The sequence below is a fragment of the Metabacillus idriensis genome, assembly GCF_009674765.1.
Lineage (GTDB): Bacteria > Bacillota > Bacilli > Bacillales > Bacillaceae > Bacillus_P > Bacillus_P idriensis.
This window is the reverse complement of the sequence record NZ_WKKF01000001.1, coordinates 576,158-633,331: the sequence shown is the minus strand read 5'-3', so window position 1 is coordinate 633,331 and position 57,174 is coordinate 576,158. Positions and strand designations below refer to the sequence as shown.

Genomic DNA, 57,174 nt, shown 5'->3' with positions numbered 1-57,174 from the left:
TTTGAAGAACACCTAAAGCAGTGACCTGATAATCGACCTCGTCAAACACGCGGTGAAAGGTAATATTTGATGCGCGAATCATCACATTCACCGGAATCGTTAATCCGCTGCAGACACTTCTAATTAATCCATAGCTAGGCGTAAGCCCGCCTTCCATTAATCCAGTGACGTTTTACACTTCCTCTTTTTCCTTTATTAATTCCCGGATCGCCTTCCTTGTCTCCTCTAAAATCTCATCCCATTTTTCTGTAAGCATGTCGCTCAGACCTATATGAAAATCAATTTGATAAGGTTCCACACCTATTAGAAATCCCTTTATCGTTTTTCTTTGCTGATACAGCACTTCAAATAAATGAAGGTTGTGCGGAGAGATATCAAGTGTCCTGTGTTCATGTAATGCTGCCAGAGGATAGATTGATAATTGTCCGGCTTGTTTGCCGGAGGATACAGCATCGAGAATTATCACAAACGATGCTCCGTCAATCACTTCGATACAATAATCAATATCTGATTCACCTATTCTATAATCGATGCTTGGATCATGATCAAGCTTCGACAGCTCTTCTGTAAGATAGATTCCAGCTCCATCGTCCATCATTAATTGATTTCCAATCCCCAATACGATGATTTTTTCCATTAAAACACCTTAATGGTTTTAACTTGTTTTCCAGGAATGTATACATGTGTCGCACAAGACATACATGGATCAAAGGAACGAAGGATTCTTCCAATCTCAGCTGGATTATCAAGATTCTCAATTGGTGTGCCGATTAACGCTTCTTCTGCAACGCCTCTGTACCCCTTTTCATCTCTGGTGGAAAAATCCCATGTTGATGGGGTGATAATTTGATAGTATGATAATTTTTTATCATCTATTTTAAGCCAATGCCCTAAAGCGCCTCTTGTTGTATCGACAAGCCCTTTTCCTGATGCAGTTTGCGGAAGCTCATATTTTTTTTGAACATCTACATCCGGGATAAGCTTTTTTAATAATATTTTCATAATTTCTGTTATTTTTTTCGCTTCAAGTGCCCTGGCAATTGTCCGGTCCATGGCTGATATTCCATTGCTGTATGAACCGCTTAAGATTAATCTCGCCAGCGGGCCAACTTCAAAGGGAAGATTATTGTACCTTGGCGCTTTTACCCAGGAGTATGCTTTCTCTTTATCCATGTCAGGCTCAGGCACCTCTGCATCAGGCCCGTATGTGCTTTCTTTTGCTGTGTAATAGGAGTAATCAATTTTTTCCGTGATTTTGTTCTCATTAAAAGCTTCTACAGTACCGAGAACAGATACCAGAGGATTGACATATAACGTTCCCAGCTCTTTATAATCATTAAAGGCACCATAGGTCAAAAGATTGCCGTATCCACCGCCTAATCGGAAGTACTCCGGATAATACCTGGCAATCTCATATACATCAGGTATCATTTTTTCATCTATAAATAAGATGATCTCCTCAAGAATGGAGTCAATATGAACGACTTTTTCTGCTGTTGCCTGCGCCGTAATACCTCCAATAAATACGCCATGATTATGTGGAGCCTTCCCCCCTAATACCGCCAGCATTTGATGTGCTGACCGGCTTATCGCAAGTGAATCGAAGTAATGGTTTGAAATCCTGTCATTTATTGCTTTGGGCAGTCTAAAATCGCCATGGTCTGATAGAAAAAGAGAATTTTGTTCAATTTTCACATAATCCGGAACCGTATATTGATAAAAATGGCGAATGTGATTCTGCAGAAACTCACAGCAATGAATGATATCTCTAAGATACCTTCCTTGTTCCATCGGTTCTATGTTTAGTGCATCTTCTAATGCCAATGATGAGGCCATCGAATGTGCTGCTGAGCAAATTCCGCATATTCGCTGTGTGAAATAAACTGCATCAAACGGATTTCTCCCTACTAACATTTGCTCAAATCCCCGAAATAAATTCCCTTTTGTTTTGGCATCTGCCACTTTATTATTTTCCACGAGAACATCAATTTCCATAAAACCGCTTATTCGCGTCAAAGGATTAATAACAATTCTTTTACTCATCATCCACCACCCTTGTCGTGTCAAAGCTTATGAATGGAGCCATTGCATCCGGAAACCCAAACTGTGCACAGCCTATGCATGGCGTGTTATCTCCGATCGGCCAGTTCACGTGTCCGTTCCATTGTCTCGTTGGACAATCTACCCTTGTTACAGGACCTCTGCATCCGAGCTTAAAAAGACATGTTTTATCCCCTAATTTTTCTGCGAAAATACCGCGGTCAAAAAATGGCCGTCTTGGGCAGCGGTCATGGATAAGCGTGCTGTAAAACATCAGCGGACGACCTAGCTTATCTGTATCAGGTTCGCCGTATAAAAGGAGATGAGCTAATGTCCCCAAAAACCAGTCTGGATGAACGGGGCAACCCGGCAGTTTGATCATTTTTTCATCAGGAAGGACGGTTTGAAGGCCGACAGATTCAGATGGATTTGGTTTAGCAGCAGAGACTCCCCCGTGTGTGGCGCATGCGCCTACTGCTAAAATATGTGATGCCTTCGCTCCAAGCATTGTTGCTGCCTGTAGACCGGTGAGCGGTTTTCCCTGCCAGCTTCCGATGATATTGTATAAGCCATTGTTTTTTAAAGCAACAGCGCCTTCAACGGCTAGGATATAGTCTCCCTCATCCAGAGCCTTCATCAGTTTCTCAACAGCCCGCTCTCCTTCTGATGCCATTAAACTATTACTATAGCGAAGGTTAACCATTGAATTTAAGGTATACTCAAAATCTGGATTTTGTCCGTTCAGCAACGAAATGATATTTCCCGAACACCCATTCAGCTCTAAATAAACTAGATTTTTCTTCTTGATTAGCCCCTTATTGATGCTGTTCATTGCTGTATTGGTTAATCTTGCGGCTATGGCTTCGTTCGTTAATGGCTCCGGCGGCAATATGTGCTGTTTCATGATGATAACCTCCCCACGGCTGGAAGCGTGCTTAATATTGCTTCTTGCCCGGCATGACAAGAGGCAAATTCTGCTGAATATTCTTTACCTGCAGTTAAAGCAAAGTGAGTGCCAGCTGCCCATGCTCTGTTGTTCGTGACATCATAAACGGTGCCATTAACGGCGACATAGGCAGGCTTGCCGTTTTTCCCGTCATTGACTGCTAATTCTCCAATTGTAAAAGTACGCTGCCGTGATTTTGAGATGGATGGATTAGGGTAAGGTGCCTGATTTGACATTAGAAAGCGATTATTCGTCATACATTGATTTGCCATCTGGTTACTGTGGAAGGAAATCATTGAAAGTGTATTCCATAATCGCTGAAGATGTTGCTGATTCGCTGTTGGATTCCGCAAGTTCGACATGGTATAGATGTCATAACGCGCCTGAGCAATAAGGTCATTCAGCTGCATTCTGAGCAATTCGGTGTTTTGCATGATGTTCTCTCCTTAAGGCACATTTTCATCCTCTCTAATGCATATGATTCAGCTTCCCTAACATATTCTAGGTAAAATCATGCCCGCGAGCCGATGCAGGCGTCTTGTTGTGCCTATAGGGGTTTTCAGGAGTAGTTTACCGCCTTGATTCTGACAGGATGTGACCTGGCCAATCACACATGCATTTTGACCATTTTCATGGTTCTTTAAAATAGTCAGTACTTTTTGCTTCTGATTTTCATCAACTATTATCACGACTTTTCCCTCATTTGCCAGATAAAGAGGATCAAAGCCCAAAATATCACATGCACCTCTAACATCTTTACGAATCGGAACTGCGATTTCATCTAACTCAACAGTAAAGTGAAAGTCTTCACACAGTTCTACTAGAGTTGTCGCCAATCCGCCGCGGGTAGGATCCCGCATGATCCGAATGCCGTCGATTTCCTTCATGAGTTCATGAATAAGCTGGTTTAACGAGGTACAATCACTTTTCACGTCTGTCAACAACCCAAGTTCTTGGCGTGCACTGAGTATAGAGATCCCGTGATCCCCAATGGTTCCATTGATGATCACACAATCTCCCTCACGGATTTCTTCAGATTTTAGCCGATGATCCCGTATCTCCCCGATTCCAGCTGTATTTATGAATAAACCATCTGCACTTCCCTTTTCAACTACTTTCGTATCGCCTGCAACAATTTTCACTCCGGCTTTTAGAGCTTCTGCTGCCATACTCTTTACAATCTTTTTTAAGTCATTGAGAGGAAAGCCTTCTTCAATAATAAAACCCGCTGTCATAAAAAGAGGTATTGCCCCTGAAACAGCTAAGTCGTTAACTGTTCCTGTTACGGCTAACCTCCCTATGTTTCCTCCGGGAAAAAATAGGGGATTTACTACGAAGCTATCCGTTGTGACTGCGATTGTTTGCGAGGGAAAGGCAAGAACAGCAGAATCAAGCTGTGTTTGCTCTGAATGGCCGAATAATTGAATAAATACATCTTGTATGAGGTGATGAGTCAGTTCCCCGCCTTCTCCGTGAGCCAAACTGATTCGCTGAACCATGTCTATTCCTCCCTCATGTATTGGTAATGAGCAGCGCAGGTTCCTTCTGCAGATACCATGCAAGGTCCAATTGGATTGGATGGTGAGCAGCTTTTCCCAAAAAGCACGCACTCTTCCGGTGTGATTAATCCCCGAATGATTTCACCGCAGCGGCATTTTGTTTTTCTTGGTTCCCCTGTTGAAACCGTAAATTTCTTTTTCGCATCAAATTGGGCATATTTTTCTTTAAGCACTAATCCGCTTTTTGGTATCGCGCTCATCCCCCGCCATATTTCATCAAAGGGTTCAAAATACTTCTCCATTAAACGCTGAGCTGCAGGATTGCCATGATCTTTTACCAAATAGGTGTAATCATTCAGTATATCGGTCTTATTCTCAAGCAAAAGCTGCAGCAATTTATAGATGCCGCTGAGTAATTGAACAGGTTCAAATCCAGTAATTACGCCTGAAATATTATACTCTTCTGATAAATAACTGTAGTTCTGCTTTCCTAAAACGACGGATACATGCCCGGGCAAAAGAAACCCGTCCAATTTGACATCACCAGAATCAAGGAGCGCTCTCAATACAGGTTCTACTAGCTTAGTTGTCATCCACATGGAGTAATTCTTTAGCTTTTTCAGCTCTGCCTCGCGAATGGCAAGAGCGAGAATCGGAATCGTCGTTTCAAAACCTATTCCTAAAAAGATGATTTCTTTATCGGGATTTTCTTCCGCAATTTTCACACTATCAAGCGGAGAGTATACAACCCTGATATCCTTGCCTGCTGTTTTAGCTTTCATCAGGGTAAATTTAGACCCAGGCACGCGCATCATATCACCAAAGGTACATAGAATTCTCCCGGTTCCTTCAGATAGCTGAATCATGGCATCGATCGATTTTTGATCTGTCACACATACCGGACAGCCTGGACCGGCAATCAGCTTCACACAGTCTTTTAATCCAGTTTTAATTCCTGTCTTGGCAAATGCCATTGTATGTGATCCGCATACTTCCATAAAGACCGGCATTCTTCCTGTTTCTTCTTTAAACTTGCCTGCTAACTCTTTAACAGCTTCAAGCGAATGACGAGTCAAGAGTGGATCAGAAAAGATGTCCATGGTTTCCATCTAATACATTCCTCCATTCCTCAATACTTTCTTTGGCATATTCCTCATCAACAATAGTCATTGCCTGCCCTGCATGCAGCAGAACATAATCATCTTCCTTGACCTCAGGAACAAATAAGATTCCGACATGCATTCTAGACCCCATAACATCTACCAGCGCTGACTCATCTCTTATTTGGATGACTTTTGCAGGTACTCCTATACACATATGAATTCACCGCCTTTGATTTCTTTCAGCCACTGAAGCGATTATCAATTGTCCTAAAGCTAAACCGCCATCGTGGCATGGAACTTTTCGATGGGAATAAACATGAAAGCTTTCCTTTTGAAGACAACTGGCTATCTCTTTAACTAGAAACCTATTTTGAAAGGAACCTCCCGAGAGAACCACACTTCTATTTAATTCCGATCTCTTTTTTGCAAGTGTGAGAACCATTTGGACACAGCTTTTAACAATCGTTTGATGAAAGATTTGGATGATTTTTTCAAGCGGGACAGCATTTTGCCGGTCTTGAATGATTTTTTTGATCATGGGAGATAAATCAAGCTGAAGCAGGTTATCCTTGTTCGCCTTAAGATGAAAAGGATATGATTCGTCCGTCTTTTCCCTTAGGGGTCCATTCATATAATCCGATAATTTAATGGCTGCTTCACCTTCATATGTGGATGTTAAACAAATGCCGAGGATGGCACTCACTGCATCAAAAATCCGGCCGCACGTTCCTGCCATTGGAGTATTGATTTGTTTTTTAATCATCTGTTCGATGACGGCAATTTCGTTTGACTTGCCCGGGAATAGATTCACTGCTAAATCTTTGCCTTCTTCCGGCCAGTAATAAAGCAGCATTCCCGCAGCATTTCTCCATGGTTCCTTAACAGCTTTTTCTCCTCCAGACAGCGGGGTATAGTGCAGATGAGCCAGACGTTCAAAAGAATCAGCATTTCCATACAAGCACTCGAAACCCCAAATTTGACCATCTTCTCCGTAACCTGTTCCGTCCAAAATCAGGCCAAAGCATGGCTCCACAAGTCCGTTATCTTCCATACAGGACACATGATGGGCATGATGATGCTGGACAGGTACCAATTGACCTTTTAGTTTGTCAGCCATTCGATGAGCTGCATAATGAGGGTGTTTATCGACAGCTATAGACGTCTCATTCATGCCAAGCCAATCTTTAAAATGATCAAGCTGTGTTTCAAAGAAGTGAATCATTTCTTCATTATCTAAATCGCCTATATGCGGGCTCAATAAAATATGATCTTGCTTTCCGAGAGCAAACGTATTTTTTTGATTTCCGCCGAGGGCAATGATTCCATCAACTTTCGAATTCGTTTTGATGGGATCAGGAACAAATCCTCTGGCACGCCGTAAATACATCAGCTTTTCCCCATCACATTGAACAACAGAATCATCGATTGGAAGATAGATTTGTCTATTATGTGTTAATAAGTAATCACACATCTCCTCTAAACAATTTAATGAACTTTCTCTATAAATTATGGGAAGACCTGATGGATTAGCACTTGTCATGACAAGATATTCCAGCCTGTTTTTTTCAAACAGAAGATGATGTAAAGGCGTGTAAGGCAGCATGATTCCTAAAGTAGATAAACCAGGTGAAAGATTTTCGGGTAATACGCACGTTTTTTTCTTCTGCAGGACAACAATTGGCATTGCTGGATCTGTAAGCAATTCTGCTTCTCGGTTTGATACATGACACAGCTCTCTTGCTGCCTCGATAGACTTTACCATGATGGCAAGCGGACGCTGCGGCCGTTTTTTTCTGAACCTGATTTGATTAACGGGCCCCTCTTGAGTGGCATCACATGCTAAATGGTAGCCGCCGATTCCTTTTATACCAATGATCGATCCGCTTTTTAAAAGATCGATTGTTTGACTGACTGCGAGCTGGTTTTCAGCCAGAATATCTGTCTGCTGATTCTGCAAAATAAGCGCAGGTCCACACTCTGAACAGCAAATCGGCTGTGCATGATGACGCCGATTTAACGGATTTTCGTATTCTTTCCGGCATTCCTCGCACATTTTAAATGTGCTCATCGTAGTTTGGGGACGGTCATAGGGCAAGTCCTTAATAATCGTGTATCGCGGCCCGCATTGAGTACAATTTATAAATGGATACTGAAACCGGCGATTTGACGGCTCTTTCATTTCTTCTAAACACTGTCTGCAAATACCCGCATCCGCTGCTATCCATGGGAGAGAGGAATGGCTGTTTATTTGACTTGCAGCTATCGAAAATTTTTTATAGTCAGAATGGGGAACTTGATGAATCGACATCTCTTTCACTCTTGATAATGGAGGCGGAGACATTTTCAAATCATCTACCGCTTTTTTTAATGAAATTTCTTGTCCTTGAAAAATAATGATGACATGATCAACGTTGTTTTGGACGGTTCCTGTAAGCTGATACTTTTTAGATAGTGAATAGATGAAGGGGCGGAAGCCGACCCCTTGTACCCTCCCCTTAACAATGATCTTTATTGTTTGATGCATTGGAAATGAGCGTCCTTTATCCAATTTATCCAGTCATCCATACCTTCTCCAGACTTTGCGGAAACAGCTTTAAACAGCGCCTGGGGATTGATTGCTTCTAAATCCCGCCTTGCTTCTTCAAGATTGAAAGAGACATAGGGCAGGAGATCCACTTTATTAATGATAGTGAGATCTGTCCGCCTGAACATCACTGGATACTTTGGGATTTTATCATTGCCTTCTGGCACACTCAGGACAACTACTTTATAATGCTGTCCTAGATCATAGCCTGACGGGCAAACGAGGTTGCCGATATTTTCAATAAACAGAAGGTCAAACTGATCAAGCCCTTCAAATTCCGGCAGCGTTTTAGCAATCATTCTTGCATCAAGATGACACCCGCCCACAGTATTGATTTGAACCGTTTTGATTCCAAGCAGCCGCAGGCGCTCTGCATCCCGGTCTGTGGCTAAATCGCCTTCAATCACTGCAATAGAATAGTCATCTTTTAATGCTTTAACCGTTTCTTCAAGTAAAGTCGTTTTGCCGGCACCAGGGGAGCTCATTATGTTTATTACAAGCGTTTTGCTGTTTTCAAAGAGTTCCCTATTAAATTCAGCTGCTGTATGATGATCTTTCAGCACATCTTCTCCAATCTTAATTTTCATGCTCCTCACTCCCTTCATAAGCATCAACCCTGAACGTTTCCCCAGAAATGAGCAGACAATCTGGAATGCCGCACCTTGGGCATCGTGCTAATTGATAGTCTGGTTCAAACTCAAGATGACAGGTCTGACATTTTGACAGCGCAGGTTCCCGGATAATATGTAATTCGGTCTTTTCATTAATAGGAAAGCTGACAGGATCTTTCCTCAGATGAAAAAACGCAAGCTCAAGAGCATCCGGAAGCACATTCGATAAATCTCCGACTATGACTTCTATTTGCGTCACGTTGCAGAACCCATGTAAAACAGCATCTTGGGAAACAATCTTTAGAATTTCTGACATGAGCGACATCTCATGCATGGAAAACACCTGCCATTATTAAGCGTTACTAAAGTTTATGCTTGGATTTATTAATGAGACCTGATGAAAATTTATGAATCAAAGATTTGTGGTTGAAAATATCCTTATTCGATGATGATTAAAGTTTTGTTACTAAAAGAATTGTAAAAATCCCCTGATTTGATTTCAGATGTTTTGTTATACCAAAACGATCAGAAACAAAAAAACTGCAGACATTTAAAAAATGGCTGCAGCTTTCTATTTGTATTCGTCATGTTACGATTTTTCTGATCGCTTTTATTTGAATGGGATCGATAGGATTACTATAATTTGATTCATAACGGATTCCCGAACCAAAGTGAACTTCTCTCACGTTCACTTTTTCTAAGAAGGCAGGTAAGTTTTGAGGTGTTAACCCTGATCCTGCCATAATGGAAAGACCCGTTCCGGCTGATAGATCTGCTAGCTGACTCAGCTCTTCTATTGCTTCTGTAGCTTTTTCTTTGCTGCCTGATGTGAGTACTCTAGTTATCTCAGGGTACTTCTGAAGCACGCCTAGAGCTGTTGCGAGATGATTGGCCTCGTCAAACGCGCGGTGAAAGGTAATATCTAACCCTTTTGAAGCTTGTATTAACTTAGTAAGCTTCTCTTCATCTATTTTTTTCTCATTTGTAAGAACACCAAATACAACTCCAGCTGCACCTAATTTCCTGCAGATTTCAATATCTTCTAACATAATATTCAAGTCTTCATCAGAATAACAAAAGCTCCGGCTATGCGGCTGAAAAACTCTCCAGAGCACTTGCACTGACCTTTGATAGATCTACAGCTCGGTCTGGGTAAAAGAGTTATTCAGCTATCGGTGGCTATCATAACCAACTTTCGAAGTTAGTGCGCCAAAACCGATCTTGCAAAGCGAATTCACAACAGAAACAACAATCTATGAGAAAAAAGCCATATTAAATTGATATATGGACATTTGTTAATTGAAGCACTATTCCATTAAAAGGAACTTTAATGGAGTAACTTTTTAAAATGCAGTACATTCAGTTCAAATTACGACTGAGTTTTTTGTGCAAAAAAAACACCGCAAAAGCGGTGCAATTTAATGTGCGAATCTGCGTTAACTCTAGTGTGATATTGGGATTTCCCTCACAAAAGGGAACCCAATAATTATGATTTCAGGTGTTTTTTCTGCTTTTTGTTCTAACGCAGGATATTCAATGAAGATCCCTCTATCGAAAGAGGCTTCATCATTCGTTCCCTTTTTTCAAAAGTAACGATTTCTTTTACCCCTTTATTAATCAGCATCTCTATGTTTTCATCTAGGAAAGCACCTATGTCTTCTGGAAAATGGGCATCAGAGGATAGGAGCAATGGTATCTTATTTTCAATTAATAGATCAAGAAATGGTTCATTCGGGCACATTTCCTTTACCGGGAATCGATAATATAAACCCGCGTTAACCTCTGTTGCTGCATCCATATCCCTTAAAGCTTTTACTATCCTTTTATAAAGGGTAAGCAAAAGATCATCATTTGGGCGGTAGCCAAAGACTTTAATATTATCCAGGTGCGAAATATAGTCAAATAAGCCGCTTCTGATTGCCTTTTCCACGATTCTAAAGAAGGTTTCATATAAGAAATTTACATCATACTTTTCAAACTCATCAGTTGTTTTTGGATTATCAAATCCCCATCCATTGACAAAATGAACAGAGCCATTAATAAAATCCCAATCATGCTTGGAAAGCAATTCGGATAAATCCTCTTCCTCATCTTCAAAGTAGTCTGCTTCTATTCCTATCTTTAATTGAACACCTTGCTTTGCCCATTTTTCTTTATTTCTTGTAATAGATTCCGCAAAATGATCTAAGCTTTCTGTCATGACCAGGTCTAACCATCGCTTTTGTACGCGGCCAATCGGACTTTCATCAAGCATCATATTTTTTTCGAAATATATCCGGCAATCTGTAAATCGATATAAATGATCAACAATCCCGACTTCTTTGATCCCTTTTCTTTTCGCATTTTCAAGATATAAATCAAGCCAGATCGGATCATAAGCACCTTTTGTCAACCTTTCAGATAACTTTTGCACAGATTGGGCAGCCCATTGTTTCGAGGTTTTTTCTTCTGGCGAATGCTGTCCCATTAAAAGGTTTTGATAGGTTTTTTTCAGCCAATTCGATGTATACGGACCTTCTTCCAGATGAACATGATAATCAACTCTCATTGGCGTCACCTACAGTTATCCAATCTACATCACCAAAAACTTGATCTTTAGACCAATCAACCGGCATTTTTTGATCAGTAATCAGACAGTCAATTGCAGAGAACGGCCCTATATGGAAAAGAGCCCTTTGATTCAGTTTAGAAGAATCAGCTGCAACAATTGTTTGTCTTGATCTCTTCATCATAATAGAAGAAGCCGTTGCTTCCTCTACATTGAAATCACAAATTCCATCCTTGTTTATTCCCCCGCATGAAATAAAGGCTTTGTCAAAATAAAATTGCTCCAATAACTTATTGGTTATGGACCCGCTGATTGAACGCTGCAGAGGATTGGCAGTACCTCCAAGGACAATGACTTTTCCATCAAATAACCTGTTTTCAATCCGGCTATTTAATAGTTCAGCTGCTGCCAGAGAATTAGTCACGATGGTTACATTTTTGACGTCTTTAATAGCACTTGCAATTTGAAAAATTGTAGTGCCGACATCAAGTGCTACTAAATCTCCATCCATAATAAAAGTCGCCGCAGCTTCTCCAATCATTTTTTTCTGAGGATGAAAGATCCCGACTTTCTTATTAAAATGAGGCTCTTTAATCACACCAAGATATTGGATGGCTCCCCCATGAATTCTGCGCAATTTCTTTTTCTCTTCGAGTGAACTCAAGTCTTTTCTGATTGTTTCAGGCGTCACGTTTAATTTTATAGCTATATCTGCTACGCCAATTTTATTTTTCATTTCCAGTTCTCTGATTATCGCTTTATATCTTTCATTCATTTTCATTTCCTTCCCCCATTTTGTTTTGGTTTGTTTTGGATTAACCCATTATAAGAAAGGAATATAAATAATAGACTGTAAAAATATTAACTTTTGTAAAATTAATCAAAAATGAAAACGAATTCAAAAGTCTATTCTTGCGATTCATCAGGCTTTTATCTCATAAAAAATTCTAATAAACTTCTTTTTAATGCGAAACAAGCCATTTATTTTTGTTTTTTTGTTTTTTGTTTTGTTTTATTTACTTACATTGCTGTTTTGTTTAATAATCTATCAATATTTCTATCTTATGATGAATAGGTAGCTAACGGGGATTGTGGCGCCATCTCCATTTACGTAGTGAATGCTTGCAGCATTACATAAATGATTCTCCATTACTATTGCTCTTTTCAATTGTTATGCTAATCAATCTATTAAAAAATTGGAGGTTTTTTTATGGGTAATCAAGATCAGCAAAAGGGATTAGACAGAAGGAGTTTTATAAAAATAGGCGGAATGAGTACACTCGCTTTAACACTTGCGACTACGGGGCTTCCCGGGAATTTATTGACGAACACTGTACATGCTGAAAAAAAACCAAATGCTAAGCTTCACTTCAACTCAAATGGAAAGTTTAAGGTCGTTCAATTTAACGATACTCAGGATGATGAGCGAATTGATCGCAGGACACTTGAACTGATGGAAAAAGTCCTTGATTCTGAAAAACCTGATTTTGTAGTACTGAACGGTGACAATATTTCATCAGGCTGTGATTCAGAACTAGAAATGAAGCAAGCCCTGAATAATGTTGCTCAACCGATGGAAAAAAGAGGAATTAAGTGGGCGGTTACGTTTGGAAACCATGATGAAGATTCCACTCCAAAGAGCGGAATGGACGAAAAAGCGATGCTTCAATTTTATATGACTTACAAATATAATATGAACGAGCCAGGTGAAAAAGGCCTAACTGGTACAGGTAACATGAACCTCGTCATTAGACATTCAAAAGGCAATAAAGCTGCATTCAACCTATGGCTGCTTGACAGCGGCAGATATGCTCCATCACAAATCGCCGGGCAAGATTTTAAGGGATATCCGACTTGGGACTGGCTCCGTTTTAATCAGGTGAACTGGTATTATGAACAATCTAAAAAACTTGAAAGGCAGTACGGTTATAAAGTACCTTCACTTGTGTTCATACATATTCCTTTATGGGAGCATCGTTTTATGTGGCATGGAGGCGTAGATGTAAGAACACAAGCAAGCCATGAGCTTGCAGTGGCAAAACACCAAATTGTTGGAGAACGAAATGAAGATGAATGTCCTGGACCAGTAAACGGCGGTTTATTTTCAGCCATGCTAGAGCGTGGAGACGTTAAAGGAGTTTTCTGCGGACATGATCATGTGAACACATACTGCGGCAATTATTATGGAATTCTGCTTGGATACGCCGGAAACACAGGCTTTGGCACTTACGGACTTTCAGGTGCTCAAAGAAATAGACTTCGCGGAGCTCGAGTATTCAATTTAGATGAAAACAAAGAAGGCGTACTTGTTGAAACACATATGGTTTTCGCTAAGGACTATGGAATTGATTTAACTGCGAATGATCAAAGTATGAATCCTCTGCCTTTAGATACGGAAGAGAAGGAAAAAATGCCGAACAGCTAATTCTTATAAAAAGGCTGTTTTCGAAAAGATTGTCGTTTTCCGTATTGATATTGTTTACGTATAGAAGTCCTGTCGTGCTCTTTTCCGAAGATTGGCTGATACGGTTATTAATATAGATACGATGAATACTGTAAAAAATCCAAAACCCGATTTTTTACTGACTGCTAAAAAGCAGCATACCTTACGAAAAGAGCCAGAAAAAAATTGAAAAAAATGGAGGAATTATCTTGCTGCAAAATATAGGTGTCCCTGGTCTAATCCTTATTCTGATTATCGCTCTTATCGTATTTGGACCATCTAAGCTACCGGAAATCGGCCGTGCATTCGGAAATACATTAAGAGAATTTAAGAACTCAGCAAAGGATATCATGTCAGACGAAAAAGAAGATAACAGCCAAACTAAGTAAAAATTCCGGAAGATGTAAACACAAAGTTTGCATCTTCCTCTTATTTCAAAAAAGGGAGAAGCTTATATGAATAATAATGAGTTATCTTTTGTTAATCACCTTGGAGAGCTAAGAAAACGAATAATTTTTGTCTTCGTGTTTTTTACCATTCTATTATTCGGTTCATTTCTTTATGTACAGGAAATATACGAATGGCTGGTTCGGGATCTAGGCCATGACTTAGCTGTTTTAGGACCAAGTGAAATCCTGTGGGTCTATTTTATGATTTCAGGGATCATTGCCATCGCACTCACCATTCCGCTTGCTGCTTATCAAACTTGGCTGTTTGTAAAACCTGCATTAACTGTAAAGGAACGGAAAACGGCGTTAGCCTACATTCCAGGGTTGTTTACTTTATTTATTGCGGGTCTGTCATTCGGGTATTTTGTCGTCTATCCGCTTGTCCTAAGTTTTTTACTTTCCTTATCAGCAGGGCAATTTGAAACCATGTTTACTGCAGAAAAATATTTCAAGTTTATGATCAACCTAACACTGCCATTTGGTTTGCTTTTTGAAATACCCTTAATAGCTATGTTTCTTACCTCAATTGGTGTCATTAACCCGATGCTGCTCACTAAAGCAAGAAAGATCTCTTACTTTTTACTTACACTGATTGCTATTTTCATCACTCCCCCTGATCTTATTTCAGATATTCTAGTAATCGTACCTCTATTCGTCTTATATGAAATCAGCGTGACCTTATCCAAATTCGTATATCGAAAAAAACATCCGAAGCAGCCTGAGACCGTGATTCCAATGAAAAAAACATCATAAACGAACAGAAGACTGCAGTCATTTAGGAATGTCTGCAGTCTTTTTGTTCCTGTTAGAACGTTAGATTGAGGATTGTATTCCTCACTTTAAATGTCTCTAAAATCAGGAAAAAGCGAATTCTGATGGACATACTATTTCCACTCTTTTTTTATGAAACAATTTTCTTGATTGCTTTTAATTTATTTGGATCAATTGGATTCATATAGCTTGATTCAAAACGGATACCCGAACCAAAGTGAACTTCTCTCACGTTCACTTTTTCTAAGAATGCAGGTAAGTTTTGAGGGGTTAACCCTGATCCTGCCATAATTGAAAGACCCGTTCCGGCTGATAGATCTGCTAGCTGACTCAGCTCTTCTATTGCTTCTGTAGCTTTATCTTTGCTGCCAGATGTGAGTACTCTAGTTATCTCAGGGTACTTCTGAAGCACTCCTAAAGCTGTTGCCAGATGATTGGCCTCGTCAAACGCGCGGTGAAAGGTAATATCTAACCCTTTTGAAGCTTGTATTAACTTAGTAAGCTTTTCTTCATCTATTTTTTTCTCATTTGTAAGAACACCAAATACAACTCCAGCTGCACCTAATTTCCGGCAGATTTCAATATCTTCTAACATAATATTCAAGTCTTCATCAGAATAACAAAAGCTCCGGCTATGCGGGCGAATCATCACATTCACGGGAATCGTTAATCCGCTGCAGACACTTCTAATCAAGCCATAACTAGGAGTCAGCCCTCCTTCCATCAATCCAGTGACTAATTCGATTCGATCGGCACCCGCTGATTGTGCAATTTTTGCATCTTCAAGTGAATCTGATATAGCTTCAATAATCATATTTATGCCCTCCTATCATTTTTCCTCAAATAAATACAAACCCGCCAGCGAAAACGTCAGCAGGTTCCTTCTTTTCCTTTTACAGCAGCTTTCATTCTAAGTAAAGCTTCCGTTAAGACCTCACGAGGACATGCAATATTTATACGTTCAAACCCATACCCGCCTTTACCGAATTTCATTCCTTCATCAAGGCGGACTCTTGCATGTTCTAAAAAGAAATGATGCAACTCTTCATGCGGAATACCCAGATCACGGCAATCCAGCCAAATCAAATGGGTCGCTTCAGGTTTCACCACTTTAATGGACGGTATATTATCTTCTAAAAAGGAACATACGTACTGGAGATTACATTCTAAATAACTTCTTACATCTTGAAGCCAAGGCAACCCTTTATAGTAGGCGGCAATCGTTCCTTCCACAGCAAAAGCATTTGGACGCATTAATCCGTATCCCATTAAAAGCGTTTCATATTTTTCTTTCACTACTTTATTCGGAATAATAAAGATAGAGCTTTGCATTCCTGCAATATTAAATGTTTTGCTGGGGGCTGCACATGTAATCGAAAACATTAAATGGCCGGGATGAACTGTTGCAAAAGGTGTATGTTTATATCCAGAGTAAGTTAAATCTCCATGCATTTCATCTGAAATAACATAAACATCATGTTTCTCGCAAATTTCTCCAATCTTTCGCAATTCCTCCTTGGTCCAAACTCTTCCAACTGGATTGTGAGGGCTGCACAAAATAAATATTTTCGTATTGGGGCGGGATGCTTTTTCCTCAAAGTCTTCAAAATTCATTGTATATGTACCATTAGAATAGATAAGAGAATTACTTAATAATGTACAACCTTGTGTTTCAATCGTTGAAAAGAAAGGATAATATACTGGATCCTGCACGATCACAGCATCACCTGGCTTTGTTAAAGCTTGTAATAATAAATTTATTCCAGGAATAATACCCGGGCTAAAAGAAATCCACTCGCGTTTTAACTCCCAATCGTACTGTGTTTTCCACCAATATTGAACAGCATCATAATAACGTTCACAAAATGTACTATACCCATATATTCCGTGCGCTGCTTTTTGACTTATAGCATTGACTATTTCTTCTGAAACTTGAAAATCCATATCTGCAATGCATAATGGAATCATATCTTGATCCTCTATGTACCATTTAACAGAATGTGTTTTTCTGCGGTCAATCAATTTTTCTAACGGCATCTCTTTTTCTCCTAACTTTCATCTCCTAATGATATTTCATCCATATTATACAAGAATTAAAGAGCTTTTATCCTTTATAACTTGAACTTCTTTATTTTTAAGTCAAAGTAAAAAATCCTAATTCCATCTGCTCCAGAATTTGAGATCAATAACAAAAAAACCACCTCACACAAAATGCGAAGTGGTTTTTCTCTTTAGTATGACCTGTGAGCAGCATTCTGGTCCAGACGGTGAATGAGTCTAAAGTTACCGTTTGTGACTGGTGCATCTCGTCTTTACTGAGTTTCTGAAATTCATGAGCAAAACCAATGCGTGTGCCGTGTGTAAAGCTGGGGATAACGTGCTAACCTTTTTTCAATCCCTGGCATCCAGTTGAATATCATGGCTAAGTCATGTTGATCATAGATGTCACGAAGTTGCTCTAAGTGTTGCAGTTTCAGTCGATCGATTTCATTCACTATAATTAATTGAATCCTTTCGCTGTACAAGTTATAAATTTAATGGTTTAAAGTTATAGAGCATTTCTTTGAATGAGGAATGCTTTTTATTTTTGCTTAACAAAATCTACAATAAATATATTATCCAAATGAATAAAAATTTATTGTAAAACAATAAAATATATATTAAAATCAAAATCAGAATAAATAAGTGAGGTGCTTTTTATGGAAAAAGTAACAACGTTGTTTTTAAAATTAGCTGTTATTCTTTTAGGAGTCCCAGTTCTTGCTCTGTGCATCTTTTTGGTGCCTGAGATGGCGAATCTTGCAGCAAAATTGCTTCCAGAGTTTGCTTTTATAAAATATCTCGTTTTCATCGCTTTTGATGCATCGGCGATACCTTTTTACTTTGCTTTGTATCAAGCTTTCAAACTCTTACGCTATATTGACAAAAATAAAGCTTTCTCCGATTTATCTGTAAAAGCTTTAAAGAAAATCAAATACTGTGCCATCACAATCAGTATTTTGCATGTGCTAGTTTGGCCGCTCTTCTATATCTTTGCGGAAGTAGACGACGCACCAGGAGTTATCTTTGTCGGATTGGTTGTTCCTTTTGCTTCGATGATTATCGCAGTCTTTGCGGCTGTTCTCCAAAAACTTTTACAAGAAGCAATTACTATCAAATCAGAAAATGATTTAACGGTCTGAGGTGAATAACAATGGCAATTATAATCAATATTGATGTGATGTTAGCAAAAAGGAAAATGAGCGTAACAGAACTTTCGGAAAAGGTTGGAATAACAATGGCGAACCTTTCTATATTGAAAAATGGAAAGGCAAAAGCGATTCGATTATCCACTTTAGAGGCAATTTGTAAGGCTTTAGAATGTCAGCCTGGAGATATTTTAGAATACAAAAGTGACGAAGACAGTTAAATGAATCAAGGAAAATTAATATAACAATTATTAGGGGAGGTATAACTATGGACATTAACACTTTGATTATTGAAAATATTGCTAACCCTCATGAGCTGGAGAGAATGTATAGAAAAGACCCGAAAACTTTTAAAAAGGCATTCTCACACGCATGGGAACAAAATCCTGATTCTCAGGTTCTTGGCGTATGGTATGAAAGATTGCATTTCAAGGAGACGGCAAATACAGAAAAATCTTCCTTGCTTCAAAAAGGTTTCTTATTCATGGGCATTTTAGCCATTCTGGCCGGGATTAGCACCAGGATCATTTTCCATTTTGTCGAACAGGAAGCAATTGCTCCAATTAACCTGGCTTATGGAATAATTCCCTTTATTGCTGCCTATTTTGTTTACAATAATACTCCGAAAAAAAGTGTTATTTATTCCCTTGCAGCGTTGTTCCTAATTTCCGGGTTTTATCTTAATATGCTGCCATTAAATTATAAAGACAGTATTATCCTTGCTTATTTACACCTTCCCATATTCTTATGGGTATTGGTAGGGCTTGCATTTACAGGAAATGAATATTCAAAAGGCAGTACAAGATTAGCCTATATTAAATTTAATTTGGAATATTGTATTCTCTATGCCAGCATGGCAGTTAGCGGAATGGTACTAGCAGCATTAACCATGCAGTTATTTAGCTTTGTTGGCTTGAATATTGAAGTCTTCTATTTTAGTAATGTCGTTTTATTTGGTGCTGCCGCTCTCGCTATTGTGGCTGCATACCTGGTATCAATGAATCTTAAACTTGCTAAGAATATTACACCATATATAGCTAAAATTTTTAGTCCTCTTGTCCTGGTCACATTGGTGGTCTATCTTATAACAGTTATATGGGTCGGAAAAAATCCATTCTTGGACCGCAATTTCCTGATAGCCTTCAACGGAATACTCCTTGGCGTATTGGCCGTTACCATATTTTCCATTACCGAGAGCGACTCAGACGAGAAAAAGAACATTTCAGATTATATAAATTTTGCCTTAATTGTTCTTGCGCTTATCATTGACAGTGTGGCTTTGTCAGCTATCATGTTCAGGCTTTCTTCTTATGGGATTACGCCTAATAGACTTGCTGTTTTAGGAGTAAACATACTTATCTGGGCAAATCTAATTTGGATTATGCTCTCCTATATGCGTTTTCTACAAAACAAATCCGGACCTTCAACTATCCAAGATGCCGTTACTAAGTATTTGCCGGTCTACGGACTTTGGGCAGCTTTCGTTACATTTACTTTTCCTATAATTTTTAATTAGAAAGGCTCTGTTAATGTAACGAAAAGCTAATCTTCAATAACGTATAAAATCCTTAGAGCCGATATTATGCAGCTTTTTATACAGAGTTGCATAATATCGGCTTATTTTTCTGCCAGACCTATTTTTTTATATTCCTGGATCAATTTTGACTCTTGCTTCCGTGCGTCCTGTACGTTGTCATATTAACCACAAATCGAAAAGTAACTTTCTAGATTCATCAGTTTTAACAAGCTTTAAGTGATAACTCCCCCTTAAACTTTCCAAATAAATACATCGCATAGACTCCAAAAAACACCCATCCCATAGACTTTCTTGTCTAAGGGACGAGTGCTTAAAACCTGCGGTACCACCCTAGTTACTGATTAAAAGTAGCAGTCTCTTTAAAACCTGTAACGGGGTTTAATCGGCAAGTTTTGGCTTACTCTAAGAAGGAGCTTCGGAACAATCTTCTTCGAAAGACCCTCTCAATCGGTGGAGTCTTTTCCCTGTGCCAGGAATTTATCGTTCGTACTTATTTTCGTTATCAATCTATTATTTGATTAATTACTTTATTTTAGCTTTCTTAAAAAGTCTATTTAATACCTTTATAATTTTTTTTAGAAAGATTCTTTTTTTATCGCTAACGCAGACTTTTAATTTAGGTGACTTTCTATTATTCTCATTGGTCTTAAACTGTCTTCGTAGATATCGCTTGTTATAGTGATGACTGTTTCGCTCTGAGGGACAATGATAATATATTGACCACCGAAACCCAATGCGAAATAGAAGGTGTTCTCTTTTGAAAAGTCCTTATTTCTATCTAGTTTGTTGACCCACCAATGCATACCGTAATAACCGATGTAGTCATATGTCATGAGGTTGGGTTTCGTTGATTGTGAAATCCACTCTGAAGTTACAATCCGTTTTTCATTATACATCCCCTTTTGCAGCATCAACTGTCCGATTTTCTGCATGTCCCCGATTTTCAGGACCAATCCATCTGCACCTTTATGGATGTTCATCTTGTCTTTGTACCATTGATATTCTTTAATGCCTAAAGGAGCAAAGAGGTGTTTTATTGCAAACTCCTCGGTTGTCATGCCTGTCACCTGTTTTATGATGGCAGATAAAATATGGGAGCAGCCGGAGTTATAGTTCATATGAGTTCCGATTTCATGGATTAAGGGGCGGTCTATGACGAACTTTACGATATCACTGTGATAAATCATGGGGGCGAAGCAATTCCATTCCCCGAACTCTGGAAAGTCTAAGCCATCCGTCATGGTAATGATATCTCGCATGGTGAGATACATTTTCCGCTTATCGGGTTGCTGCTCAAAAATTTCAGGGAAGAAATGGTATAAAGGTTCATCAAGGGATGAAAGGTATCCTTTATCAAGTGCAATTCCGATAAGAATGGACATGATGCTTTTAGTACAAGAGTTCAATTTATGAAGTTTATCTTGTTGTTTTCTATTTTTATAATATTCAAAAATTACACTTGAGTTTTGAGAAAATACAACGGCGTTGATTTTTTCTTTTCGTAATTCTTTTTCAAGGATTGAAAAATCCATTAAAATTCCTCCTTTGTTCTTATTTTAACAAATATTGGATATATCCTTTATAATTAATCAAAAATTCAATAAAGAATCCATTCGTGCGTTGGGTGTTTGGAACATTTCCACCAAACCGTTTTACCAGCACCAGCCACAACTTGTTCAGGTGTTACATCGCTATTCTGCTGCAAGCTTAGGGTTTAAGACAGCAAGGTTATTAACATTGGATACCTTTTTATTTATACAACAAGGGCATTTAGCACCTTTGTTGCGAAATCTAATCTCGGCTGTCCAACGATGTTCGGCGTTGTTAGAACAAATCCAACTAGCATTATAATGAGAACCTGGGACATAATCTGTAGACTCTTTTGCGTTTCTCTCATAATCCCATTCTTTTTAAATTTCTGTATTCCAAGTCAAAATCTCCTTTTTCGTTAATGCATTTTCCCCCATATAATAGATTTAGTTACTTGAATAAGAAAAGCATTCATTCGTTATTGAAGTATCGCACCAGTTATTCTTCAAGGTTAGTGTAGTCTATTCCAACTTAGGCTTTATTCTCTGTTCATATTCATCTTTAGAAATGTCCCAGACTTCATAATCTTCACCAAACTTATCTCGAACATCATCTATTGTCACTCTGTTATTTCGCAATCTAATTATGTTGCTATTTAATATGTTAAAAGTTAATAATTATTGTTATATCAATGATTAGAAAAGACCCATTCTTATACGAATTGGTCTGCTAAATTAGTATGCTATTTATGGTGTTTTCCATAAAAACGGAACTACTTACCCAATAAGGATATCCTTCTTCTTATTATTTTCTTATACGATATCATCCTTAATTAATTTTCCGTTTAGCAATATCATCCTCTGGAACATGAAAAGAATAGCATTTCTCTTTGCGTGACCAATTCGTGACCATTACGGAAATTCGAAGCAATTCATTAATAATCACAAAAAAATAAAAAAGCTATAAACCCTTGCATATCAAGGTTTATAGCTTAACTTTACGGATGACCTGTGAGGGATTCGAACCCCCGACCCCTTCCCTGTCAAGGAACGAATAGTCATAATACTTATGTATTCAAAGGGTTAAACACGCTTAAAACGTATAACCACTTCACAATTAACTTTTATTATTTTCATTATAAAGTGGTTGTTATTAAATGTAAAGTAGTCTCTCATTATCACATAATTCTTATTTAGCTTCTTAGAATCTCAAAATCTATATATACCGTTCCGTTCGAGTTCTTCAGACTCGATTGCCCAACGAACAAGTTCTTTTTTCAGACTTGTTATGTCTTTGCTATTATTATCATTCATACAATATTCCGTAATGTAATCCGCTGCAAATTCATCGTTCTGTTCAAATTCAAGGTATTGTAAAAGTGTTTTCATGAAAAAATCACCACTATCTCGGTTTAATAATTCATTACTCATAATATTACCTAAATCATATAGACACTCATTACAGCATTCAGATTTTTCAGGTTCCCACTCTTTGTTATCATGGACATAGTCAGATACATTCTTGTCAATAATATTGTCCAATGACCACAGTAACTCAATTGATTTTATTAAGGTTACTGGAAGTATTTCTTTGTCCAAATCATTAATTTTCCTTATTTGTTTTTCAGATTTACTATTCATTTCATCCCCTCCATAAATAATTATAAGTGTTAAAGGTATAAACTATTTTGCTTAGTTTTTATAATGAGTAAAACAAAAAAAGCCCTTGCAACAATCCAATAAAGGAAAGCTACAAGGGCTAGCATTTTGATTTGACATAACAGTGTGCTGACGTACCATTTAATCCGGGATTACCTACTGTGCAAAACATCATTATATATATTTTTGTTTCTTTCCTTCTTCTACTATTGAAAACAGTTCATAAGGTATCTTATCACCAGTCATAACACCGCTGACCAATGTTTCAGGAATCGCAATGTCTTCAACTGTTAAAGGAACATCTTCAGTTTGCATAGAAAGTTTGTCAGACATAGTTTTTGTGTAGCTTATACCTGCATCTTTCAAGTGTTTAAAAATCAAATCATCTGCATACATCAGTTCTGCATAGTCCCCACGAAGTTTAGTCAACAGTTGCAGCTGCTGATGTTTCAACTGCTGAAGTTGATACGCCTTTACCTTCACTTCTTCTGCCTTTTCCTGAACGTATGAATCTGTCAGTGAATCCATTTTGCCAACTATTCGTAAAATCTCTTCTTTTTTGTAAGTTCGCAAGGTATCAAGTTCATGCCCTAAATCTCTGACCGAATCTTCTAATGGCATCAACTTTTCCTTTTCATCCTTCAGCACAATTTCCGTAACCATTTTGTTTCTGTACCTTGTCTGCACTTCAGAAACTTTGCTGTACGCCTTCTCATAAAGAAGGACTGCACGTTTGTACTCAGCTTCTGTATTGGTAATCTTGGCATCGTATGCCTGTACAGTTTCAATTAGTTCAAGCTTCAAGGTTTCCATGCGGTTGATAGGCTTCTTTTCATCTTTATTTGATAAATTGAACAACCAAGTTAAAACACGCCCAATATGATGCATAGTTTCACTTCCCCAAAATTGATAAAAAAAATAGCTGACACGATAAAAGTGCCAGCCAAATGTATCAAGCTTCAATTGCTTCAAGTAAATCCTTTGGAATATGCCCACGCTGATAAGCCGCAAGCACTTCTTCCTGTGATACATTAATGAACTTTCTTCCTATACTTCCTTCAGGTGCAAGAAAGAGACCATCAGCACCCGGAACCATCCGAAGGTTATAGTATGTTAATCCAAGTTCTTGTTCTAAAGACCCATGAAATAAGTGGTACTGCGTAATAGGCTTCACTTCTTCAGCAACTTCAGTTATTGCCTTCAGGTAATCAACCTTCAACTGCCTTAATTTTTTGTTTTGCTTAATAAATTCAACAAAGCATTCTTTTTCATAATCATCTGCAATTATTTTCACTTCCTGCAAAAGCTTATGAATTTCTTGCGTTTCAAGCAAATCAATATCAGTGACCTTTTTTTCAGCAACTGATAGGATTGATTTTTTATCATCAAAAATTTTCTTTTCAGCCTGATAAGCTTCAAGACTTACAATGTTGAGTACATAGGACTTGTAAGTTTCCTTCAGATTTTCTTCACCTTCAGCAATTTCTGCTTTCAACTTAATAACTTCCCCTTCTGCACGTTCCAATGCTTCTGCATAATCAGCTTTAATGTCCTGGTGTTTCTTGTGAAGGGTTGCCATTTGTTCAACTGCTGTTTTCTTCTTCGCCATTACTGATTGCCACCTTTCCCATCAAATCTTTCTGTTAACTGCAAAACTGCCGAAGCAAGCATTTCAATATGCTTCTCCATTTGTTCAGGTGTCATAGCTTCCTGCTTACCACCACGAATATCAATGTTCTGCACGTTGCCAGCTTCAGCCTGTTTGGCTGCTTCCTTTGCCTGACGTTCAGCAGCTTGTTTTTTTACGCCTTCTAAAATATTTAAGATTGCACTTGCCATAGTAATCATTTCCCCTTTAACTTCGTAGTCTCGCAAGTAATGCGGCTTTTTTCTCTTCAACAGTTCTATGAGTATCGGTTGAAGTAGTACCTTCTTTATTCAGTCCAAGCTTTTCGGCTTGCAGCCTAGCGTCAGCGGCAAAAACGTAGCCAAAAACTTCAGTAAACATTTTCATTTCTGATGTTGAAACACTTGCTTTATCAGCAAAGGAAAGAATTTTTTTCTTCATTTTCTTGACAGCTGCAAGTTCATCTTGCGGTATCAAAACATCAGCCATTTCGTTAACAAATGTATTAAATTCAGGTTTTTCAAGCCATTCGTACCAAGTCTTGCTGCTGATACTATGTTTTTGAAACAAACTATTCAGTGTAAAACCTTCTGAAAGTCTGTTAGTCACGTAGTCTTTTGCAATTGTCACTTGCCTAGCATCAATACCCGCGGGAACCGGTATATCATGAATTGTTTTTTCCTTTTCCATTTTCATCTTCCGTCCTTTCAACTGACAAATAGCTTTTCGTAGGTAACAGTATTGTTACGCAATGGCCGCCACTGGTCTATTTTTGTTTTTGTGTAATCCTGATACAGATTTGTGTTCATTATGGAACTGACAATCTGTAATGAACGGTTCACATTTGGTTGTCTTCTTCCTAGTTCCCGCTGCAATTCTTCAAGGTCAGCGATTAGTTTGGCCTTATACTGTTTACCACACTTCTTATACGTCACTATATGGCTGTGGTCTTTGATGCTGGTAAAAGGTACTTGAAAGGTAAACACTTCAGTTCTCCCCAGTTCAATAGTTTCTGAAAGAAGTACATTCAGCATTGCTTTGTTTTCCTGAAATGTTGAATTGACCAAACACCGTTCAACATACTGAATGTTAGAAAGTATTTTTTTCATTGGCCCGCCCCTTTCCTAGTTCATGAAGTATGACCATATCTGTTTCAGTCACCCCTTCTGAATGGAAAGCACGTTTGATGTCCATTTCCACTTCCTTCTTTAAAGGAATGCTGCCAGCTTCAAGCAATGCTATATACGCTTGCGTTTTCCCGATTCTTTCCGCAATTTCAGCCTGCTTCAAACCGAATACAAGACGAATCTTTTTAATTAAATTCTTGTCCACTTTTTTACCCCTATCTTTTTAATAAAATATAAATAGTTAGTAAAAGAAAAAGGACACCGGAAAAATCCAGTGCCCCATTCATACCCATCCTTCTATGCCCCGTCAGGCTTAAACCAAAAGTCCAAAACGTCCAACCATGAAACCATACAATTTAGAAATAATTTTTATTTGCAAGTCAGTCTGATATCCAAACTAAACTTGTCTATATATAGGGTATCTCGAATCACCCAAAAGTAAGACAAAATATTAATTCACTGATAAGGAGGACTAGCTATAATCACATCAAACCTTACTTGCAAAACACAAAAAATAATCGCATAATGGAATTAACATAAGTAAACTTATAACATACAAAAAGGACTTAAAGTGTCGGCAAACACCTTAAATCCTTCTGCAATTATTGAACCAAATTGATTATGCAAATAACGACAGTAAGCAAAGCACACACTGCAATGACAGTATCCTTGTCCAATTTTCTCACCACCATTCACAATCAAGAAAGTCTGTGTACTCGGCAAAGTGCATAGGCTTTTTTGGTATAAATCTATTATAAAACATTGTTGGACAAGATACATGGGGTAGCCCATCATTTTTTCATCAAAAAAGGGGTGTATTTATGGCTGAAGAAGAGAAAATTCATGATTCATTACTAGAAATTGAAAAGGAATTGAAGGAACTTTCTGCACTGATGCATGAAGGTTTTTCAAGGGTTGAAGCCCGGTTTGATAGGATTGAATGCACCCTGTCCAGAATAGAAAAAAGTTTAAAAACAACTGTAGAGTTAGTGGACAAAAATATTTCATGTGATTAATCTGGTCACGTTCTTTTTGAGTTTTGACCATCAAAATCGGATGTTACCCTTGCTGATACCACTGAAAAATGCAGGCAGGCAAAATTAAAGTATGTATTATCAAAGGGCTTAATTGCAGGGATTTAAGGGGCAGCCCACCCGTATGGTGCTTAATCCCTTATTTGAACAACAATTGAATATTAATATTCAAAAATAAACTATTTCCGTTTCTTCTTACACAATTACTGCATCTTCAATGGTAAATGTCACTTCGTATAAATCAGTCACTCACTTCATTCAATCATTCATTCACCGTAACCACAATTCAAGCTGTAATGCTTCACGTTCTTCTATGTAATTCTTTAACCTTCTGGGATATAGATTGACCAATCATAAATCAGTAGCTGAAACTATCATAGAAGCTATCTGAATAAGTACAGTTATTCTCTCCAATGTTCCATGTGGAACAAATGTTCCGTTCGGATGATGACATATTCCATCATTTACACACTTTGAACACACTAATAACTGATGATAAATAGATACCACTTGTATGCTTCCAGCTTCCCCTGTATTATCCTGTACATAGCCAGGATTACCACAAACTATTCCCTGCTGCTTATTCAGCACCCTGCCCGCTTTATGTGAAGGATATCACCCCTGTTATTTAAATAGTACCCCGCCCTTTCGATTCTATGTGGCGGGTAGTGAGTAATTTTTCTTATGCACATTCGTGTATTGAATATTCAAATACAGTTGACATAATCAAGCTTATGGGTAGTTGTTATCTATGCACATGCTGAATAAATCTAGTAATACCAACGGTTTGACAACCCCCTATTTACTGTACGTTATTATAAGATATACAGTATTTTATACATTGCTGATATATCAACGTTTCTAATACTTTTTAGAAATGTTTCATCAGTGTAGAATGAATAAACTGACAATTCACGAAACTTAGTTTGCATAAATCAGTCAACCACTAAAGTTACCTTAAGTATATTGATGATACAGGAATTGAAAAGGCATCGTATTGACACTACCGTCAAGTAAAATTACTTTACACTTTTTCCTTTCCCGTACACCAGCTTCATTATGTACCCATTCTGACCGTTCCCCGCTGCTATAAAACCCATTATCTCGTCACAATTCTGTCACATTTATCCACTAGTAGTACAAATTAACCATTTCTTAACATCAACTACATACCTACTTTTCATTTGAAAATTACCATTATATGTATCGAAAGGAGGTGTTACGGTGTTTATTCTACAATTCATCAACTCTCACAACCAACAAGTAATAAAAGAAGTCAGATACGAATCACAAAAGCAATGTCTATGGATGATAACTGATTTTGAAGCAAGTAAAGGTGAAGAATGCTTTATCTTTGATGATGAACATAGAACAATTTCAGCTGTATATGAATCAAATGAAATGACAGTTGAAGGAAATGATACGTTCTACAAGCTATTCTTCAAAGCAAGTTTAGCAGAAAAGCAAGTGCCTATACGGTACCCCAAATAATACATATGGTGAACTGGCTAATGTGCTGGTTCGCTTTTTTACTTAAATCCGGTCTTCAAGCTTCGCTGCTTCTCGAACCTGACGGTTCTCCAAGCCACTTCAAAAACAACCCTTCCATTCTGAAAATAATTCTGACACACACCTTTTCAGCATTATTTATAAATCCTTTTGGTTTTCTTCTTAATAGTGCGTGTTTAAAAAAGTCGTGGTTTTCGGCTTTTTTAGACCGCAAATCTTTTGTCCTTGTCTTTTGCCTTATTACTTTTCAGCGTGTCTTTCTATTAATGTCTATGATATTAATAGGTGGAGTGTAAAAATAAAAAGCCTGAATAATTCATAATACTCCTATTCCCTTCAATATACTTCGTTTTACTCCGTTTTTCAAACGTTGTAGGTTGCACTCAAAAAGGCACCAAGTACCCCGTTTTTGCACTCAAAAAGGCACCATGACATTTAGCATGACATTGTCTTACTTTGATATCCAATGAAGACCTTCTATTGATACCTGGATTTAATCACGTTTTTACGGTCTGTAACAGCTTAAAAAACTGTTTAAGGTGTGTAAGGACTTTTTAAATCATACAAACAGAAAGAAGGTATTCAAAATGGTGGAGAATAACGTTTTAAGAATGGTCAATGGTGATGGAGAAGTTACTAGGGAATTTAATCCTGATACTCATTACATACGAAGCAAGAAGCAAGATGAATTTGTGAAGAAGAAAGAACAAGCAAAAGCCGAATTTGATGAATTCAATGAAGCAGCGGGTAAATTCATATGGTCATATCCTGAAAAAATTCAGCAACTTATTAAGTCTGAAGAATTTACAAAAGCCGATTTAACAATGATTTTCTATCTTGCAACATATGTAAACGGTGCTGGCTACTTGGTACATGATAATAACAACGTGAAGTTGACCAAAAAACAGATTCAGGAAAAGTTATCAGTGGGCCGAAACCTTTTCAGCAAATTCTTCAAAAAGTTGATTGACCACAAAATTGTGATTCCTGAAGGCAACCATTTCAAATGGAGTGTTACTTTCAACTTCTATGGCACAACAGTAGGGAAGGCGAAACCAACAATGCTGGTGCGTACATACGTAACACAAATTCGTCACCTGTATGAAGCCGTTAATGATGAAGGGAAAAAAGCATATTCAGCAATCAATCTTTATCCAGTGTTTGCCCTGGTCCCATACTTGCATCATTCCAGCAATATCGTTTGTAAGAATCCTGATGTGAAGGAAATTGAAGACATTGAGTATTTCAACCTGAAAGAAATTACAGAATTACTGGATTTAAACCAAACCAAGAAGGTTTCATCAGGACTTTCTTCTTTGCTGCTGGATGGACAAACCACCTTTGTTAAATCTGAAAGTAAAGGTGAAATCTATTTCAAACTAAATCCAAGAATCTTTTGGCGTGGTACAGTTGCACCTGACAAAAAGATGGTTGCCGAATTTGATATGGTTGATAAAAACCGTTCCAAACGGAAAAAGAAATAAGCGGACGAAGATATGTATGCCCTATCAGAACTCATTCAGTGGATATGGCGAGGTCAGATACGTACAGGTAAACCAATCAATCTGTACATTCCTAGTAAGCGTATGCGTACTATTTTGCAGGTTTATTTGGATAGTGACCTGTAATGTCATACATTCACCTTCAGCCAAGCACAAAAGTAGGACAGGAAGTTCCATGACTAACTTCCTTTCATTCCTGTTCTTAACGATTGGTACGTGTATTCTTCTAGTATAACCTTCCTTTTTAACATGGTTGGCTTTTCAGCTGCCAGTTCGGTATCTTCCCATTGAGGCCTGTTTCATTTTTGGCTTTAATGGGACTTTTTTTATGCAAATTTAAGTATTTCCTCAACCTCAAACTTCCATATACTGCTATAATATACCTAAAATATCATATCAAGAGGTGATTTCTTGGGTATATTTGATGTAATTATTGATTCGGACTATACAGAAGACAGTAGTCTTCCTTTAATGAAGCATTTAAGTAACTGTATTTCAGCATCAGAAAGAGTACTTAGAATATGTGTTGGAAAAAAAGACCCCCTAACACACGATATGGTCATAATTTCACTCTTTCGGAAGGTGATTGAACAAGCAGATGGGGTGTATATTCTCCTTGACCACGAATCTAATAGTGCATTAACTTCTAGTTTCAGAAGTTTATATGAAACCTTTGTGGGTCTGCAATTTATACTTCAAGGTGGTACATCACTTGAAAAGCGGGCACTCTCGTACTACGTTTCATACCTTCATGATTTAATTATTTTCATTCAAAAATCGCTTGAAAACAAGGGTTTAGAAACAATATATACCGTAGAAGAAATGAAAGATGTTATTAAAAAACAGGAAAATACGCTAACAAAAGAGAACTTGGTTCCGGTAAACAAAGTATGGTTAAAAAAGAAAATGCAATTAGAGGAAAAAGGTAAGTATTTTGCACCAAAATGGTACAGCCTTTGTAGTAATGCTACAACGTTTAACCAACTTTCACGGAAAATTAAAGGCACAGACCCTATGTTATATGCTGCCTATTCTCTTGAGAGTCATGGTTACAACGCACTTGATAGTATCCTTTTTGATGAAACTTCCCAAAAGCATATCTTAATCCCCATTCGATATGAAAACCAAAAAAATAATACTCTTTCAAATCAAACAATATCAATGCTTCTTCTATGCACAGTCTTAATGGTAAAACGTTATTGTCCTGAATATACTTCAGACTTTTTAAAATTCCACCGAGTTGTAAGACCTGAGTTCTCAAACTTTTTTGAAGAAGAATATGTCTGATTTTAAACCTTCCGTTGTTTAAGGGTTGTAAATAACAAATTAAAAAAACTTAAACGAGAAAAGGAAGGTATAATAAAATGAAAAAAGTATTTAATGTGGATTCAGAAAAACATGTGCAGCTAGTAAAAAAGGTGATTGAAAGTGCCTTTAAAGGATTAACAACGGAAGAAGCGGTAAAACTAAAAAAACTATATAAAGAATGCGAATATGAGTACTACACAAGTCTAAAACTAAAGTACGTTCTTCCGTTGGGTATGTTGAAGTTGGAATACCATTTACCAAAAGAAGTTGAAGATTATGTAACTTATTCGGTACACACCCTAATTCAACAGCTGCCTACGCACTATGAAGCGGGTGATGAAATCAGCATAGAGTTCGGTTAATAAAAAAAAGGCACCCTGAATATATCAAGGTGCTTTTTCTCTACATCCATAACCTTCACTTCATCAGATGCCTTTTATTGCGTTCTTAATTCCTGTACTAATGGTTAAAAAATATTTTTATACTTCTTCTGATGACGTATTAATTTCCAGCATAACAGAACCACTTTGGTGCATCTTTAGCTTCTCCCAAAAACTTTTCATTGATTTAACATATTTTTCGAAAGATATTCGTTCCACACATAATACTTCTTCCATATTGGTTGTACGATACAAATTCATAAGCTTAGTATCACTTGAAATTACTGTTTCAAAGTATTCAGGATGCAGCTTGTATAATTCCTTAGCAGATTTACCACTACCATGTTTAAAAGTATTTGATATTAAATTACATTCACGAATTGTTTTCCAAATTTCTGTTTCTACAATAGGAACTTCAATTCCGTTCTCTTCAACATCACCAAATAATTCAGCCCACTCTGTTACAGAAGATGGAATTGTAAAAGTTAGATTCATTTCTTTTAAAACATTTTGTAACTGTTCAAACTTACTATAAAAATACCCATAATCTTTTTCTTCGTCATTAAGAACAAACTCAATTTGATTAATGTATTGGTTATGTCTATGGGTCATTTCCTCAAATAACCATTTTCTTAACTGCTGTTCAAATACTTGATACAAATTACTCAATGACATTAATTCAAACTGATAATGCATTAACGATTGTTCTTGCATACGTTCAACCACATATTCTTCTAATTGTTCATAATAGGAACTTGGGTCAGCATCTTCAGAATAATAATTGTTAGAAATAGCAGATTTTGCGTCTTTAAGGTAATTACCATAAACTAATTGTGGATTTTCCTTAATTTCTTTATAAATTGCTTCATATGTACGATTATGCGTTTCCAATAACACATCATATATACGTGTATAATTATCTTTAATATAAGGGTTAAAATACAATTCAAAGGTCACGTTAAGTGATTGGGTATTCTTTTTATTTTTACGCTTCTTTACCATTCACTTACACCTCCAAAGCCTTTTTATAGCAGTTAGTACATTGTTTTCGCCACTGATTATCAGCTTTTAACCAACGTTTTCTTCCACAAGTTACACAAGGAACCATGACCTTATCCAATACATATTTTGTTGTATTAACATCTATCTTAAACTTTTTTTCACCATTGGAAGGATTAGGAATTTCATTTACAAGTCTCTTTTCAAGGCAACCCAAACAAAGGGTTTTGTCCTTCCATTCTCTATATTGAATTATTTTAAGACCAGCTTCAGAATTTTTGATTCCACATTCAGCACATGATTTTTCATTCAATTTGTATTCATTAATGTGTACATCTATCTTTTCATAGTAAGGAACATCAGTCATATGATGACCACATTTAAAACAATCGATTTCAGAAGTTTCTTCTTTTCGTTCCTGGAAGTCATAACTGAAAAGCCCTTTTCTATCTGTACTACCGCCACCATAACCTATTTCATAAGAAACGGTTGTCTTAAAACCGCAAGAATTGCAGGGAATGCTGAAGGTCTTGGTACGACAATCAATACAAGTACACGGTTTACCCCAATCACAATTTGGCATATTTTATAAACCTTCCTTTCTTTCCACACTTCCATTTATAGCTTCAACCAATCACGAATTTTCTTTATATTTTGGTAAGTTTCACCAAACATTTTTTTAGTAATTTTCAGACTTTAATTATAATTATAAACCATATTTTTCTATGTTGTAAGCACTATTACTCGTTAGAGTACATTAGTTTGCTGTACCACTTTCCCACCAAGAATTCAACATTCGTTTAAGGTAAACACTTCTAAATTTCTTATTCAAAATGCCCCAATAGAAGCCATAAGTGCTTGTTACGGTGCTGAACTTCACCTTTCGTACCAAAGCCTTAAACGCCTTTATAGCGGTGTCCGTGATGTCTTCTGTGACTTTATGTTTAAGTGCTGATATAGTTACAAGCTTCCAAAATTCTTCAATCACTTTCGCATCATTGTAGAAACACTTCGCAAAGTTAGTAAAAGCAGCGGGAACAGTTTCGCTTACAAAAGTTGCATCTAAAATCAATTCTTCCTTTTGCGAAGTATGCAGTTCGTCCTTACGTAAATCTTTAATATCTTGTTTGTTAGTTTCAAAAAGGTTGTCTGTTTGTGGGTGGTTCAATTTTTCAACATTGGATGGTTCAGAAGCTGGTTGTGAAGAAGCCTGATATCGATTAAAAGAGTATACGTTGCTTGATTTACTGCCGTTTTTTCGTACAGTTTCATGTACAACTAATAAGCCTAAATCCTTTGCTTTAGTCACCATTCGTTTAAAACTGCTACGGCTTATACCAGCACCGTCTAATTCGTGTGTAGCTTTAGTAATTGTTCCTATCTTTGCATTGCAAACACCAGCAACCTTTGCTGAATACCTTGCAAGGCGTTTAAGGGCAATTGTTTCAGCCTTTGTGAATTGTACTTTAATTTCAGTCATCCACTGTTCAAAATGGTTGTTAAATTCCTTTATATCTCTGAAGTTAGATAGTTCTTTAAAGTTGGCTATGTTCCCTGATTGCACGATTGCTTTCCCCTGTCTATGTACAGAACAACCGCACATTACCCTTTCAGAAAAAAGGCATCACTGAATAGAACTTTTAATTCTCCAAATTTTTTGGTAAACTAAAAATTGTACGGTTATTCGTTTATTTTGTATGGTTATTTGTCTATTGCTTTACAGTTTGTACGGTTGTACATCTAGTGTTGTTGTACTACTGTTCAGCTTTCTGTAACTGTACGGTTAAACGTATAATCTTGATATGTAAGTTTTGGGGTGCGTGCTGCGAACACACACCTTTTTTCTTTGCCTTAAAACTGTTGCCTGATAACGTTACATTTCTCATTTAGCTGGTGTTTCCAATCAAGCAATGCTTCCTTGTATTCTTCTGAATACGTTCCAGCCACTCTATGCTTCGTGCTGTACACTTCGTTTATCTCTTTCAAGTACCACAAGATTGCATCTTCAGCTTTCATTTCAGTAATGTTTGGTAGTTGAGTATGCACCATTTCAAAACATCCTTTCTGATATATTTACAATCCACAAAAACATATAACTATATATCTATTGAATTAAGCGGGTTAAACCTATCATTCTGTTCCTTCAGGTCATTTCCCCACATAGCTGCGTAACGTTCAGTAACTACTATTGAGGAGTGTCTCATTAGACGTTGAACTGCAAATGTACTCATGCCAGACTGAATACACCTTTGGCAGAATGTGTGTCTGAATGTATGGCTAGACAAACGCACATCACGGAAGTTCATTATCTTTGAAAGTCGTTTGAACACGTTTTGAACTGCGTTTGGTGTCAATGTTTGATTATCTTTGTTGGTAAAGACAAATTCACTCAATTTGCCGTTAAACACTTGTTGGCAATAAACCTTATAAGCAGCTAGTTCTTTCATGCATTTTTCAGTTACTGGTATTGTTTCTCTTTTACGGTTTTTACCGAAGATTGACATGGTTTGTTGTTCAAAGTTAATATCAGACCATTTCAAGGAACATAATTCTGATAATCTCAAACCTGTCCCTATCAGCGTCACTATTATTTGATAGTCCCTGTACGCATAGAAAGCTTTCTCACGTTGTTTGATTCTCCTATAATAGTTCAGCATTTGCTTGATGTGATAATCGGTGAATACATCTATACGTGTATCTTCTCTTGCCTTTTGAATCTTCTTGGCAGGATTTTTCTCGATAACTTCACATTCCACCATGTAATTTAACAAGGCCCGTATACGTTGAAGCTTTGAATTAGTAGTGGTAGCATTATTCCCACGTTTCTGACAGTAGATAATGTATTTTTTAATAGTGTTAGCAGTAATATCTTCCACGTTCAATAATTCTTGCGAAGAACAGTATTCTTCAAACTGCTTCAACATAATACGGTAACCTTCAAGGGTGCTAGCTGTTACATTCTTGTATTCCCTATCATCAATAAAGTCTTGAACTGCAAATTTCAACAACAAAAAAACCACCTCCCAATAATTTGAGAAGTGGTTTAAAAATAGTCATGACGGTAAAGCACCGACCACAACATTTTATACGATTTCAAAACGCTTGAAACCCTTGATACAACTAGCATTATGACCTGTGAGGGATTCGAACCCCCGACCCCTTCCCTGTCAAGGAAGTGCTCTCCCACTGAGCTAACAAGTCGCATTATGTAGGTGTATTGCTGACAAACTCTATTATATGAGGCTGCGTGCGCAAAGTCAACAAAATTATTCAGGCTCAAAGAGTTTTTGTAAAGAATCATTTAAAACAGGAAAAGCAGAGCCTGAATGGGTACTAAAAACAGCAGAAATAAGTAAATAGTGTAATCATAGATCCTTATATGATTCCTAAAAACAGCACTGCTCCAAAATAAATGGAGCTCATTCCTATAAAAGAGAATGCAAATACAATAATCGGTTTAGGGAGTCTTCCTCTTATGTTTACTAGGGCAATGCCTATTATTATATGTATGACTAAAAAAAGAAAGTAAATCATTAGATTCAGCCCTTTCTATTCAATTCCTCAAGATGATTCTGGATAAATTCTATTAACTCTTCTTTAATCATTTCTGCAGATTCATCAAGTAGTTCACCAACTAACCTACTTCCTGCAATCTTTGATGAAACCTGTAAACCCAGGAAACGGCAGTTACATTCCCAAATCGGCACTGTATGTAAATTGACTATTTCTCCATATTCATCAATGATTCCAACAGATATTGCAGAACGATAACCCGGTTTGAAAGGATGAGTACCCTCATGCTCAAAATCCCCGTCAATCTTAAGGGTATCTTTAAAAATAGGCTTATATTCTTTCATCAAGTCTTCTATGTGTTTTTTCAATTTCTGCTCAATAGATGTAATCCTGTTTAATAGATTTTGGTTAAAGTCTTTTTGAGTATACTTCATTGGATTCCCTCCAGCCGAGCTGATTTTATTCTCTTTTCAGCGCCAGTTTCACTGAGAGCTGAATCTCTTCATTAAACAGACCATCCGAATTCAGTTTAAGCAGTTCCCCCTTTAAATCCTCTTCAAAAGCATCTGAACTGAAGCCAAGAAATTTCTTAGAACCGTAAGAAGTGGAGTAAATGTTGCCTATAATTGAGTCCACTGTCCAAACATACTGGTATGCAGGCAGATTATGGACTTCGAGATAAAATTTAGAGCTTTCTATGCTTCAGCGTATTAGGTGATCAGGATTCCAATCAGAATGACAATAACATCTACTGAAAAGAACCCAATAAAAAATAACCGAAATACCTGAGCGGCTTAGGCATCTTTTTCATTTCCATATTCGCTTCGGGAGGAAATCCTTCCATGTTATTCAAATGCTTCAACGCATCATTTATGCACTTTTTTTCTAATATCCTCTTATCACCTTCAGGATGCATAGAATATTTTACGATAACAGTAGAATCCCATTCGACTCATTTCCCGGACAATAATCGACTTAATGACGAGCTTTCGTTAGGTTGTATGGATTAAAAAAAGCATGAAAATCAGGATGATTTTCACGCTTTTTCCAGTCTGTTATGCCTGCTGTGGTAAATTTTGATCTTTATCTTTTTTCATAAATAACTGGATTGCGAATAAGCCTGCAAAAAGAATTAAGCCGATCGTATCCGAAATCCCCTCTGGATAGATAAGCAGCAAGCCTGCTGCGATGGCGAGAAGCCGTTCAATCCAGTGCAGCTTTCTCATCCAGAAACCAATCATTCCAGCTCCAATAGCGATCATACCAGAAACTGCCGTGAAGACAACCCAGGCGATTTCGGGCAGCGTGGTATCGATTAACAGCATTTGCGGCTGCAGAACGAATATATACGGAATAATAAAGGCTGCAATGGCGAGCTTTGCAGAGATAACTCCTGTTTTGATTGGTTCTCCGCCAGATACCCCGGCCGCAGCAATCGCTGCAAGAGCAACAGGAGGTGTGATGTCGGCTATTATTCCAAAATAGAATACGAATAAATGAGCCGCCAAATCCGGATAGCCAAGGAAAATAATAGCGGGTGCAGCTATTGTTGAAGTGATTACATAGTTTGCTGTGGTCGGTGAACCCATCCCCAGAATGAGAGCGGCAATCATAGTAAGGAACAAAGTTGGAATAATTGCTCCTCCCGCCAAATCGATTAAACCATTCGCAAGAGTTAAACCGAGACCTGTTTTTGTGACAATCCCTACAATAATTCCAGCGGCAGCTGTTGCAGCTGCAACGGACAGTGCTGATCTCGCACCATCAACAAGTGCCAAAACAATCGCTTTTGGCCCCATGCGTGTTTCCTTATTAATAAAGCCTGCTCCTATGGCTATTAAAATAGAATACAGCGCTGCATGCATAACAGGTACTCCTGTCATTAACAACACCACGATTGCAACAATCGGAAGCAGCAAATAGATTTTCTTTAAAACTTCCTTGCGATTTGGCATTTCTTCTTCTTTTAAGCCCCGAAGACCCAGTCTCTTTGCTTCAAAGTGAGTCATAATCCAGATACCCGTAAAATACAGAACTGCCGGAATCGCTGCAGCTTTGGCAATATCCCAATATGTGATGCCGTTTCCGATAAATTCAACCATCAGGAATGCTGCGGCGCCCATGATTGGGGGCATCAGCTGTCCGCCTGTAGATGCTGCCGCTTCAACTGCGCCTGCAAATTCACGCTTATATCCTAATTTTTTCATCATCGGTATGGTAAAAGCACCTGACGTAACAACGTTTGCAACGGAACTTCCGCTGATTGTTCCTTGCAGTGCGCTTGAGAAGATCGCGACTTTAGCGGGTCCCCCTACTCGTTTTCCTGCAATCGCAGCAGAAAGATCGTTGAAGTATTGTCCAACTCCCGTTTGGATAAGAAACGATCCAAACAGCAAGAACAAAAAGATAAACGTTGCAGATACCCCAAGAGGAGTTCCAAGAATTCCTTCAGTAGTAAAGAACATGGTTTGAACCAGGCGCTCTAAGCTCAGTCCCCCATGCTGCAAAAATCCCGGCATGTATTGGCCAAATAACCCATATAGCATGAAAACTACTGCAATAATGGTAATCGGCAGACCCACTGCACGTCTTGTTGCTTCTAATACTAATAAAATCGCAATTAATCCGATCGCAAAATCAGTTGTTGTTAAAATGCCGACCCTCATGGCGATATCTTCCATAAAAAGAGGCCAGTAAGCTCCTACAGCAATACTGAGCAGGGCCAGGATAATATCAAGCGGACTGACCTGCCATTTCCCGGTTTTCTTCTTATTTTTTGTTATCGGGAATAAGAGGAAAATAAGGGATAAAGCGAAACCTAAGTGAACAGAACGCTGAATTTGCGCAGTAAATACGGAGACGATGGCAGTGTATAGCTGAAAGAGTGAAAAAGCAAGCAAGCCAAAAAAGACAATCCAGGCAAAAACACCTGTCAGTTTTCTTGTTGCGGATTCAGGGTCATATTTTTCAAGAATGGCTTGCTGTTCTTCTGCTGATAACGTTTTGTTCTCTTCACTCATTGATTTTCACTCCTTTCAAAAGCTGAAAAAGATTCATGGTTTCATAGCTGACTCTGACCCATGTACCTGGTTTTATGTAATTTTTCAATTCATATTCTTTTCCTTTGTAAACTACTCTGTGATTGGAAACTACCTGTCCTATGCTTAGGTCGAAAAAAGGAAATGTCCGATTCATATTTGAAATGATATAACGGCCATCCTTTCTTTCAAAAATCTCCTCCCCTTCAGGTCCAGAGGGCATGCCTACTGCAAACGTCTCATATGAAAGCTCTTTTTGTTTGATTTTTTTGTTCGAAAGCTCATATGTTTCAATCACATCTGTAAGATGAATGGAATGAGTATACTTAATTTGAAAAGTATCCATTTCTTTAACAGAAATGTAAGCCAATAGCCTGTTTGTGTCTTCAAAATGAAAAGCTGCGGTTTTTTTAAACGGGATAAAAAAGATGAGAATGACCAAGATGAAAAGCATAAGAACGTATAATAGCTTTTTCTTCATCCCTGTTTCCTCCAAAATCAAGAGATAGACCGCAGTTTCTCTGCGGCCTATCTCTCAAACCATTATTTCAGTACGCCTTTTTCTTTAAAGTATTTCTCAGCACCAGGATGCAGCTTTAAGTCGCCGATTCCTTCAAGTGCCGTTTCTGCTTTGATTAGTTTTCCTTTTGCATGAGCAATTTTATCTGTGTTTTCAAAGATTGATTTTGTGATGTCGTATACGAGGTCTTCATCAAGTTCATCCTGAACCACAAGCATCGCTTTAACAGCAACTGTGTTCACGTCTTCACCAATCTTATATGTGCCGCTTGGAACAACATCCTCAGAGTAGAAAGGATATTTTTCAATAAGCTCTTTCACTTTGTCAGCTTCAAGAGGAACAACTACCACCTTGTTTTGAGCTGAAAGAGTTTCAACTGCAGCTGTCGGAGTTCCTGCTGTAACGAATGCTGCATCAATGCTGCCGCCTTGAATTCCTTCAGTTGATTCATCAAACGAAAGGTTTTGAGCCTGAATATCATCCACTGTTAAACCGTGTACTTCCAGGACCTGTGTAGCATTTAAGTAAGCTCCCGAACCGATTGCCCCAACGGAAACTTTCTTGCCTTTTAAATCTTCAACTGATTTAATGCCGCTCTTGTCAGTTGTGATTAGTTGAACCGTTTCGTTATATAACGTACCAAGTCCCAGTACATTATCAATCTTGTTATCTTTAAACATACTCTCTCCGCTTAAAGCATATGTCGCGATATCGGTTTGAGAAAATGCAATCTCAGCATCTCCGCTTTTTAATGTCTGCATGTTTTCAACAGATGCACCTGAAGACTGTACAGTTGCCTTATAATCAGTGCTATCAGAAATGATATCGCCGAATGATCCGCCAAGAGGGTAATATGTACCACCCGTTCCGCCTGTAAGAATACGCAGCGTTTTCGGCTTAGAATCTCCTGAGCCTCCCCCGGAACCAGATGCAGCATCATTTCCGCCACAGGCCGAAATGATCATCACAACAGCAAGAAGCATGACCATAAATAAACTTTTACGCATTTTCACTAGTAAATTTCCCCCTCTTTGTAATTTAATTGTAACAATACCACATTTTTATATTACCATATGTTTGAAGAAAATTGTCAATCTATTCTTGAAATTCAAATATTCAATATTTTCCCTCAAAATAAACTATCTTTCTATTAAACTGTTTTCTCATTGATTTGTTGGTTGCTTCTTTTTCGAGAAGCTGGAGAATTTGGTTTTGTTAATCTTTTATAAATTTTCATTTTTCTCTCACCTTATTGCTTCAAATTTAAAATATAATTTAGTATAATTATAAATTGAGAATGATTATTTTATATTGAATTATCACAATCATTAGTATATTCATCATTTTTCACTAAACAATCAAATAGGAGGGGAATTGAAAATGAACGATAACAATAGCCACGATCAAAAAAGCCATACAGCAGCTGGTGCAGGTCAGTGCCCTATAACTGGTGCAGGCGGAGGTCATAAAGAGAGCGCCATTACGACTTCAAAAAAACCTGGAGGCACAACAAACAAGGACTGGTGGCCGAACATGCTGAATCTTGGCATCCTGCGCCAGCATGATAAAAAATCAAATCCGTTTGGAGAAGACTTCAACTATAAAGAAGAGTTCTCAAAACTGGACTATGATGCATTGAAAAATGATCTTCATAACCTGATGACAGACAGCAAGGATTGGTGGCCGGCAGATTACGGTCATTACGGTCCTTTCTTCATTCGCATGTCCTGGCACGCAGCCGGTACATACCGTACAGCTGACGGACGCGGAGGCGGTGCCTTTGGCTCACAGCGTTTCGCACCCCTGAACAGCTGGCCGGACAACGTAAACTTAGATAAAGCGCGCCGTTTGCTTTGGCCAATCAAGCAAAAGTACGGAAATAAAATTTCCTGGGCAGACTTGCTTGTTTTAACAGGCAATGCAGCGCTTGAGTCTATGGGTCTGAAAACATTTGGCTTCGGTGCAGGACGTGAAGACATCTGGCACCCGGAAGAAGACGTCTATTGGGGAAATGAAAAAGAGTGGTTAGCCGACAACCGTTATTCAGGCGACCGTGAACTTGAAAACCCTCTTGCTGCGGTTCAAATGGGGCTTATCTATGTTAACCCTGAAGGACCAAACGGCAAGCCGGATCCTCTGGGAAGCGCACGGGACATCCGCGATACGTTCTACCGTATGGGAATGAATGATGAAGAAACCGTTGCTTTAATTGCCGGCGGACATACTTTTGGCAAAGCACACGGTGCAGGCGACCCATCTCTTGTAGGTGATGACCCGGAAGCAGCAACTCTGGAAACTCAAGGCTTAGGATGGCTGAGCAAACATGGCAAAGGAAAAGGCCGTGACACAATCTCAAGCGGAGTCGAAGGTGCCTGGACAGCAAACCCGACGAAATGGGACAACGGCTACTTCGAACAGTTATTAGGCTACGAGTGGGAACTGACAAAGAGCTCAGCTGGTGCATACCAGTGGCAGGCCGTTGACCTTCCAGAAGATCACATGGCGCCAGACGCTGAGGATGCATCCATCAAAGTGAAAACAATGATGACAACGGCAGATATGGCATTGCGTGCTGATCCTGCGTACGAGAAGATTTCCCGCCGTTTTTACGAAAACCCAGAAGAGTTTGAGGATGCGTTCGCGCGTGCATGGTTCAAACTTCTTCACCGCGACATGGGTCCAAAAGTGCGCTACTGGGGTCCGGAAGTGCCGCAGGAAGAACTGGTTTGGCAGGATCCAATCCCAGCAGTGGATTACACCTTATCAGACGCTGAAGTCGACGATTTAAAAGAAAAAATCCTAAACTCTGGCCTGTCTGTGAGCCAGCTTGTGAAAACAGCCTGGGCATCTGCAAGCACATACCGCGGTTCTGATATGCGCGGCGGTGCAAACGGTGCACGAATAAGGTTAGCTCCTCAAAAAGACTGGGAAGCAAATGAGCCTGCTGAACTTGTAAGAGTTCTGGATGTCTACGAAAGCATTCAAAGCCAGTTTGATAAAAAAATCAGCCTTGCTGATTTGATCGTCCTTGGAGGAAGTGCTGCCGTTGAAAAATCTGCGAAAGACGCAGGCTTTGACGTAACCGTTCCATTCACGCAAGGCCGAGGTGATGCAACAGCAGAACAGACAGATGCCGAAAGCTTCGACGTTTTAGAACCTGTATCTGACGGATTCCGCAACTACCAAAAAGCGGAATACTCCATCAGCCCTGAAGAAATGCTCGTCGATAAAGCTCAGTTACTGGGATTGACAGCACCGGAGATGACGGTTCTTCTTGGCGGAATGCGTGTCCTTGGGACAAACCATGGCGGTACAAAACATGGTGTGTTCACAGACCGCACAGGCCAATTGACAAATGATTTCTTTGTAAATCTTTTAGATATGGGCATTGAGTGGAAACCGGCTGGCTTCAACCATTACGAAGGTCATGACCGTAAAACGGGAGAAGTGGTGCGCACTGCATCACGTTTCGACTTGGTCTTCGGCTCAAACTCCATTCTTCGTGCACTTGCAGAAGTGTATGCACAAGATGACAACAATGAAAAGTTTGTGCATGACTTCGCGGCTGCCTGGGTGAAAGTGATGGATGCGGACCGTTTTGATGTAAAACATTAAGTGAAGGGATTAAGCCGCTCTATGATTAAGAGCGGCTTTATTCTTTGAGTAAGCTGTTCCTGATCATGCACACATTTCTTCTCCTAAAATACCGTCTATCTATCCCCCTACAAAATAACCCTCCTCCAAAAGTCTCATTTTTCCATTTCGCCCATTATTTATAGTTCAAAAGGGTATAACAACAATATCACATTTTAGGAGGCTGTAAAGATGAAAGCTGTGACGTTTCAGGGCACAAAGGAAATGGAAGTAAAAGAGGTCCCGGATGCGGTGCTTCAAAAAAAAGACGATATCATTGTCCGCATCACATCAACCGCTATATGCGGCTCTGACCTTCACATCTACCAGGGAGCACTGCCTGCTGAGAAAGATTACGTTGTCGGGCATGAGCCTATGGGAATTGTAGAGGAAGTTGGACCAGAAGTAACAAAGGTTAAAAAAGGCGACAGAGTAGTTATCCCCTTCAACATTTCGTGCGGAAGCTGCTACTATTGTAAACACGACCTTGAAAGCCAGTGTGATAACTCAAATCCCAATCCTGAAATTGATACAGGCGGCTACTTTGGATTTACAGAGCGTTACGGGAATCATCCGGGCGGACAGGCTGAATATTTAAGAGTGCCATTTGGAAACTTTATGCCGTTTGTGATTCCGGAATCCGTCGAGCTTGAAGATGAAGCCCTGCTGTTTATGTCAGATGTCCTGCCTACTGCGTATTGGAGCATTGAAAATGCCGGTGTGAAAAGTGATGATACCGTAGTAGTTCTCGGATGCGGACCAGTCGGTCTCATGGCTCAGAAGTTCGCGTGGATGAAGGGCGCTAAACGGGTCATTGCCGTTGATAACCTGCCCTACAGATTAGACCGGGCGAAAAGAATGAACAACGTAGAAATCATTAATTTTGATGACTTTAAAGATACTGGATCTCACATTAAAGAGCTGACAAGCGGGGGAGCAGATGCTGTCATCGATTGTGTAGGAATGGACGGGAAAAAGACAGCACTTGAAGAAATTGGGCAAAAACTGAAGCTGCAAGGCGGAACCCTCAGCCCGTTTGAAATTGCGATGAACTCTGTCAGAAAGTTTGGTACGATTCAGCTGACTGGTGTTTATGGATCAAAATACAACATGTTCCCGCTCGGAAATATATTTGAACGAAACATCAACCTAAAAATGGGACAGGCTCCTGTCATTCATTACATGCCAATGCTGTTCGATATGATTACCTCAGGGAAATTGGATCCAACTGAAATCGTCTCCCATAAAGTGCCTTTAAGCAAGGCAAGCGAAGCGTACAAAATCTTTAATGATCATGAAGATGAGTGTGTGAAGGTAATATTGAAGCCTTAAATTCATATAGAAAAAGCATGTGGCGTGTTGCCGCATGCTTTTTTGTATTCCTGCTATTATCTCACGTCTCTGCGATCTCTATCTTTTCTTCTAAGCCCCAGCAGCCCTGCTAATCCTAATAAACCAATCCAGCCAATATCCATATCATCGTCATCATCAGCTGCTGCCGCAGTTTCGGTATTTACATTTCTTGTGCTGATGTTATCGTCTCTATCATTGTAATTATTTTCTGCTTGAACGTTTACACCAGACATCATAACGGCTAGAACCATTGTACATAAGATCATCATTATATTCTTCTTCAAAAAAACCCCTCCATTTTTATGATTAGTACGTTAGTTATAATCCTCAAACAGGAATTTTTTATTCTTTACGTTTTTTTTTTTTAAAAGTATTAATTAAATCTTCTTGTGCAAAATAGAATGTGTCTTTTAAAAATATGAAATGGAGTGATCAATTTGGGTATTCTCAGCGGAAATCCGACGGATGAACCAATGCATTATGGAGAGGTATTTGGAGTTTGGAGTGCATTATCAGTTGCTAAAGCATCTCATGCAGCTTATCAAGTTTATTACAATCACACTGGTGATGCCGATTTGAAAAAATTAATTGATCAAATCATTAAAAATAATATTTTGCCTTCTATTGAAGAACTTGAAGCGTTATTAAAAAAGAATGAGGTCGGCTTGCCGCCAACACCTCCTGAAAGACCAAATGCCCGACTAGAAGAAATTCCTGCGGGTGCCCGTATTTCAGATCCGGAAGTGGCAATGAGCATCTCTAAAGACCTTGCTCAAGGATTAGTGGCTGACAGCACGATGATCGGACAATGCATTAGAGAAGATATTGCTCTGCTGTTTACTCAGCATCATGCAAAAAAAGTACAATACGGAGGTAAAATTCTTCAGTTAAATAAAGAAAAAGGCTGGTTAATTCCCCCTCCTTTGCATTTAGATAAATAATAAAAGCAGTTCTATCTGCTGCCTATAAGGAGTCTGCTATGTATTTTTACAAAGAAGATTTAATCAATATGATCGTTCCCGATAAGCCGGATCCTGCTGCTGCAAAAGTTTTGCAGGAAGCACTCGGCGGTCAGTTCGGTGAAATGCGCACAATGATGCAATACTCCTTTCAAAGTGCCAACTTCAGAGGAAAAGATAAACAGTACCGTGATTTAATCAGAGGCGTTTTTCTTGAAGAAATCAGCCATGTAGAACTTGTTCAAACAACGATTAATCAGCTTTTAAATGGTTCTGGCGAAGTGAATGATGCCGGAAATTCAGGTCCTAGTCAAGCACCTCTTGCAGATCCGGTCATGCACGGAAATCCTCATCATTATATTATGGGAGCTCAAGCTTCACTTCCTGTTGATGCTGGAGGGAATCCATGGAACGGGTCATGGGTTTACAGTCACGGAAATTTAATTAGCGACTTGCTGAATAACGTGATTCTCGAATCAACCGGCGTTCTTCAAAAATCGCGAATTTATGAAATGAGCTCTAATAAAACGTTTAGAGAAACCATTGCGTTTTTAATTGTACGGGACAATGCCCATCAAAATGCATTTGCCAAAGCACTTGAAACACTGGGAGTTAACTGGGGCAAAGTTTTCCCGATTCCAAATTATGATATTAACAAATATCCTGAATGCAGAAAATATGTTGAAATGGGTTATCACAATGCCCAGTTTAACTTCCGATTGGATTCAACTCGTATTGGTGAAATTTTCACAGGTGAATCTCCAAGCAGAGACAGCGGAGATTTACAGGTCACTGATCCGCCTAAAGGATTTCCTGTTCCAGATCTTCCCGAGATGCCGAATGAACACAGTCCAGGCTTAAACGATTTGAATCAATAAATTTGAAAACGGCCTTTTATAAAGGCTGTTTTTCTTTTCTCTCATTTTAAGCAGACTTTTGGAAACAATAAGAAGAATGATTTTCTATGAGGTGACTTATGACAAGGGCTATCGAATCCATTTCAGCTATTATTAAAAACTTTATTGATAAAGATCCTAAACCTCCGCTCCATGTGGGGGAAGTGATGGATTTATGGACAATTTTCACTGCGTTTCATGAAGCACATTCCCTTTACCAAGTAGCACTGAACTCAACAATCGATCCCGATTTGCAGCATGTTGTTCAGAATGCCTTGGAAGGCAGTAAAAAAGATACTCAGGATATTGAAGATTTTTTGTTAAAGGAAGGCGTGCCTCTGCCGCTGGTCAATCCTAAAAAACCCCTTTCAAACGCAGCTGCAGTTCCAGAAGGTGTTAAACTATCTGATGATGAAATTGCCAATTTAATTGCTGTCAAAATAGCATCCTCCATCACGTTTTGCGCGCAGGCCATGTCTAAAACGGTTCGGACAGATGTAGGAATTCTGTTTTTTGAAATACAGGTTGAACTGATGAAATTTGCTGCTCCGCTTAAAAACCTGATGAAAGAAAGAGGGTGGCTTCGTGTCCCGCCAAAATACAGCCCGCCGGGTAGACCTGAGTAGGGTAAATCCAGCAGATTGGAGCAAACATACAGATGGGGAAAAAATTCGAAAAAAAGGTATTAAGATTCTTACTTTCATTTGGGATATTAGCACTTATCGTCTTGCTTAAAAAACCGCCTGTTAAAGACTGGCTGATCATTTTTCTTGTTAAAAGTTATTTTTCATCATTAGTAGATAATTACTTAGTTAAGATGGGGTATATTTCGTATCCGGCCAACCTCTTTAAAAAATACTTTAATATAAGTGTAATTTTTGATTATCTAATCTTCCCGATCACCTGTGTTTTTTATAATCAATTGACAGTCAATTCATCAATCTTAGGTATTTCTGCTAAAGTTCTTTTTTTCAGTGTTCCAATGACACTAGTCGAATATTGGCTTGAAAAAAACACACAATTAATTAAGTATCATAAAGGCTGGAGTTCAAAAATAAGTTTTCTTTCAATCACTTTCACCTTTTTATTTGCTCGATTCTTTATTGGGTTTGTACGGAAAATTTCAAATCAATCCGTTTTAGAAAAAGGGTCGCGTTAACCGTTTTTGGTTTAAATCAATTTCAAACAAAAAAAGACCTCTCCAGCGCGGGAGGTCTTTTAGATACACGGATTAATTAGAAAGATTTTTCGATTGAGCGGGAGCATAAGAATTAACCATCTGCTGCATATCACCTGCTGGCAGCTGCGGCACCTGATAATAATGATGCTTATTTTGATAGATCGAAATCTCATAGGCCATTTCAATGCAATTTGGAATCGTATCAGCCAAAACCCGTCTGACAACCGGGTTTGAAACTTCTGTGGTTGCCATACCCTTTAATGACGCATTTGATTTTACGGATCCAAGCATCAGGTCTGAAATAACCTGATCATTAATTTCCTCTGGCATCATCATCGGTTTCATCGGCGGCGTTTGTTTCAGGCCGAACACAAAGTCATTTCCTTGCTTCATGTTATAGACTTCAGTTGATACGGAAGGCTTCATTCCCGTTTGGAAACACTCAACAATCGTATTGTATTCGGTTATCATAAATTGCTCATGGCGGTTCATCATATCCAGAAGTTCCGGATCCTTAACGTGCGGTTTTAAAATGGTGTATAAGTTTAATGCATTAATAGCACCCGATAAAATTTCGGATACATCAAACATTTCATGTCCGCCATGACTTAATTGGGGAGGCACAGCTCCAGTCTGCATATTTTCAGAGCCTGCATTGTTCATTAATTGATCCACATTAACCATTCCTCTCTCATTCATTAAAGATATACATACCTATTCTGCATCATAGGGAGGAATCTATTCGTCTTATTCTCATTCCATAATCCCAGCCTGAATCAGATGAACATTAGCATCTACCTCGAAATGAACAGATCCATACTGCTTTTTCCAATCTTTATAGCCTTCCTGTCTCAGCTCTTCCTTAATGCCAAGTGGATCGACATCTAATTTCTGCAGTTTTTCAAGCAATACTAAAGCTTCTTTTTCCAGCATTTCCTCTGATTTCTTTTCAATTTTTTCGATATTCTTTTTTTGTGTAAGATCTAATCCTCCGCCTTCCATGACTCTTCCATCCATTTTAATCCTCACGTTAAACGTATAGCCGTTTGCTGTTTTTTCAGGTTTAAACTTTGTGTTTGAAGAAAGATTTTGTATGCTGACCTGCTTGTCTTCTTTTATATCGACTTCAATGATGCCTTTTCGGATTTTTTCATAAAGGACTTTTAATATATAACCTTCTTTCAGGTCGATGGTCTCGGCTAAATGATCCCCTTTAAAAAGAGCTACACCCGAGACTTGAATGAGATCCCCCTTTTTCTCAATTAAAGGCAAAAATGGATCAAACCCCAGGCCGCGGTAATGAAACAGAAAATGATGCAGATTGATGCTTGGAATTGTCCTCTCCATATTTTGTTTGACGATATCAATGACAAATTGTGAAACAGATTCATGCTGTTCGGATTCTGTTGAAAGGATTTCGTTTGATTTTCCTTTTGATACAACTAAACTGATGTCTCTCCCTATATTTGGGTCTCTTTGAAGATTGTCAACGAGATCATCGATTCCGCTTCTCGCCAGTTCCTCATCGAACAAAATCACTCCCACCCTGCCTATTTCAATTGGTCTTGGAGACTGTGCCTGAATTTCCTGTCTTATCTGTTTGCTTGTCCGGCCTACAGCGGTTAATGCTACATTTTGCGGTTTGGATTGAATGCCAGGCGGTGTATACGTGGCACCGGCAGTCACTTGAAATTCTTTTTCATTTACATAGTCATAGCCAATTGCCTGAATCAGCTGAACATCTTCCAGTACTTTTGAAACAGGAATACAGCCGCTTAACAAACACATGCATAGCAGGATTGCAAAAACTTTATAACCATTCATTTTTTATTCCTCACCTTCATGATGATGAGCTGCAATATAAACAGCAGAGGAATATATCCGTAAATCGTATAGAAGCCAATCTCAGACATGTTGTTATTGAGCAAATCAATTTGTTCTCTGTCTTTTAAAAAGACAGCAGCGATAAATATGATAAGACATATGATTCTAAGCGCATTCCTTTGATTCATGGAAAAAAGACGGTGCATTCCCCTGCTAGCGCTCCATAGTCCAATACACATGTTAGGCAAAACCACAAAGAACCATAAAGAAATACCTACATATTCAAAACGTTCAATAATGGTCAAGTCTACTATTTTCCAGAGAGTGAGCGTTGCCCAAATGGTTGTTTTCAGCTGATTCTGATCAAAATAAGCAAACGAAACCAATGCAGTCAGCAAGTATATAAACATACTGAATAAAACAGCATAATGAGCCCACTTCTGAGACTTAGGCGGATCTTTTATAAACGGATAAAACATAAACAGAACTTCAAATCCCAGGTAATTCAGCGTCATTCCTTTTGAAGCCGACAAGAGCTCCTTAAACGAGAGATCAAAAACAGGAAGAAGGCTGCCTAAATAAGACTCCCTTATCGGAAAATATTTGACAAATAATAGCGGTATTCCATAGATGACTCCAAGAAAAGCAATTCCGGTGACAATTCTGAATCCCCCTGTGACATATGAATAACAAATTAAAATAATAATGGCGATGAATACCCAATGGTAGACATCCGGAAAAACCCACACCTGAATGACCTCTACATACGTACGAATCAGAACAAGGACAAACATGGCGTAATAAATAATAAAATAAAAACTGAAAATCCCTCCAATCCATTTGCCGAAAATCTGATGATGGATGGCTACGATATCATTTTTTCCTCTATTTAAAATTAGGTACGATATCCAGATCAAAACAAGAATCGTTATGCCAGAAGTAATGATAGCAATCCAGGAGCTGTGGCCCGCAGACTTCGCGATATACCTCTCAAATCCTAAGATCCCCACACCAATTTGCATGGTATGAATCAAATAAAACACAAAGTAATTGGATACTTTTTTATCATCTTTAGGCAATGGGAACATGGGAACACCTCCTTTACTCCTCAATATCCCGTTTCACTTTTTTATGAGCTTTTGGCTGAAAACGATCAGGCGCAGGTGATCTCATTTGAAGAGGTCTTTTATTTTGCACATACATCGGCAGCCTGAAAATGGAATCCTTTAAATCTTTAAGCCTTAGAGGATATACTGGTGCAAGATATGGACGTCCTAAGGAGGACAGCTTAAGCAAATGCCCAAGAAAATAAGCAAAACAAAAAGCAATCCCGATTAGACCAAAAAGCTGTGCAGCAAAGATAAAAGGAAAACGGATTAAACGGATGACGTTGCCCATTTGATAAACGGGAGTAGTAAAAGATGCGAGTGCAGCAAGGGCCACAATGATCAGCAGTACATTGCTCGTAAGTCCGGCTTGAACCGCCGCTGTTCCAATTACAATCCCGCCTACGATACCAATTGTCTGGCCAATCTTAGTCGGCAATCTGGCTCCTGCTTCTCTCAGGAGCTCAATTGTCAGTTCAAGAATAATCGCCTCTAATATCGGCGGAAAAGGAACACCGCTTCTGGATGCTACCAGCGGATTCAGCAGGTTTTGCGGAATCATTTCGTAATGATAGGTAAGAACGCCAACATACATGGCAGTAGATATAACGGAAAAGAAAACGGCAAATAACCGGACAAGCCTGAAAATGGAGGCAATCGGCCAGGATAAAAAATAATCCTCAAAGGCAGAGAAAAATTCAACCAGCGTTGTCGGACCAGTCAGCGCATGAGGAGAACCGTCAACTAAAACGGTAATTTTCCCTTCAGACAAAACACCCGCTACCCTGTCAGGCCGCTCTGTATCAATCATTTGGGGAAATGGGGAATTGTTATTATCTGAAATAATCTGTGCAATCATTGAACTATCCAAAATCGAGTCATAATCGATGTCTTTTATTCTTTGCACGACCGTTTGAATGTTATCTTCATTTGCAATACCTTTAATATATAAAACAGCGATTCTTGTTTTAGAAAGCCTTCCTGCCCTCATCTCTTCAACAACAAGTTCAGGAATAGGAAGTCTTTTTCGAATTAAGTTCAGATTAGCATCCAGAGATTCAACAAAGGCTTCTTTAGGTCCGACAACACTGTATTCAACCTCAGGCAGGCTGACCGCTCTTTTCTCAAGTGAAACCGCAGACAGCAAGAGTACTTCATTTAAATTTGTTTCAGATTGAACGGCAACATAACCAGACATTAACCTTTCCTGAATTTTGAGCACATTGCTGATAATTTCTGTATTATCAATCGGAAGAATTTCCTGCAGTTCAAATAAACTCGTATTGCTCTGTCCTTCGGTTAGGAAAGGCAGAATATGCTTATGTAAAACATTTACATCTACTAAAGTTTTATAGTAATGAATATAATATGGACTGCTTTGTGAATAGCGATACGAGGTAAAATCAGCTGACAGCTTGCATTGCTTCAGCAGATCTTCAAGCTTTACATCTTCGTTTTTCTCCCCAGCTGTTTTCTGCTGAGGAAAAGCTGGTTCTTTCTTAAAAAAAGGAAACAAGCTCTCTCCTCCTCTAACCTGAGGAATTTTCACATCAAAAAACAAGACATTCTTAAGGTGCCTTGTTTTTTATAAAATATGAATAAATTTTCATAGGAGGATTTCAGCTACATTAAAAGATAAAAAAAGCAAGAAATCCATTTAGGATTCTTGCTCTGTTTATTATTTTCCGCCAAAACTCATATGTTCATAACGTCCGCGAATGACTTCATAAATGCCATAAAGCATTAGTCCTGCAGCTGCAATTCCAAGCAGCCACTGTCCGTAAGGCTTTGAAGCGAGTTCTGCAAGTGCTCCGTCAATGCCTTTTGATTGTTCAGGGTTAGCCGTAATAGCTGTCTGAATAAAGAAATAACCGATCATAGCAAGAACTGCTCCTCGAGCTATCAGCCCCATTTTCCCTGATTTTCTGGCAATCTTTTTCTCATGCTGATTCATTTCACTGACTCTGAATTTATTCATAAATCGTTCTGTGTAACCATTATACAGTTCATAAACTCCGTAGCCGATGATGATCATGCCTACGAGTCCGATGATCCATTGTCCAAAAGGCTGTGCCAATAGCTTAGCAGAGATTGTTTTTTCAGAACCGCCTCCGCCTCCTGAACTTGCATGCATGGCGATTGAGATGGCTTTAAACGCGATACCTCCATAAATAATTGCACTTACTCCGTAGCCAGCTCTAGTCAATAAACCTTTAGCATCCGTTCCTTTATTCTCCGGATCGAGGATTGTCTTAATCACTTCCCAAATCACATATCCGATTAAGCCAATTCCGATCAGCCAAAGAAGAATTTCTCCGAAAGGCTTGCCTGCAACCGTCTCAAGCATCCCGCTTGTTCCTGTCATTTTGCCTCCAAGGCCAAGCGCTGCCATTAAAGCAAGAAGCCCGATTAAGAAATAAACGGTTCCTTTTGCCATATATCCAAATCTGCCCAAACGCCTGATCCAGGGCTTCGTTTCATTTCCTGCCTGATTTGTTTTTTGCTTAGCACCTGCTTTTGCAGAATACTCCATACCAATCGCTCCCTTAAATATAATGCCTGCTGAGTGTTAATTTCCCATTGTTAAGAGAAAAGAAACCTGTTGGAAAATGTTTCTTGATACAAACATCATTGAGTAAACTAAAGAAAGGAATACAGCTCTCCAAATCAGAAGATTAATGAAAGGATTTCTTTTTGAATTGCCATTATTTACTTGAGGGGGATTGAAAATGGTATTTGAAAAATCCAAATTAATAGACCTGATTTACTCTGACCAGGATGCATTTTTTCCTTTAGTGATTATGATGTGCGGTGTAGCAGGTTCAGGAAAAACCACTTTTGCACAACAATTAGAGAAAGCAGGTTTTAAGAGACTTTCAATTGATGAGGAAATCTGGACTGTTCATGGCCGTTATGGAATTGATTATCCTGCTGAAAAATATGAACATTACAAGGAAGAAGCTGAAAAGAAGCTGCGTAAACGAATGGTCAAGTTCATTCAGAATCAAGAAAATGCAGTTGTAGACTTCAGCTTTTGGCAGCGTGCACGGCGGAACCAATATAAACAGATTATTGAAGCAGCGGGAGGAAAGTGGAAACTTATCTATTTGAAAGTACATCCAGATGAGCTGCGGAAACGATTAAAAATCCGGAGTCAGCGATTTGATGCAAATGCCGCTTTTCCCATTACTGAAGAAATCTTACTTTCTTTTCTTAATGGTTTTGAAGAACCCATAGGTGAGGGAGAAATTGTCATTGAAAATTAAAGTCTCCAAAAAAGAGAAAGGGGCTGTCCATAAAGTAAATTTACGGAAATAATGTTGTTCTCAATAATTAATGTTGTCCGTTCCTTTCCGCTGCAATCCACTCAAGATTTTTAACATGTAGTCTAAAAACTACAAAGTTTATGAATAGAGTCTACATAAAAAAGCAGGGAGGAAATAACATTTGTTTTTCCTGCCTGCTTCATTTTAGAGACTTATTGGATAATCCCTTTTTACATTTCCTGTACAAAAACCGGTCCTTTCTCGTATACTAATAGAAATACATGATTAGGAGTGTTAAAGCATGAGTCAATCTAAAGCAAAAAAACAGCGATTGAAGAAAATGCGCGAAGGAGAAAGGAATCCGGAAGCAGGCAGAAGCCCATTTGTCTTTCAGGACTTGCGGACTAGACATATAAAAACCAAAAAAGAGCAGCTGTATAAGCAAAAGTACAAGAACCATTTCCAGGGAGAAGGAAAAGATGGTTCTTTTTATTTTGCCTCTTAACGGCTCTTCACATAATAATTGGTAATGGCCAAATATTCTCTTGTATAGGATTTTAGGATGGCTGCTGCTGGTGTTTTGGCTGCCAGTCCTTTTGCACCCAGACCAAGATCTTTTGCAATCATACATGAGCGGTAGATGTGAAAATCGTTTGTTACAATGAGACCTTTTTTCGCGCTTGGCGGCAGCAATGCTTTAGAGAAGGTCAGATTTTCAATTGTACTTGTAGACTTTGATTCTTTTATGATCCGGGATTCCTCTATCCCATGATCCTGCAGAATCCGGCTTATCGCCTCCGCTTCCGTTATCTCCTCACCGGGACCCTGACCTCCTGAGGCAACCACAATCGTATTTGGATTGTCTTTTAAATAATCTGCTGCTGCATCCGCCCTGTATTGCAGGGCAAGCGAAGGAACCGTTCCATTCACCTTCGCCCCGAGTACGATTAAGTAATCAGCGTCTTCTATCGCTTTTTCTGAGCTGTACCGGTGGATGTTGTAATGCAATAAGCCTGTATAAATTAAGCCTATTGCAAAAAGTGTGGTCATAATTATCAAGATTCTTTTTTTCATCGAAGTTCATCCGTTTCATTTTTAAATCGTTCTATCATTAATATAAATTATAATATATGGATAAACTAGTATTTTTTAGGAGTTCAGCCGCTGATTATGATTGGCTGTAGGTGTCTGTGCAAGCCTCTCCTGCTTCTTAATCTAAATCCCCTAGATCCCATTTCAACTCTACCTAAAAAATAAACGATATCTCCCCTGCCAGCTTCCCAGCAAAAAAGATACCGATTTACTTTTATGCATTCTTTCCTTCAATTATAGGTGTTTCTTCCTTTTTCTCTTTTGACAAAACCCATCCCGCTAATGCGATACCAACAAGAACGACATAGAATGTGATTTTCCATGCTGGAGACTTAGCGAATCCTTCTGACAATATGGCGAGCTCCGGGTGTGACAGCGTGTAGACCGAGAGCTTCACACCAACCCATCCAACAATCGCGAATGCGGCAATTTCAAGACCAGGTCTTTTATGAAGCAAGTCAACAAAGAAGTTAGCCGCAAATCGCATAATCACAAGTCCGATGATTCCTCCAGCAAAAATGACGAGAAACTTGCCGCCATCCAATCCCCCAATTTGAGGAAGACTTGTATTTGGAAGTGTAACAGCAAGCGCTACGGCTGCAAGAATCGAATCAACCGCAAACGCAATATCCGCGAGCTCAATTTTAAGCACCGTTGGCCAAAATCCTGACTTCTTCTTTTCATCCTGCTTTTCTTCTTCTTTTTTCTTAAACACTAGCTTTCTTAAAATATGATTTGCTGCAATGAACAACAGGTAAAGAGCACCGATTGCCTGAACCTGCCATACATCAACGAGATAAGAAATCGCAAACAGGGAGCCAAAGCGGAAAACAAACGCGCCGGCCAGACCGTAAAATAAGGCTTTCTTTCTCTGCTCTTCAGGAAGATGCTTCACCATGATGGCTAACACAAGAGCATTATCTGCTGCGAGCAGTCCTTCGATTGCAATTAACAGAAGCAGTACCCATCCATATTCCATTAACATCGTCAGTTCCATCTAATTAGTCCCCCTTTACCGTAATAAAATCCTGATCTTTGCTGATCACACCTTCATTAAACACAAGTCTTGTATTAAAGTAATACGACCTCTCCTCTGTTGAATCCGCTAAATCTTCAGGCAAGCTGAATCTAAAATCGATCCTGTTCTGCTCCTCTGACTGAATCTGTTTAGATGTTAAAATATTGGCTGTTTCGATGACCTTTTCTGTTCCTGATGACAAATCAGCCATGACTAAATCACAATCAATCCGCTTCAGCTGCTGCTCAATGACACCGCCTTTGATTAAGAAATAACCTTTGATGCATTCACCAGGCTGAAATTCTTCCTTAGGCAAAATTAGATCAATCTGCGCTGAACCGATTCCTAAAATCGACATATATTTTCTGAGTATCATTGGACATTCCTCCTGTTATGAATTTACTTTTGAATATTTATCATCAATGCGTTTTTCAATTTTTTCGAGCTGGCGTTTATCCTTCAGCAGCTCTTCTTTGTTTTCTTTAATAAGCTTTTCAATTGAACCTCTGACTTTTTTCATTTTTCATCTCACCTTTCAGGACATTTTTCGAATAAAAAAAACCTTTGCCTGTGATCCGGCAAAGGTTTTTTATCTGAAAAAATATAAAGACCTTTACCGTTATAGGTAAAGGTCTTGCTAACAACGTAATGGTTGCCAATAGGGCCGGAAGCAAATGCTTCGAAATGACGACTCTATTGTAAAAGCTACTCCCCTTTAGGAGAAACTATTCGATTTGTATACTCTTATCTTAAAGGCAATTCTAATCTGTGTCAACATAAAATCATAAGAATTTTGAAAATTAGGCCGAGATCACACATTTGTAAAAGCAGGCGGATATTTCACAACTCCAGCTGCTTCATCAAGCGAACCTGACTTTAACTCAATCAGCATAAACACATCATCCGGAACTTTAAACGGCGGTTTAATTCCTTTGCTGCTTGCTTGCACAAAACCAAACTTTGGGTAAAACTCCGGATGTCCAAGGACAATGACTGAATCATAATCAAGTTCTCTGCAGCGATTCAGTCCCGCGCGTACAAGCTGTGATCCAATTCCCTCTTTCTGAAATTCCGGCTTAACCGCCATAGGCGCTAAAGCGAGTGAAGGAAACTCTATGCCGTTTTCCGTTTCGATTGTTATTTTACTGAACAAAATATGTCCGACAATTTCTTCGTTTTCTGCAACAAGAGAAAGTTCTGGCACAAAGGACGGAGATTTTCTGATTGTATGAATTAAATTTGCCTCATTTTCCTGACCAAATGCTGCATCATTTACTTTTTTTATGGCTGAGATATCTGAAGGGGCTTCTTGTCTGATTTTTATCATTTATTTATTCCTTTCGATGGGTGACTTCATTAAGAACAGTTTACCTCATCTTCCCA

General features: G+C 38.6%; 65 protein-coding genes, 1 tRNA gene and 2 pseudogenes (1 of these 68 running past the window's edge). 19 read left to right on the top strand and 49 right to left on the bottom strand.

Annotated elements, in window-relative coordinates; translation table 11 throughout:
• From GJU41_RS03155 to GJU41_RS03090, 14 genes are all read right to left on the bottom strand, one after another.
• On the bottom strand, positions 1-82 hold the beginning of the coding sequence (locus GJU41_RS03155) for a copper homeostasis protein CutC (protein ID WP_191559195.1). It extends 272 nt beyond the left edge of the window; the window shows 82 of its 354 coding nt (coding positions 1-82); the start codon lies at positions 80-82; the stop codon falls past the left edge of the window.
• Between the two features lie 90 nt (positions 83-172).
• The gene (locus GJU41_RS03150; protein ID WP_070875100.1) at positions 173-637 is read right to left on the bottom strand and encodes a hydrogenase maturation protease; all 465 of its coding nucleotides are present in this window, start codon (positions 635-637) and stop codon (positions 173-175) included.
• Positions 637-2,046: a nickel-dependent hydrogenase large subunit gene (locus GJU41_RS03145; RefSeq protein WP_249042896.1), complete on the bottom strand. Its 1,410-nt coding sequence runs from the start codon at positions 2,044-2,046 to the stop codon at positions 637-639. The genes GJU41_RS03150 and GJU41_RS03145 overlap by 1 nt, the downstream gene beginning before the upstream one ends.
• Positions 2,036-2,944, bottom strand: a complete 909-nt coding sequence (locus tag GJU41_RS03140) for a hydrogenase small subunit (RefSeq protein ID WP_154317985.1) — start codon at positions 2,942-2,944, stop codon at positions 2,036-2,038. Before GJU41_RS03140 ends, GJU41_RS03145 begins: the two co-directional genes overlap by 11 nt.
• Entirely contained in the window at positions 2,941-3,420 is a 480-nt protein-coding gene (locus GJU41_RS03135) for a cytochrome b5 domain-containing protein (RefSeq protein ID WP_154317984.1), read from the bottom strand. Before GJU41_RS03135 ends, GJU41_RS03140 begins: the two co-directional genes overlap by 4 nt.
• A 57-nt stretch (positions 3,421-3,477) precedes the next feature.
• A complete protein-coding gene (gene hypE, locus GJU41_RS03130) occupies positions 3,478-4,485 on the bottom strand; it encodes a hydrogenase expression/formation protein HypE (protein WP_154317983.1) in 1,008 nt (335 codons plus the stop codon).
• Positions 4,486-4,487: 2 nt separating this feature from the next.
• The gene (gene hypD, locus GJU41_RS03125) at positions 4,488-5,594 is read right to left on the bottom strand and encodes a hydrogenase formation protein HypD (RefSeq protein WP_154317982.1); all 1,107 of its coding nucleotides are present in this window, start codon (positions 5,592-5,594) and stop codon (positions 4,488-4,490) included.
• On the bottom strand, positions 5,569-5,802 hold the full coding sequence (locus tag GJU41_RS03120; protein WP_070875094.1) for a HypC/HybG/HupF family hydrogenase formation chaperone: 234 nt from the start codon (positions 5,800-5,802) through the stop codon (positions 5,569-5,571). Before GJU41_RS03120 ends, hypD begins: the two co-directional genes overlap by 26 nt.
• Positions 5,803-5,808: 6 nt before the next feature.
• A complete protein-coding gene (gene hypF / locus GJU41_RS03115; protein WP_154317981.1) occupies positions 5,809-8,112 on the bottom strand; it encodes a carbamoyltransferase HypF in 2,304 nt (767 codons plus the stop codon).
• A complete protein-coding gene (gene hypB / locus GJU41_RS03110; protein ID WP_070875092.1) occupies positions 8,097-8,759 on the bottom strand; it encodes a hydrogenase nickel incorporation protein HypB in 663 nt (220 codons plus the stop codon). The genes hypF and hypB overlap by 16 nt, the downstream gene beginning before the upstream one ends.
• On the bottom strand, positions 8,749-9,099 hold the full coding sequence (locus GJU41_RS03105) for a hydrogenase maturation nickel metallochaperone HypA/HybF (RefSeq protein WP_249042895.1): 351 nt from the start codon (positions 9,097-9,099) through the stop codon (positions 8,749-8,751). Before GJU41_RS03105 ends, hypB begins: the two co-directional genes overlap by 11 nt.
• A gap of 268 nt (positions 9,100-9,367) precedes the next feature.
• A complete protein-coding gene (locus tag GJU41_RS03100) occupies positions 9,368-9,898 on the bottom strand; it encodes a copper homeostasis protein CutC (protein WP_170292701.1) in 531 nt (176 codons plus the stop codon).
• Between the two features lie 404 nt (positions 9,899-10,302).
• A complete protein-coding gene (locus GJU41_RS03095) occupies positions 10,303-11,331 on the bottom strand; it encodes a histidinol phosphate phosphatase domain-containing protein (RefSeq protein ID WP_154317978.1) in 1,029 nt (342 codons plus the stop codon).
• On the bottom strand, positions 11,321-12,112 hold the full coding sequence (locus GJU41_RS03090; protein ID WP_154317977.1) for a DeoR/GlpR family DNA-binding transcription regulator: 792 nt from the start codon (positions 12,110-12,112) through the stop codon (positions 11,321-11,323). The genes GJU41_RS03095 and GJU41_RS03090 overlap by 11 nt, the downstream gene beginning before the upstream one ends.
• A gap of 429 nt (positions 12,113-12,541) precedes the next feature.
• Here GJU41_RS03090 and GJU41_RS03085 point away from each other — a divergent pair, with 429 nt between their 5' ends.
• The 3 genes from GJU41_RS03085 (at position 12,542) to tatC (ending at position 14,976) form a co-directional block, all read left to right on the top strand.
• Positions 12,542-13,756, top strand: a complete 1,215-nt coding sequence (locus GJU41_RS03085) for a metallophosphoesterase family protein (protein WP_154317976.1) — start codon at positions 12,542-12,544, stop codon at positions 13,754-13,756.
• Between the two features lie 227 nt (positions 13,757-13,983).
• Positions 13,984-14,163: a twin-arginine translocase TatA/TatE family subunit gene (locus tag GJU41_RS03080; RefSeq protein WP_070875086.1), complete on the top strand. Its 180-nt coding sequence runs from the start codon at positions 13,984-13,986 to the stop codon at positions 14,161-14,163.
• Between the two features lie 66 nt (positions 14,164-14,229).
• Positions 14,230-14,976 (top strand): twin-arginine translocase subunit TatC, encoded by a 747-nt coding sequence (gene tatC / locus GJU41_RS03075; RefSeq protein WP_154317975.1) that lies wholly within the window; start codon positions 14,230-14,232, stop codon positions 14,974-14,976.
• A 148-nt stretch (positions 14,977-15,124) separates the two neighbouring features.
• On the opposite strand, the gene GJU41_RS03070 is transcribed toward tatC, so the two are convergent.
• The 3 genes and pseudogenes from GJU41_RS03070 to GJU41_RS24850 all read right to left on the bottom strand — a co-directional run.
• Positions 15,125-15,808, bottom strand: a complete 684-nt coding sequence (locus GJU41_RS03070) for a copper homeostasis protein CutC (RefSeq protein WP_154317974.1) — start codon at positions 15,806-15,808, stop codon at positions 15,125-15,127.
• 56 nt (positions 15,809-15,864) lie between these two features.
• Positions 15,865-17,031, bottom strand: a complete 1,167-nt coding sequence (locus GJU41_RS03065) for a MalY/PatB family protein (protein ID WP_154317973.1) — start codon at positions 17,029-17,031, stop codon at positions 15,865-15,867.
• A 262-nt stretch (positions 17,032-17,293) separates the two neighbouring features.
• Positions 17,294-17,504, bottom strand: a pseudogene (locus GJU41_RS24850) (AAA family ATPase); the annotation flags it as partial.
• A 189-nt stretch (positions 17,505-17,693) separates the two neighbouring features.
• Here GJU41_RS24850 and GJU41_RS03055 point away from each other — a divergent pair.
• Genes GJU41_RS03055 through GJU41_RS03045 form a run of 3 tightly spaced genes read left to right on the top strand, consistent with a single transcriptional unit; the run spans position 17,694 to position 19,698 of the window.
• Complete coding sequence (locus tag GJU41_RS03055; RefSeq protein ID WP_154317972.1) at positions 17,694-18,176, top strand: DUF2975 domain-containing protein; 483 nt, start codon at positions 17,694-17,696, stop codon at positions 18,174-18,176.
• Between the two features lie 11 nt (positions 18,177-18,187).
• A complete protein-coding gene (locus GJU41_RS03050; RefSeq protein WP_017153334.1) occupies positions 18,188-18,403 on the top strand; it encodes a helix-turn-helix domain-containing protein in 216 nt (71 codons plus the stop codon).
• A gap of 47 nt (positions 18,404-18,450) precedes the next feature.
• A complete protein-coding gene (locus tag GJU41_RS03045) occupies positions 18,451-19,698 on the top strand; it encodes a DUF4153 domain-containing protein (protein ID WP_154317971.1) in 1,248 nt (415 codons plus the stop codon).
• A 632-nt stretch (positions 19,699-20,330) separates the two neighbouring features.
• On the opposite strand, the gene GJU41_RS03040 is transcribed toward GJU41_RS03045, so the two are convergent.
• The 10 genes and pseudogenes from GJU41_RS03040 to GJU41_RS02995 all read right to left on the bottom strand — a co-directional run bounded on the left by GJU41_RS03040 (position 20,331) and on the right by GJU41_RS02995 (position 25,866).
• Positions 20,331-21,251, bottom strand: coding sequence for a serine hydrolase domain-containing protein (locus GJU41_RS03040; protein ID WP_070875080.1), 921 nt, complete (start codon positions 21,249-21,251; stop codon positions 20,331-20,333).
• Positions 21,252-21,316: 65 nt separating this feature from the next.
• Positions 21,317-21,424, bottom strand: coding sequence for a zinc-ribbon domain-containing protein (locus GJU41_RS25455; RefSeq protein ID WP_083328086.1), 108 nt, complete (start codon positions 21,422-21,424; stop codon positions 21,317-21,319).
• Positions 21,411-21,617, bottom strand: a pseudogene (locus GJU41_RS25450) (zinc-ribbon domain-containing protein); the annotation flags it as partial. The pseudogene GJU41_RS25450 and the gene GJU41_RS25455, both read right to left, overlap by 14 nt.
• Before the next feature lie 840 nt (positions 21,618-22,457).
• Positions 22,458-22,889, bottom strand: a complete 432-nt coding sequence (locus tag GJU41_RS03025) for a hypothetical protein (RefSeq protein WP_154317970.1) — start codon at positions 22,887-22,889, stop codon at positions 22,458-22,460.
• A gap of 192 nt (positions 22,890-23,081) precedes the next feature.
• Positions 23,082-23,879, bottom strand: coding sequence for a hypothetical protein (locus GJU41_RS03020; protein WP_170292700.1), 798 nt, complete (start codon positions 23,877-23,879; stop codon positions 23,082-23,084).
• Positions 23,860-24,516 carry a hypothetical protein gene (locus GJU41_RS03015; protein ID WP_154317968.1) on the bottom strand — a complete coding sequence of 219 codons (657 nt, stop codon included), beginning with the start codon at positions 24,514-24,516 and terminating at the stop codon, positions 23,860-23,862. The genes GJU41_RS03020 and GJU41_RS03015 overlap by 20 nt, the downstream gene beginning before the upstream one ends.
• Positions 24,516-24,746 (bottom strand): hypothetical protein, encoded by a 231-nt coding sequence (locus GJU41_RS03010; protein WP_154317967.1) that lies wholly within the window; start codon positions 24,744-24,746, stop codon positions 24,516-24,518. The genes GJU41_RS03015 and GJU41_RS03010 overlap by 1 nt, the downstream gene beginning before the upstream one ends.
• Before the next feature lie 16 nt (positions 24,747-24,762).
• Positions 24,763-25,224: a phBC6A51 family helix-turn-helix protein gene (locus tag GJU41_RS03005; RefSeq protein ID WP_170292699.1), complete on the bottom strand. Its 462-nt coding sequence runs from the start codon at positions 25,222-25,224 to the stop codon at positions 24,763-24,765.
• 17 nt (positions 25,225-25,241) lie between these two features.
• Complete coding sequence (locus GJU41_RS03000) at positions 25,242-25,643, bottom strand: hypothetical protein (RefSeq protein WP_154317965.1); 402 nt, start codon at positions 25,641-25,643, stop codon at positions 25,242-25,244.
• Complete coding sequence (locus GJU41_RS02995; protein WP_154317964.1) at positions 25,624-25,866, bottom strand: helix-turn-helix domain-containing protein; 243 nt, start codon at positions 25,864-25,866, stop codon at positions 25,624-25,626. The genes GJU41_RS03000 and GJU41_RS02995 overlap by 20 nt, the downstream gene beginning before the upstream one ends.
• Positions 25,867-26,482: 616 nt before the next feature.
• Between GJU41_RS02995 and GJU41_RS02990 the strand changes: the two genes are divergently transcribed.
• The 5 genes from GJU41_RS02990 (at position 26,483) to GJU41_RS02970 (ending at position 31,376) form a co-directional block, all read left to right on the top strand.
• On the top strand, positions 26,483-26,677 hold the full coding sequence (locus GJU41_RS02990; RefSeq protein WP_154317963.1) for a hypothetical protein: 195 nt from the start codon (positions 26,483-26,485) through the stop codon (positions 26,675-26,677).
• 1,242 nt (positions 26,678-27,919) lie between these two features.
• Positions 27,920-28,186, top strand: coding sequence for a DEAD/DEAH box helicase family protein (locus GJU41_RS02985; protein WP_154317962.1), 267 nt, complete (start codon positions 27,920-27,922; stop codon positions 28,184-28,186).
• Positions 28,187-28,815: 629 nt separating this feature from the next.
• Positions 28,816-29,688, top strand: coding sequence for a hypothetical protein (locus GJU41_RS02980; protein ID WP_170292698.1), 873 nt, complete (start codon positions 28,816-28,818; stop codon positions 29,686-29,688).
• Positions 29,689-30,117: 429 nt separating this feature from the next.
• A complete protein-coding gene (locus tag GJU41_RS02975; protein ID WP_154317960.1) occupies positions 30,118-30,993 on the top strand; it encodes a DUF5677 domain-containing protein in 876 nt (291 codons plus the stop codon).
• Positions 30,994-31,070: 77 nt separating this feature from the next.
• A complete protein-coding gene (locus GJU41_RS02970) occupies positions 31,071-31,376 on the top strand; it encodes a hypothetical protein (protein WP_154317959.1) in 306 nt (101 codons plus the stop codon).
• Positions 31,377-31,493: 117 nt separating this feature from the next.
• On the opposite strand, the gene GJU41_RS02965 is transcribed toward GJU41_RS02970, so the two are convergent.
• The 11 genes from GJU41_RS02965 to GJU41_RS02915 all read right to left on the bottom strand — a co-directional run bounded on the left by GJU41_RS02965 (position 31,494) and on the right by GJU41_RS02915 (position 40,477).
• Positions 31,494-32,396, bottom strand: coding sequence for a hypothetical protein (locus GJU41_RS02965; RefSeq protein ID WP_154317958.1), 903 nt, complete (start codon positions 32,394-32,396; stop codon positions 31,494-31,496).
• A gap of 4 nt (positions 32,397-32,400) precedes the next feature.
• Entirely contained in the window at positions 32,401-32,976 is a 576-nt protein-coding gene (locus GJU41_RS02960) for a hypothetical protein (RefSeq protein ID WP_154317957.1), read from the bottom strand.
• A 174-nt stretch (positions 32,977-33,150) separates the two neighbouring features.
• Complete coding sequence (locus tag GJU41_RS02955) at positions 33,151-33,957, bottom strand: hypothetical protein (protein WP_191559187.1); 807 nt, start codon at positions 33,955-33,957, stop codon at positions 33,151-33,153.
• Positions 33,958-34,244: 287 nt separating this feature from the next.
• A complete protein-coding gene (locus tag GJU41_RS02950) occupies positions 34,245-34,442 on the bottom strand; it encodes a hypothetical protein (protein WP_154317956.1) in 198 nt (65 codons plus the stop codon).
• A gap of 47 nt (positions 34,443-34,489) precedes the next feature.
• Complete coding sequence (locus tag GJU41_RS02945) at positions 34,490-35,404, bottom strand: tyrosine-type recombinase/integrase (RefSeq protein ID WP_212031428.1); 915 nt, start codon at positions 35,402-35,404, stop codon at positions 34,490-34,492.
• A 118-nt stretch (positions 35,405-35,522) separates the two neighbouring features.
• Positions 35,523-35,594, bottom strand: a tRNA-Val gene (locus tag GJU41_RS02940).
• 338 nt (positions 35,595-35,932) lie between these two features.
• Positions 35,933-36,340, bottom strand: a complete 408-nt coding sequence (locus GJU41_RS02935) for a hypothetical protein (protein WP_070875079.1) — start codon at positions 36,338-36,340, stop codon at positions 35,933-35,935.
• A gap of 25 nt (positions 36,341-36,365) precedes the next feature.
• Entirely contained in the window at positions 36,366-36,542 is a 177-nt protein-coding gene (locus tag GJU41_RS02930; protein ID WP_154317954.1) for a hypothetical protein, read from the bottom strand.
• 419 nt (positions 36,543-36,961) lie between these two features.
• On the bottom strand, positions 36,962-38,926 hold the full coding sequence (locus tag GJU41_RS02925; RefSeq protein WP_070875078.1) for a TRAP transporter permease: 1,965 nt from the start codon (positions 38,924-38,926) through the stop codon (positions 36,962-36,964).
• Entirely contained in the window at positions 38,919-39,425 is a 507-nt protein-coding gene (locus GJU41_RS02920; protein WP_154317953.1) for a DUF1850 domain-containing protein, read from the bottom strand. Before GJU41_RS02920 ends, GJU41_RS02925 begins: the two co-directional genes overlap by 8 nt.
• Before the next feature lie 62 nt (positions 39,426-39,487).
• The gene (locus GJU41_RS02915) at positions 39,488-40,477 is read right to left on the bottom strand and encodes a TAXI family TRAP transporter solute-binding subunit (protein WP_396653159.1); all 990 of its coding nucleotides are present in this window, start codon (positions 40,475-40,477) and stop codon (positions 39,488-39,490) included.
• Positions 40,478-40,844: 367 nt separating this feature from the next.
• Here GJU41_RS02915 and katG point away from each other — a divergent pair, with 367 nt between their 5' ends.
• Both katG and GJU41_RS02905 read left to right on the top strand, forming a co-directional pair.
• Complete coding sequence (gene katG / locus GJU41_RS02910) at positions 40,845-43,079, top strand: catalase/peroxidase HPI (protein ID WP_154317952.1); 2,235 nt, start codon at positions 40,845-40,847, stop codon at positions 43,077-43,079.
• Positions 43,080-43,289: 210 nt separating this feature from the next.
• The gene (locus GJU41_RS02905; RefSeq protein ID WP_070875075.1) at positions 43,290-44,429 is read left to right on the top strand and encodes a zinc-dependent alcohol dehydrogenase; all 1,140 of its coding nucleotides are present in this window, start codon (positions 43,290-43,292) and stop codon (positions 44,427-44,429) included.
• 56 nt (positions 44,430-44,485) lie between these two features.
• Here the strand turns inward: GJU41_RS02905 and GJU41_RS02900 are convergent, their stop codons facing one another.
• Positions 44,486-44,734: a WGxxGxxG family protein gene (locus GJU41_RS02900; protein WP_070875074.1), complete on the bottom strand. Its 249-nt coding sequence runs from the start codon at positions 44,732-44,734 to the stop codon at positions 44,486-44,488.
• A 153-nt stretch (positions 44,735-44,887) separates the two neighbouring features.
• Between GJU41_RS02900 and GJU41_RS02895 the strand changes: the two genes are divergently transcribed.
• The 4 genes from GJU41_RS02895 to GJU41_RS02880 all read left to right on the top strand — a co-directional run bounded on the left by GJU41_RS02895 (position 44,888) and on the right by GJU41_RS02880 (position 47,464).
• On the top strand, positions 44,888-45,391 hold the full coding sequence (locus GJU41_RS02895; protein ID WP_070875073.1) for a DUF3231 family protein: 504 nt from the start codon (positions 44,888-44,890) through the stop codon (positions 45,389-45,391).
• A gap of 38 nt (positions 45,392-45,429) precedes the next feature.
• Positions 45,430-46,287, top strand: a complete 858-nt coding sequence (locus GJU41_RS02890; RefSeq protein ID WP_070875072.1) for a manganese catalase family protein — start codon at positions 45,430-45,432, stop codon at positions 46,285-46,287.
• A 98-nt stretch (positions 46,288-46,385) separates the two neighbouring features.
• On the top strand, positions 46,386-46,931 hold the full coding sequence (locus tag GJU41_RS02885; RefSeq protein WP_070875071.1) for a DUF3231 family protein: 546 nt from the start codon (positions 46,386-46,388) through the stop codon (positions 46,929-46,931).
• Between the two features lie 32 nt (positions 46,932-46,963).
• On the top strand, positions 46,964-47,464 hold the full coding sequence (locus GJU41_RS02880; protein ID WP_070875070.1) for a CBO0543 family protein: 501 nt from the start codon (positions 46,964-46,966) through the stop codon (positions 47,462-47,464).
• 72 nt (positions 47,465-47,536) lie between these two features.
• Here GJU41_RS02880 and GJU41_RS02875 read toward each other — a convergent pair whose 3' ends face one another.
• The 5 genes from GJU41_RS02875 to GJU41_RS02855 all read right to left on the bottom strand — a co-directional run bounded on the left by GJU41_RS02875 (position 47,537) and on the right by GJU41_RS02855 (position 52,948).
• The gene (locus GJU41_RS02875) at positions 47,537-48,148 is read right to left on the bottom strand and encodes a spore coat protein (protein ID WP_083328090.1); all 612 of its coding nucleotides are present in this window, start codon (positions 48,146-48,148) and stop codon (positions 47,537-47,539) included.
• A gap of 90 nt (positions 48,149-48,238) precedes the next feature.
• The gene (locus GJU41_RS02870) at positions 48,239-49,309 is read right to left on the bottom strand and encodes a Ger(x)C family spore germination protein (protein WP_154317951.1); all 1,071 of its coding nucleotides are present in this window, start codon (positions 49,307-49,309) and stop codon (positions 48,239-48,241) included.
• Positions 49,306-50,397, bottom strand: coding sequence for a GerAB/ArcD/ProY family transporter (locus GJU41_RS02865; RefSeq protein WP_070875067.1), 1,092 nt, complete (start codon positions 50,395-50,397; stop codon positions 49,306-49,308). The genes GJU41_RS02870 and GJU41_RS02865 overlap by 4 nt, the downstream gene beginning before the upstream one ends.
• A gap of 13 nt (positions 50,398-50,410) precedes the next feature.
• The gene (locus GJU41_RS02860) at positions 50,411-51,931 is read right to left on the bottom strand and encodes a spore germination protein (RefSeq protein WP_070875066.1); all 1,521 of its coding nucleotides are present in this window, start codon (positions 51,929-51,931) and stop codon (positions 50,411-50,413) included.
• 162 nt (positions 51,932-52,093) lie between these two features.
• Positions 52,094-52,948 carry a DUF1206 domain-containing protein gene (locus GJU41_RS02855; protein WP_070875065.1) on the bottom strand — a complete coding sequence of 285 codons (855 nt, stop codon included), beginning with the start codon at positions 52,946-52,948 and terminating at the stop codon, positions 52,094-52,096.
• Positions 52,949-53,144: 196 nt separating this feature from the next.
• Between GJU41_RS02855 and GJU41_RS02850 the strand changes: the two genes are divergently transcribed.
• Together GJU41_RS02850 and GJU41_RS02845 are read left to right on the top strand one after the other, a co-directional pair.
• Positions 53,145-53,681 (top strand): P-loop nucleotide/nucleoside kinase family protein, encoded by a 537-nt coding sequence (locus tag GJU41_RS02850; protein WP_070875064.1) that lies wholly within the window; start codon positions 53,145-53,147, stop codon positions 53,679-53,681.
• A gap of 301 nt (positions 53,682-53,982) precedes the next feature.
• Positions 53,983-54,186 (top strand): hypothetical protein, encoded by a 204-nt coding sequence (locus tag GJU41_RS02845; protein WP_154317950.1) that lies wholly within the window; start codon positions 53,983-53,985, stop codon positions 54,184-54,186.
• Here the strand turns inward: GJU41_RS02845 and GJU41_RS02840 are convergent.
• From GJU41_RS02840 to GJU41_RS02820, 5 genes are all read right to left on the bottom strand, one after another.
• The gene (locus GJU41_RS02840; RefSeq protein ID WP_070875062.1) at positions 54,183-54,755 is read right to left on the bottom strand and encodes a YdcF family protein; all 573 of its coding nucleotides are present in this window, start codon (positions 54,753-54,755) and stop codon (positions 54,183-54,185) included. The genes GJU41_RS02845 and GJU41_RS02840 overlap by 4 nt on opposite strands.
• Positions 54,756-54,987: 232 nt before the next feature.
• Entirely contained in the window at positions 54,988-55,770 is a 783-nt protein-coding gene (locus tag GJU41_RS02835) for a TerC family protein (RefSeq protein WP_070875061.1), read from the bottom strand.
• A 4-nt stretch (positions 55,771-55,774) separates the two neighbouring features.
• Positions 55,775-56,167, bottom strand: coding sequence for a sporulation protein (locus GJU41_RS02830; protein ID WP_070875060.1), 393 nt, complete (start codon positions 56,165-56,167; stop codon positions 55,775-55,777).
• A gap of 15 nt (positions 56,168-56,182) precedes the next feature.
• Entirely contained in the window at positions 56,183-56,311 is a 129-nt protein-coding gene (locus GJU41_RS02825) for an FbpB family small basic protein (protein WP_139149046.1), read from the bottom strand.
• A gap of 291 nt (positions 56,312-56,602) precedes the next feature.
• Entirely contained in the window at positions 56,603-57,118 is a 516-nt protein-coding gene (locus GJU41_RS02820) for a GNAT family N-acetyltransferase (protein ID WP_070875059.1), read from the bottom strand.
• Positions 57,119-57,174: the final 56 nt, after the last annotated feature.

Coding starts and splice junctions, on each gene's coding strand:
- GJU41_RS03150 (WP_070875100.1), bottom strand. CDS start 637: ATGGAAAAAATCATCGTATTGGGGATTGGAAATCAATTAATGATGGAC.
- GJU41_RS03145 (WP_249042896.1), bottom strand. CDS start 2,046: ATGATGAGTAAAAGAATTGTTATTAATCCTTTGACGCGAATAAGCGGT.
- GJU41_RS03140 (WP_154317985.1), bottom strand. CDS start 2,944: ATGAAACAGCACATATTGCCGCCGGAGCCATTAACGAACGAAGCCATA.
- GJU41_RS03135 (WP_154317984.1), bottom strand. CDS start 3,420: ATGCAAAACACCGAATTGCTCAGAATGCAGCTGAATGACCTTATTGCT.
- hypE (WP_154317983.1), bottom strand. CDS start 4,485: ATGGTTCAGCGAATCAGTTTGGCTCACGGAGAAGGCGGGGAACTGACT.
- hypD (WP_154317982.1), bottom strand. CDS start 5,594: ATGGAAACCATGGACATCTTTTCTGATCCACTCTTGACTCGTCATTCG.
- GJU41_RS03120 (WP_070875094.1), bottom strand. CDS start 5,802: ATGTGTATAGGAGTACCTGCAAAAGTCATCCAAATAAGAGATGAGTCA.
- hypF (WP_154317981.1), bottom strand. CDS start 8,112: ATGCATCAAACAATAAAGATCATTGTTAAGGGGAGGGTACAAGGGGTC.
- hypB (WP_070875092.1), bottom strand. CDS start 8,759: ATGAAAATTAAGATTGGAGAAGATGTGCTGAAAGATCATCATACAGCA.
- GJU41_RS03105 (WP_249042895.1), bottom strand. CDS start 9,099: ATGTCAGAAATTCTAAAGATTGTTTCCCAAGATGCTGTTTTACATGGG.
- GJU41_RS03095 (WP_154317978.1), bottom strand. CDS start 11,331: ATGAGAGTTGATTATCATGTTCATCTGGAAGAAGGTCCGTATACATCG.
- GJU41_RS03090 (WP_154317977.1), bottom strand. CDS start 12,112: ATGAAAATGAATGAAAGATATAAAGCGATAATCAGAGAACTGGAAATG.
- GJU41_RS03085 (WP_154317976.1), top strand. CDS start 12,542: ATGGGTAATCAAGATCAGCAAAAGGGATTAGACAGAAGGAGTTTTATA.
- tatC (WP_154317975.1), top strand. CDS start 14,230: ATGAATAATAATGAGTTATCTTTTGTTAATCACCTTGGAGAGCTAAGA.
- GJU41_RS03070 (WP_154317974.1), bottom strand. CDS start 15,808: ATGATTATTGAAGCTATATCAGATTCACTTGAAGATGCAAAAATTGCA.
- GJU41_RS03065 (WP_154317973.1), bottom strand. CDS start 17,031: ATGCCGTTAGAAAAATTGATTGACCGCAGAAAAACACATTCTGTTAAA.
- GJU41_RS03055 (WP_154317972.1), top strand. CDS start 17,694: ATGGAAAAAGTAACAACGTTGTTTTTAAAATTAGCTGTTATTCTTTTA.
- GJU41_RS03050 (WP_017153334.1), top strand. CDS start 18,188: ATGGCAATTATAATCAATATTGATGTGATGTTAGCAAAAAGGAAAATG.
- GJU41_RS03045 (WP_154317971.1), top strand. CDS start 18,451: ATGGACATTAACACTTTGATTATTGAAAATATTGCTAACCCTCATGAG.
- GJU41_RS03040 (WP_070875080.1), bottom strand. CDS start 21,251: ATGGATTTTTCAATCCTTGAAAAAGAATTACGAAAAGAAAAAATCAAC.
- GJU41_RS03025 (WP_154317970.1), bottom strand. CDS start 22,889: ATGAATAGTAAATCTGAAAAACAAATAAGGAAAATTAATGATTTGGAC.
- GJU41_RS03015 (WP_154317968.1), bottom strand. CDS start 24,516: ATGGCGAAGAAGAAAACAGCAGTTGAACAAATGGCAACCCTTCACAAG.
- GJU41_RS03010 (WP_154317967.1), bottom strand. CDS start 24,746: ATGGCAAGTGCAATCTTAAATATTTTAGAAGGCGTAAAAAAACAAGCT.
- GJU41_RS03005 (WP_170292699.1), bottom strand. CDS start 25,224: ATGGAAAAGGAAAAAACAATTCATGATATACCGGTTCCCGCGGGTATT.
- GJU41_RS03000 (WP_154317965.1), bottom strand. CDS start 25,643: ATGAAAAAAATACTTTCTAACATTCAGTATGTTGAACGGTGTTTGGTC.
- GJU41_RS02990 (WP_154317963.1), top strand. CDS start 26,483: ATGGCTGAAGAAGAGAAAATTCATGATTCATTACTAGAAATTGAAAAG.
- GJU41_RS02980 (WP_170292698.1), top strand. CDS start 28,816: ATGGTCAATGGTGATGGAGAAGTTACTAGGGAATTTAATCCTGATACT.
- GJU41_RS02970 (WP_154317959.1), top strand. CDS start 31,071: ATGAAAAAAGTATTTAATGTGGATTCAGAAAAACATGTGCAGCTAGTA.
- GJU41_RS02965 (WP_154317958.1), bottom strand. CDS start 32,396: ATGGTAAAGAAGCGTAAAAATAAAAAGAATACCCAATCACTTAACGTG.
- GJU41_RS02960 (WP_154317957.1), bottom strand. CDS start 32,976: ATGCCAAATTGTGATTGGGGTAAACCGTGTACTTGTATTGATTGTCGT.
- GJU41_RS02950 (WP_154317956.1), bottom strand. CDS start 34,442: ATGGTGCATACTCAACTACCAAACATTACTGAAATGAAAGCTGAAGAT.
- GJU41_RS02935 (WP_070875079.1), bottom strand. CDS start 36,340: ATGAAGTATACTCAAAAAGACTTTAACCAAAATCTATTAAACAGGATT.
- GJU41_RS02925 (WP_070875078.1), bottom strand. CDS start 38,926: ATGAGTGAAGAGAACAAAACGTTATCAGCAGAAGAACAGCAAGCCATT.
- GJU41_RS02920 (WP_154317953.1), bottom strand. CDS start 39,425: ATGAAGAAAAAGCTATTATACGTTCTTATGCTTTTCATCTTGGTCATT.
- katG (WP_154317952.1), top strand. CDS start 40,845: ATGAACGATAACAATAGCCACGATCAAAAAAGCCATACAGCAGCTGGT.
- GJU41_RS02905 (WP_070875075.1), top strand. CDS start 43,290: ATGAAAGCTGTGACGTTTCAGGGCACAAAGGAAATGGAAGTAAAAGAG.
- GJU41_RS02890 (WP_070875072.1), top strand. CDS start 45,430: ATGTATTTTTACAAAGAAGATTTAATCAATATGATCGTTCCCGATAAG.
- GJU41_RS02885 (WP_070875071.1), top strand. CDS start 46,386: ATGACAAGGGCTATCGAATCCATTTCAGCTATTATTAAAAACTTTATT.
- GJU41_RS02880 (WP_070875070.1), top strand. CDS start 46,964: ATGGGGAAAAAATTCGAAAAAAAGGTATTAAGATTCTTACTTTCATTT.
- GJU41_RS02875 (WP_083328090.1), bottom strand. CDS start 48,148: ATGAACAATGCAGGCTCTGAAAATATGCAGACTGGAGCTGTGCCTCCC.
- GJU41_RS02870 (WP_154317951.1), bottom strand. CDS start 49,309: ATGAATGGTTATAAAGTTTTTGCAATCCTGCTATGCATGTGTTTGTTA.
- GJU41_RS02865 (WP_070875067.1), bottom strand. CDS start 50,397: ATGTTCCCATTGCCTAAAGATGATAAAAAAGTATCCAATTACTTTGTG.
- GJU41_RS02855 (WP_070875065.1), bottom strand. CDS start 52,948: ATGGAGTATTCTGCAAAAGCAGGTGCTAAGCAAAAAACAAATCAGGCA.
- GJU41_RS02850 (WP_070875064.1), top strand. CDS start 53,145: ATGGTATTTGAAAAATCCAAATTAATAGACCTGATTTACTCTGACCAG.
- GJU41_RS02845 (WP_154317950.1), top strand. CDS start 53,983: ATGAGTCAATCTAAAGCAAAAAAACAGCGATTGAAGAAAATGCGCGAA.
- GJU41_RS02840 (WP_070875062.1), bottom strand. CDS start 54,755: ATGAAAAAAAGAATCTTGATAATTATGACCACACTTTTTGCAATAGGC.
- GJU41_RS02835 (WP_070875061.1), bottom strand. CDS start 55,770: ATGGAACTGACGATGTTAATGGAATATGGATGGGTACTGCTTCTGTTA.
- GJU41_RS02830 (WP_070875060.1), bottom strand. CDS start 56,167: ATGATACTCAGAAAATATATGTCGATTTTAGGAATCGGTTCAGCGCAG.
- GJU41_RS02825 (WP_139149046.1), bottom strand. CDS start 56,311: ATGAAAAAAGTCAGAGGTTCAATTGAAAAGCTTATTAAAGAAAACAAA.
- GJU41_RS02820 (WP_070875059.1), bottom strand. CDS start 57,118: ATGATAAAAATCAGACAAGAAGCCCCTTCAGATATCTCAGCCATAAAA.